Origin of the sequence: Halorubrum distributum JCM 13561, assembly GCF_000337395.1 — an archaeon.
Lineage (GTDB): Archaea > Halobacteriota > Halobacteria > Halobacteriales > Haloferacaceae > Halorubrum > Halorubrum distributum.
Genome location: NZ_AOJF01000040.1, coordinates 57,672 through 111,876, shown reverse-complemented (window position 1 = coordinate 111,876; position 54,205 = coordinate 57,672). Strand labels below are relative to the sequence as shown.

Here is a 54,205-nt window from a genome sequence, read left to right as displayed (position 1 = left end):
GAGATGTGTATAAGAGACAGAGTCGAGCTCGTCCGGGTCGGCCGGGACCGCGTCGTCGTCACTCATGGGTTGTGGTAGCGCACGCCGAAAAATAGGTGTTGCGGGCGGCCGAGCCGCCGACGTTGTGGTTGCCGCGCTGTTCGAGGCTCGTTAGAGCCGGACCGCTTCGCCGTCCTCCTCGTAGAGGTCGGGTGAGTTGAGTTCAACGGAGGTTGTCGCCGACGCGGGCGAGACGATTTCGAGCGACGAGCTGTCACTCTGGCCGAAGCCGCTGATGCTGCTGTCCAAGTGGGCGTAGTTGTAGGTGGTGTTGTACACACCGCTATCGCTGTTCTCTGCGGTGAGTTCACCGAACGGCTGCGCGCCGGGGTTAAGAACGATGGTGTAGTCTTCCTCACCGTTCAGTACCGCGTTGTCGCTGGTAACCCACGCATTCGTACTGTTCTGGACCGCGAACGTGCTCGCGTTGAGCTGGCTCGCGTTGTCACCGGATACCAAATCAGTCCCGTCCGCTGCTTGTTCGGTGAACACGAGGTTCGCCTGTCCGTTCGGACCGACCGCCTGAATAGTCGTTTCAGAGAGGTCGATCTGATCAGAGCCGGCAGCACCGGAGACAGCAATCCGGATCGATTCGAGCTCGCCTGAGCTCGCGTTACCGACGATACCGACTTCGCTGGACACGTCGATCCGTTCGGACACGAGGTCAGTACTTTCCTGTCCCGTGGCCTCCGCCTGTGACTGTAGGAAGCCTGCTGTGTTGATCAGGACGCCGGCGGCGATCGCCGCCACCAGCACCATCGCGATGAACACGATGAGCGTACCGATCCCAACCTGACCGCGATCCTCACTGTTGTTGATAAATTCGAACATTGTTACAGCCTCACCGAGGTCTGTTCTTCAGTCAGCGTCGTCGGAACGCGGAGTTCGGTGGTGGTCGTCGCACCGGACGCCGTCGTGAACGTTACCGAGAGGCTACTACCAGCCTCGAGCCCCCCGTCGGCAACGTCGTCGTTGTATGTGAAGTCGTCATTCGGCGCCGTTCCGTTAAGATTCAGCGTGATCTCTGCTCGATCGCCGCTATCAGTCAGAACGACCGCGTCTTCGACGTCATCGGTGAAGATATCGATGTTGTTGGTCTGATTGAGCGTGCCGGAGACCTGTCCGCCGGTGCCGATTAGCTCGACGCTTACTTCGGTGAGATCGATGTTTCCGGCACCGGGTGACTGAGCGACCGTGATCTGGAGCTTGTCAATAGCGCGTTCATCACCGTTGCCGGTGACGTTGAGATCGGTCACGTTCCCGGACTGGCTCACGATCTGGAGCCGGTCGCTGACTTGCGCTGTACTTTCTTCGCCCGTTGCTTCCGCCTGCGTCTGGAGGAACCCGGCAGTGTTGATCAGAACGCCGGCGGCGATCGCCGCCACCAGCACCATCGCGATGAACACGATGAGGGTCCCGATCCCCACTTGACCGCGTTGTTCCTCGTCCGTGATTGCTTCGAACATTGGTTGTTTGCGTCGGCCCCCGGCCTGCCCGGCGGGCGTTATCGATAGCGATGGGGAATTCCTACTTAAGATCACGTTTCCGGTTATCCGTATTGATAAACAACTCACGTCGTGCGTTTTTCGTGTTTATTTTGGTTAGATAATTACAGAACTAATTAACGAAAAGCGCGAGACGTTCTCAGCGTTGGATCTGAGGATGCCGCGTCCGTCGTAGTCGCTCACCGACGAAAGTACGGAGGGAAACCGAACAGCGCGATCGACGTTACCAGAAAGACCGGACCGGATAATCGGCGACCGCGGCCGGGAGAGTTACAGCACGCGTTGTGGCTGGTGTTCCGTCTCTGCGCGTCTCAGCTTCTCTCTTTTTACCGGTCGCGCAGCCGCGACAGCTCCGATTCGGGGATCACGAACTCCTGAGTTCCCGGCTCGTAGACGGCGAGGCTCCCGGCGACGAGCGCCATCGACGCCGCGAGCAGTCCCGTGTTGACCAACAGTAGCGCCTCCGCGTTACCGAATCCCGTCAGGAAGGCGGCCGCGGGCGTTCCGATCGCCGCGACGACGACGAGCCCGAAGCCGACCGCCAAGTACGCCATCGCCGTGCGACCGGACGACCGGTACGCCGCGACCGCGAACGCGACGAGCGTCGCGCTCGCGCCGGCCAGCACGGTGGTCGTCATCAGGTACAACCCCTCGATGAGCTCCATACCGCTCCTGCTCGAACGCGGATAATAAACCCACGGTGGCGGGTATCAGCGGCGATAACACGGCGCGGCGATTTGCGTCGAGGAACCGCCTTCGACCCCGTACGGCACGCCGGATCGAGACGTTTGCCGTCCGGGGTAATCACCGGTATCCTTATAAGTCATAAAAATCAATCTCGATAACGTGAATGGTGGGGGACGATCTGATCACCGTACTCGGTAACAAATACAACACGGACATCCTGACGGCGACTGGCGACGCGAAGTCGGCGCAGGACCTCAGCGACCAGCTGGACGTCCCGATCGCGACGTGTTACCGACGGATCAACGAGTTGGAGGAGGCGGATCTTCTGGAGCTACACGACCGGCCGCTCTCGGACGAACACCGGCGCGTGAAGGTGTATCGCCGGAAGGTCGACGGGGTGGAGGTCGACTTCCGCGACGGGCTCACTGTCGAGGTGGAGGAGCGGTCGGCGGTAAAGAACCGCCTCGACGACGTCTGGCGCGACCTCTCGTCGCGGGAGTGAAGAGGCGGCCGGCCGGCCCCCGGCCCGTCAGAACGACGGCTGGTCGTCGGAGCCGCCCATCATCGAGAAGCCGCCCGCGCGCTCGTGGACGGTGATCCCGCCCTGGCCGATCTCCATCGGGAAGATGTCGGTGTCGATGTCCTGTTTCCGCATCTTCGCCACCCAGACGTAGCGGTTGACGCCGGAGTCGGTCGGCGTCTGGATGAAGTAGATGTTCCCGTCGGTGAGGAAGTTCTCCAGGCCGACCTCGGTGTCGGGGAAGACGGCGCCCTGCTCGTTGATGAGCAGCGAGGTGAGCCCGTTGGCCTTGAGGATGTCCGAGAACTTCAGCAGGTAGGTGCGCTTCTCCTGTTCGGCGTCGAAGAACAGCTGGAACATCGACAGCGAGTCGAGGACGAGCCGGTCGAAGTCGCCGTCCTCGACGGTGTCGAGCAGGCGGTCGACCGCGGTCGAGAAGTCGGTCTCCCGCAGCATCTCGCGTTTGTCGAGGATGACGATGTCGCCGTCGTCGACCATCTCGTCGAACCCCTCGAAGCCGACGGACTCGGCCGCGCCGCGGATGTCGGCCTCGTCTTCCTCGAAGGAGACGTAAACGCCGCGCTCGCCGTGTTCGGAGACGCCGTGATGGAGGTACTGGATGCCGAAGATGCTCTTGCCGGTGCCCGGGTTCCCCGAGACGAGGACCGTCGACCGCTGGGTGATGCCGCCGGTGAGAATGGAGTCGAGCCCCTCGACCCCGGTGGAGACGAGTTCTGACATTCGTCTCCCCCTTGGCGGTCGGTGTATATAAAAGACGGTTCAGTGCGTCGGAGCGGAGGGGTCGGTCCGGGAGAAGCAACGCTCGGTGACATCGGGCGAACGGACGGCGACAGTTTTATCTCTCGACACAACGCCCGTTCGTGTATGCCCGGTGAAGCGTGTCCGGTCGCTCCCGGCGGTGATCGACGGTGAGCGACCCGTCGATACTCGTCGTGGAGGACGAGCCAGACATCGCGGCGCTGTACGCCGGCTTCTTAGAGGAGCGGTACGCGGTCGACGTCGCTGAGACCGCGACCGAGGCCATCGACCGCGTCGACGCCGAGATCGACGTGGTGCTCCTCGACCGCCGACTCCCCGACGGGAGCGGCGACGACGTCTTAGACCACATCCGCGGGGAGGGGTACGACTGCCGCGTGGCAATGGTCACCGCGGTCGAGCCCGACTTCGACATCATCGACATGGGGTTCGACCTCTACCTCACCAAGCCGGTGAGCCGCACGAAGCTGCTCGCCGCCATCGACACGCTCCTGACGCGCAGCGAGTACGACGACCTCGTCCAGGAGGCCGCCGCGCTCGCCAGCAAGCGCGCCGTGTTGAGCTCGCAGAAGCCGGCCGCGCAGCGCGAGGGGAACGAGGCGTACGCCGACCTCGTCGAGCGGCTGGAGGAGCTCGACGCCGACATCGACGACCTCGGCGAGTCGCTGTCGACCGACGACTACCGCGCGATGTTCCGCGACCTCGGCGAGGCCTGACGCGGCGCCGACCGCCTCGCTACTGCTCCGACCGCCGGCGCCCGATTCGTTTCGCTCTCCGTTGACAGCGACTGACCACAGAAATTGCCCACTGCGGTCGGATCCGGAACGAATTTTGAACGGATCTCGCCCCGACTCCGACCGAAAGTTGTCCGGTAGTTGAAAAATTTATATCCCCGTCATCTCCCTCGGCGGAGACATGACGGAACACGACACACGGCGGCGGTTCCTGACGACGAGCGGCGGACTCGTGGCGCTGGCGCTTTCCGGTTGCCTCGGTGACGGCGGGGGCGACGGGGAGATGGACGGCGAAGATGGGACGAACGGAGATGACGGAATGAACGGAAGTGACGAGACGGACGGCGACGACGAGACGGACGGCGGCGACGGGATGGCGGAGTCCGTCGCGGTTCGGATCCGGATCGAAAACGTCGCGCCCCCGGATTTCTATCCCGCGGACACCTCGACCGGCGGGGCCGTTTGGATCACGCCGGGTGCGTACGCCGTCCACGATGGCGAGAACCCGATTTTCGACCTCGGCGAGTCGGCGTCGATCGGGCTCGAAGCGCTCGCGGAGGCCGGGCCGCCGACCGGGTTCGAGGGGGAAGAGGGGCTCGTCGACGAGCTCGACGGAGCGACGGAGGTCCATCGGTCAGGGGCGTACACGCCCGACGACACTGTCGCGGACCCGAACGATCCGATGGGGTCAGTTCCCGGGGCGCCGCCGATCGCGCCCGGCGGCGCCTTCGAGTTCGCGGTCGACGTCTCGCCCGGCCAGCGGCTCTCGTTCGCCTCGATGTTCGTCCCCTCGAACGACGTGTTCGTCTCGACGGAGGAGGGCGGGATCGGGCTCTGGCCCGAGGACGGCGACCCGGTCGACGGCGACGTCACCGACGCCGTGGCACTGTTCGACGCGGGGACGGAGCCGAACGCGGAACCGCCCGGAACCGGTCCCGATCAGGCACCGGCCCAAGACGCACCCGACCAAGGCGCCGACGAGGACGGCGTCGTCCGCCGGCTGAGCGACGTCGACGACGGCCACGAGTACCCGGCCGTCGAGGACGTAGTTCAAGTGACCGTGACCCCCACATAGCGTATGAGTAACGTTACCGAGCGGCGAGAAACGCTCCTCGCCGCGGCGGCCGGCGCGGCCGCGATCGCCGGCTCGTACCTCGTCGCGGGGTGGACGCCGTCGTTCGTCGTCAGGCCGATCGACCAGACCGTCGTCAACCTGACCCCCGGGCCGATCGTGACGGCGACGATCGAGACCCTCGGCGAGGCGGGCCACCTGATCCACATCGCGCTGGCGCTCGCGATCGCCGTCGGACTGTTCGGGGCGGTCGCGTTCGCGGGGCTTCGGATCGCCACGCGCACCGACCGGCGCGCCGCCGGCGCCGCGGTCGCGGGAGGGGGATCCTGGCTGCTCGCTGCGGGGCTGACCGGGATCTCGCTCGGCGCGCTGGGCGCGGCGCTCCCCGCGGCGGCGGTCGTCGGGATCGGCTGGCTCCCCTCGTCGGCCGCGCCGTCCGGCGGCGACTCGGCCGGGGCGAGGGACGCGCCGGCGGTCGTCGACGCGGTGCGCCGCCGGACGCTCGGGGTCGTCGCCGGGGCGCTCGGGTTCGTCGCCGCCACCGCGGTGGGCCGTCGGGCGTTCGCGTCGGACGCGGAGCCGCTCCCCGACGCCCCGCGCTCGGAGGGCGCGGCCGCGCGGCTCCAGGAGCTGGACTCGGCCGCGCTGGCGTTCGAGAGCGACGACCTCCAGGGGATGGTGACGCCGATCGGGGAGTTCTACAACGTCGACATCGCGGAGTTCGATCCCGAGGTCACCGCCGACGAGTGGTCGCTGACGTTCACCGGCGAGACCGGGAGCGAGCGGACGGTGACCTTCGACGAGCTGATCGACCGGCCCGCCGAGAACCGCGCGGTGACGCTGCGGTGCGTCGGCGAGGACCTGAACGGCCGCCGCATCGGCAACGCGGTCTGGACGGGGACGCCGATCCGCCCGCTGCTCGAATCCGTGGACCCCCAAGGCGACTGCAACTGCGCCATGCTGCGCGGCGAGGACGGCTACTACGTGCAGTTCCCGGTCGACGTCCTCGCGGAGGGGTTCCTCGCGTGGGGGATGAACGGCAAGGAGCTCCCGACCAGCCACGGCCACCCGGTCCGGGTGCTGATCCCGGGCCACTGGGGGGAGACGAACGTGAAGTGGCTCTCGGAGATCGAGCTCCTGAACGTCGAGGAGGACGGCTACTGGGAGGAGCGCGGCTGGGAGGGGACCGGCGAGGTGAAGACGGTCGCCAAGCTCTGGGACGAGGGGGTCACGGAGCTCGGCGACGGCCGGATCGAGCTCGCCGGCCACGCCTACGCCGGGACGCCCGGCGTCGAGCGCGTCGAGGTGTCGACCGACGGCGGCGACACGTGGACCGACGCCGAGCTCTCCGACGCGCTCCCGGACGCCGACGTCTGGCGGCAGTGGCGCCACGTCTTCGAGGCCGACGGGGAGCGCGAGGTCGTCGTCCGCGCGGTCGACGGCGAGGGGACCCTCCAGACGCGGGAGGAGTCCGGGTCCGTCCCGAGCGGCGCGTCGGGGTGGGTGCGTCGGACGGTCGGCTGACGCGGCCCCCGCGGTCCGAGACGAGCGCGGAGCGGCTACCCGGCCGAAACGACTTTCAGCACCTACTCGACACACCAGTACGCCAAATGGAGAAGGCCCTGTGGTACCTGTTCGTCGCGAGCCGCGGTGGCGCCAACAGGGTCCGGATCGTCCGGCGGCTCCGCGACCGCCCGTGGAACGCGAACGAGCTCGCGGAGGCGCTGGACGTCGACTACAACACGATCACACACCACCTCGACATGCTGAAAGACCACGACGTCGTCGAGCCGAGCGACCACGACTACGGGAAGCTGTATTTCCTGACCGACCGCTTCGAGCGCCACGCGGAGACGTTCGAGGAGATCACCGCGGAGGTGGACGCGGAATGAACCCCGCGTCGCCGACCGGCGTCGCCGTGCTGATAGCGGTCGTCAACAGCGCCCTGCTGGCGGTTCTGGGTTCGGTCTGGCTCCGCAACTACCGCGAGTTCGGGTCGACGCTGCTGCTCGGGCTGGTGGGCTTCAGCGCCGTGCTGTTGGTCGAGAACCTGGTCTCCATCGCGTTCTTCTTCGCGAACATGCGGACGCTGTACGCGATGGACCCGCTCGTAGGACGGGTCGTGCTCGCCATGAGCGTGCTGGAGCTGCTCGCGGTGTCGCTTTTGACCTACGCCACGCTGAAGTGACGGCCGGACGGGTCGTTTCGGGCTCCGGAGCGACGGCCGGACCGGCTTACGAGAGCTGCTCGCCGACGATCCGGTCGGCCTCGGCGAGGAACGCGTCGCGCTCGCCGATGGGGATGGTCGCGCCCGCGGCCACGTCGTGACCGCCGCCGTCGCCGCCGACGGCCCGGCTCGCCTCGCGCATCACCGCGGAGAGGTCGAGCCCCCGCCGAACGAGCGCGTGCGAGCCGCGCGAGGACACCTTCAGTTCCTCGGCGCTCTCCTCGGCGAACGCGATCACCGGCTTCGAGCGGTCGACTGCGGGGGAGCCGACCGCCATCCCGGCGACGATGCCGACGATGGTCTCGCGGATGCGCGACCCCGCGTCGAACCACTGGAGGTGGTCCTCGTGGGTGACGCCCTCGGTTTTGACCCACTGGAGCCCCTCGGAGAGGTTTTTCCGGTGCGTGCGGAGCAGCCGGCGCGCCTCCGCGAGCGCGTCGCCACGGTCGCCGAGACACACCGCGAGGCCGACGTCGCCGCGCTCGTAGCGGGCGGTCGCGTTGAGCAGCGTGGAGAACTCGCTGACGTCGCGCAGCTCGGTGCCGGGCTCCTCGTCGACCAGCGTGTAGGAGGTGCCGACGAGCGCCTCGATCCGGTCGGACGGGACGCCGGAGGCGACCGCGCGGCGCATCAGCGCCGACGCGAGGGCCTGCCGCTCCTCGCCGTCGAGGTCGACCCAGCGCCGCCACTCCCCGTCGCGTTTCACGTCGACGTCGAGGCCGGTGAGGAAGGAGATCGCCCCCGCCTCGTCGTTCGAGATCCCCGGGATCTTCACGTCGGAGGCGTACTCCAGCAGCTTCGGGAGCGGCCGGGTCTGTCTGCCGTACAGGTCGAGGTCGGTCCGGGCCTCGAGGACGCCGGCGTCGACCCCGTCGGCGACGATCGACTCGTTGGCGCCGACGAGTTCGCCGTCGGAGTCCTGCATGTCGCCGACCGCGCCGACGACCGCGAGCGCGGCGAGGTCGCGGTTGTCGCCGTCGGGGCCCTCCAGCGCGCGGGCGAGGAGGTAGCTCGCGCCGGCGCCGGAGAGCTCGCTCGCGCCGTCGATCCCCTCCAGCAGGGGGTTGAGGTGGTACCGCGTGTCGCGGTCGGCGGGCTGGTGATGGTCGGCGATCACGGGGACGAAGTTGCCGCGCTCCTCGTGGTCGGCGATGACGTCGAGCTGGCCGGAGCCGAAGTCGGTGAAGAGCACCACGTCGAACTCGCGGGCGGCGATCCCGGCGATCGAGTCGGCGTCCAGCTGCTTCTCGAAGACGACCTCGTGGTCGATCCCGGCCCGCGCGAGCGCGGACGAGGCGATCGCGGCGCTCGTGATCCCGTCGGCGTCGATGTGCGACGCGAGCAGGGCCCGGCCGGCCTCGCGCAGGCGGTCGGCGCAGTCGGTCGCGCGGTCGGCGAGGTCGGGGACTGGGGCGGCGACTGCCATTACCACCGGTTGACGCCCGACCGGGCATAAACGCACGCTTCGGAGCGACGGACGCGGCACAGCGCTGTGGAGTCGTGGCCGCGGCGGAGTCAACGCCGAAGGGGCATCAATTGCCGTAACTGACGGTTATAGATGTGCGCAGACGTATGAGCAACAAACATGACACGTGGGTTCAACACCCGGAGCCTCCACGCCGGCGCCGAGCCCGATTCGGCCACCGGCGCCCGCGCCACGCCGATCCACCAGACCACGTCGTACGTCTTCGACGACGCGGACACGGCGGCGGAGCTGTACGCGCTCCGGTCGGAGGGCCACGTCTACTCCCGGCTCTCGAACCCGACGGTGAACGTCTTGGAAGACCGGATCGCGGATCTGGCCGGCGGGTCGGACGCGGTCGCGACCGGGTCGGGGATGGCCGCGTTCGACGCGATCGCGACCGTCCTCGCGAGCGCGGGCGACAACGTCGTCGCCAGCTCGGAGATGTACGGTGGGACGGCCGCGTACCTCACGAGCATCGCGAACCGGCGCGGGATCGAGGCGCGGCTGGTCGACACGCTCGACTACGAGGCGTACGCGGACGCCGTCGACGAGGACACCGCGTTCGTCCACGTCGAGACGATCGCGAACCCCTCGCTCGTCACGCCCGACTTCGAGCGGCTCGCCGAGATCGCCCACGAGCACGCGGTCCCCCTCGTCGTCGACAACACGTTCGCGACGCCGTACTGCTGTCGCCCGTTCGAACACGGCGCCGACGTCGTCTGGGAGTCGACGACGAAGTGGATCACGGGCAACGGCACCACCGTCGGCGGGGTCGTCGTCGACGGCGGGCAGTTCCCGTGGGACCACCCCGACGCCGACTACGACGAGCTCGACGGGGAGTCGCCCGCCTATCCGATCGACTTCGTCGAGCAGTTCGGCGACGCCGCCTTCGCCAACGTCGTCCGCCAGCGCGGCGTGCGGCCGACCGGCGGCCAGCAGTCCCCCTTCGACGCGTGGCAGACGATCCAGGGGCTCAACACGCTCCCGCTGCGGATGGAGCGCCACTGCGAGAACGCGCGGCGGGTCGCGGAGTTCCTCCGCGAGGACGACCGCGTCGACTGGGTGAGCTACCCCGGCTTCGACGACCACCGGAGCCACGGCAACGCCGCGGAGTACCTCGACGGCTTCGGCGGGATGGTCACGTTCGGCGTCGACGGCGGCTACGAGGCCGCCAAGGCGTTCTGCGAGGCGGTCGAGCTGACCAGCTTCCTCGCGAACATCGGCGACGCGAAGACGCTCGTCATCCACCCGGCCTCCACGACGCACGCGCAGATGGACGAGGAGCAACAGCGACACGCGGGCGTCCACCCGGAGATGCTCCGGCTCTCGGTCGGCATCGAGGACGCCGACGACGTGATCGCCGACCTCGACGCGGGGCTGGCCGCGGGCGAGCGCGCCGCCGGGGGGAGCTGAGATGAGCGCCGTCCCGACCGACCACGGGGTCGCCTCGCTCGGCGAGTTCACCTTCGAGTGCGGGCAGTCGGTCCCCGACTTCGAGGTCGCCTACGAGACCCACGGCGAGTTCGACGGCGACAACGTCGTGTTGGTCTGCCACGCGCTCACCGGCAGCCAGAACGTCGCGCGGTCGCCCGAGCCGGAGCGCGACGCCGAGACGGCCGGAGCCGGACAGGCCGGACAGGCCCGCGCGTGGTGGGACGACGTCGTCGGCCCGGGGAAGGCGATCGACACGACCGAGTACTACGTCGTCTGCGCGAACGTCCCCGGCTCCTGTTACGGGACGACGGGCCCGGCCAGCGAGCGCCCCGCGGACCTCGACCTGCGCGAGGAGCCCGACCACGACCGGTGGGGCACGGCGTTCCCGCCGGTCCAGGTCGAGGACTGGGCGCGCGCGCAGCGCCGCCTGCTCGACCACCTCGGCGTGGGGCGGCTCCGTGCGGTCGTCGGCGGCAGCGTCGGCGGGATGAACGCCTTGGAGTGGGCGAAGCGGTACCCGGACGACGTCGACCGCGTCGTGGCCATCGCGACCGCCGGGCGCCTCGACGCGCAGTGCCTCGCGCTCGACGCGGTCGCGCGCCGCGCCATCCGCGCGGACGCCGACTGGAACGGCGGCGACTACTACGGCGACGACCGGCCGGACCCGACCGAGGGGCTCGCGATCGCCCGCCAGATCGGGCACATCATGTACCTCTCGAAGGCGTCGATGGAGCGGAAGTTCGGGCGCCGGTCGGCCGGCCGCGACTCCCTGACGCGCGAGGACGGCGACCTCGGGCTGCCGCCGGAGCCGACGGCGGGCTTCTTCCCGTACCGCGAGGTGGAGTCGTACCTCGACTACCAGGCGGAGGGGTTCGGGGACCGGTTCGACGCGAACAGCTACCTGTACCTCACGCGTGCGATGGACGAGTACGACCTCGCCGCCGGCCACGGCGCCGACGCCGACGCGCTCGCCGCCTTCGAGGGCGAGACCCTCCTGCTGAGCTTCACCGCCGACTGGCACTTCACCGTCGAGCAGTCCGCCTCCCTCGCCGACGCCTTCCGCGAGTCCGGCGTCCCGGTGGCGCACCACGTGATCGACTCCGACCACGGCCACGACGCGTTCCTCGTCGAGCCGGAACACGTCGGTCCGCCCGTCCGCGATTTCCTCGCCGACGGCGTCGACGGCCGTGCGGTCTCCGACGAGGGCGGCGACGACGGCGACGACCCGCGACCGAGCTCCGACCACGCGCCCGTCCACGCGAGCCTGTTTCGGGGATGATCTCTTCTTTTAAATAGAATCTGTGCGGCGGCGCGTGCCGGTGAGCGCCGCACCGCGGCGCGAACCGCACGCGCGAGGTCGCCGGCGCTACGCGCCGGCTGCTAGAGGGACCTTCGGTCCCTCGCTGGAGTCGGCCGACCGGAGCGAAGCGAAGGGAGGCCGACGAGGCTGGGGAGGTGTGAGGTGCGGGGCGGGACTCGAAGGGGCAGTCGCGAGGCGGTGTTCGTGTCGATCGGCTATTTATAAACACTATCGTCGTACGGCCGAGCGACTGGGGCTTCGGCGGTGCTCGACATCGACCTCCCGGGAGCTGTTTATAAGCAAACGGCAGAGGCGCGAGCGGCGCTCACCGACAACCGGCCGTCGACCGTTTTTAAATGACCTGTCGAGGCGGGACGCGCGTTCTCCGAGTATCCGCGAAGATTCACGATCAATGATGATAACGTTCATAGTTCCCGACCCCGTGGTGTGTGAGGTATGCCAGGCGGACACGCGCAGACCCTGCGACCGTTCATGTGGCGCGCCGAACGACTGTACCCGGACACGGAGATCGTCTCGCGCACCCACGAGGGGCGCACGCGGCACACCTACAGCGAGTACGCCGACCGGACGGCGCGGCTCGCGAACGCCCTCGACGACTACGGGATCGAGCGCGGCGACCGCGTCGCGACGTTCTGCTGGAACCACACCCGGCACTTCGAGACGTACTTCGGCGTCCCGAACACGGGCGCGCAGCTCCACACGATCAACCCGCTGCTGCCCGACGAGCACATCCAGTACATCGTCGACGACGCCGACGACGAGATCATCTTCGTCGACCCGTCGCTGGCGGAGAAGATCGCTGGCGCGGCGGAGGGCGCCGCGGAGTTCGACGACGTCGACTTCGTCGCGATGGGCTCCGAGGGGATCGACGCGCTCGACGCGCCCGCCTACGAGGAGTTCATCGGCGACTACTCGACCGAGTACGACTGGCCGGACCTCGACGGCGACCAGCCCGCCGGCCTCTGTTACACCTCCGGCACGACGGGGAAGCCGAAGGGCGTCGAGTACACCCAGTCGATGCTGTGGAGCCACACGATGGCCTCCCAGACGCCGCAGGGGATCCCGATGGAGGACTCCGACGTGGTGATGCCTGTCGTCCCCATGTTCCACGTGAACGCGTGGGGGATGCCGTTCACCGCGGCCGCCGCGGGCGCGAAGCACGTCTACCCCGGTCCCTCGCCGGACCCCGCGGACCTCGCGGCGCTGATCGAGGAGGAGGGCGTGACCCTCTCCGCGGGCGTCCCGACGGTGTGGCTCGGGCTCCGCGAGTACGTCGAGGGGGGCAACGAGGTCGACCTCTCGACGCTCGACACCGTGATCATCGGCGGCGCGGCCGCGCCGAAGGCGCTGATCGAGTGGTACGACGAGCGCGACGTCGAGGTGCTCCACGCGTGGGGGATGACGGAGCTGTCGCCGATCGGCACCGTGTCGCATCTCAAGGACGACCTGCGCGACGCCGACTACGACACGCAGGTCAACAAGCGCTCGAAGCAGGGGCTCGTCGCCCCCGGCCTGGAGTTCGAGGTCATCGACGAGGACGGCGAGGAGATCCCGTGGGACGGCGAGGCGTTCGGCGAGCTCCGCATCCGCGGCCCGTGGGTCACGAAGGAGTACTTCAAGCGCCCGGAGGCCAACGAGGAGGAGTTCGTCGACGGCTGGCTGAAGACCGGCGACGTGGTCACCGTCGACGAGGACGGCTACATGCAGCTCGTCGACCGGACGAAGGACGTGATCAAGTCCGGCGGCGAGTGGATCTCCAGCGTCGAGCTGGAGAACGCGATCATGGCCTACGACGGCGTCAGCGAGGCGGCCGTCGTCGGCGTGCCCCACGAGCGCTGGCAGGAGCGCCCCGTGGCGTTCGTCGTCGTGGCCGACGGCGTCGACCGCGAGGAGATCGTCGAGCGGATCGAGACCGGCCTCCGCGAGGAGTACCCCAAGTGGTGGGTGCCGGACGCGGTGGAGTTCATCGACGAGGTGCCCAAGACCGCCACCGGGAAGTTCTCGAAGAAGGACCTCCGCGAGCAGTACGGCGACCAGTCGCTCGTCGACGGCGCGGTGCCGGAAGACGACGCTCCTGAGGAGTAAGGTCGCCCGCAGCCGCGATCTACTCGCCGTCGCGCTCGCCGATCACCCACTTGTGCGAGTAGCTCTCGCCGCAGGTGCAGTGGGTGTACGCGTGGACCACGTCCCCCTCGGCGTAGAGGCCGCCGACCTCCTCGTTTTGCGCCTCCGCGAACGCGAAGACGAACTGTACCTCGTGGTCGTCGGCCGCGTCGTCGTCGCCCGCGAACGGACACGCCCCGTCGTCGAGCGAGCGCGCGATCTCGCCGTCCGCGTCCATCGCCGTCTTCGCGAACTCCATCGCGCCCATGCCCGTGCCGGCCTGGAACGCGGACCGGCCGGTCTCGCCGTCGAGAATCAGGCGGACGCCGCCGTCGGTCTCGGTTCCGACCTCGCGCAGCCGGGAGTCGTCGTCGAGGTACGCGTCGCTCAGGTAGAAGACCACGTCGTCGAGCCGCTCGCCCGCGAGGAACTCGTCGAGGTTGCTCATGCCGGCCGGAGGCGCGTGAGCGGTAAAAGGCGTGCGAGTCGGTCCGAGCGGGAGCGGTGCGTGTCGCGGTCGGCCCGAAGGGACCCGCGGCCGACCGGAGAGCGGAACGCACCGAACCGATGTTAAATCGTGTAGAATCGGGGCAACTGTTAATACGCACCACGGAGATCCGTCGCGTGATGAGTGCGCAAACACGATCCGGCGACCGGCTCGCGGAGTGGGCGCAGCTGGTCGACGAGGACGTGCCCGAGGAGCTCCGAGAGGAGCGGTCCGGCGACCGATAACTTTCACCCCGGTTCGCGAAGGCTTTAGGCCGGTGCCGGCCAAGAGCCGCCGATGGCGACCGAGGCCGCCGGGATCGACAGACCCCTGCTCGTCGACGACTTCCTCCAGCGACGCCGCTACCAGCTCCAGCTGGCGGACGCCGCCGCCGACGAACACACGCTCGTCTGTCTCCCGACCGGCCTCGGAAAGACGACGGTCAGCCTGCTCGTCACCGCCGAGCGCCTCCACCAGGCGGGCGGGAAGGCGCTCTTTTTAGCCCCCACGAAGCCCCTCGTCCAGCAGCACGCGGACTTCTACCGCGAGGCCCTCTCGGTTCCGGACGACGAGATTGTCGTCTTCACCGGCGACGTGAAGCCCGACGACCGCGCCGCGCTGTGGGACGACGCCCGGATCGTGATCGCGACCCCGCAGGTCGTCGAGAACGACCTCGTCGGCAACCGGATCTCGCTGCGCGACGTGACCCACCTCACCTTCGACGAGTGCCACCGCGCGACCGGCGACTACGCGTACGTCTACATCGCGGAGCGCTACCACGCCGACGCGGCCGATCCCCTCGTCACCGGGATGTCGGCCTCGCCCGGCGGCGACACCGAGGAGATCGAGACGGTCTGCGAGAACCTCGGGCTCGTCAACGTCGAGGTGATGACCGAGGAGGACGCCGACGTCGACGAGTACACCCACGACACCGACGTTCAGTGGGAGCAGGTGACGCTGCCGGACGAGGTCCTCGACATCCGCGACGCGCTCAACGAGGTGATCACCGACCGGTTGGAGAAGCTGAAACAGCTCGGGGTGACGAACACGACGAACCCCGACCTCTCGCAGAAGGACCTCAACAAGATGCGGGGGCAGCTGAAACAGATGATGGACAACGACCAGTCAGACGGGTACAAGGGGATGTCGACCCACGCCGAGGTGATGAAGCTCCGGCGCGCGACCGAGCTGGTCGAGACCCAGTCGGTCGAGTCCGTCCGGCGCTACTTCGAGCGCCAGCGCGAGGCCGCCCGCTCGTCTGGCGCCTCGAAGGCGAGCCAGCGCATGGTCGCGGACCCCAAGGTTCGGGAAGCGATGCGGAAGGCGGAGTCGTTCGACGGGCTCCACCCGAAGTTCTCGAAGGCCCGGATCCTCCTGGCCGAAACCCTCGGGATCAACGGCGGCGAGCGCGCCATCCTCTTCACCGAGTCGCGCGACACCGCAGAGGCGCTCGTGGAGTTCCTCTCCGCCAGCTTCGACGTGCGCAAGTTCGTCGGGCAGGGCGACAAGGAGGGCTCGGACGGGATGAGCCAGACACAGCAGCAGGAGACGCTCGACGAGTTCAAGAACGGCGAGTTCGAGGTGCTCGTCTCCACGAGCGTCGCCGAGGAGGGGCTCGACGTGCCCGAGGTCGACCTCGTCTGCTTCTACGAGCCGGTCCCGACCGCGATCCGCTCGATCCAGCGCAAGGGCCGGACCGGCCGACAGGCCGAGGGGAAGGTGGTGGTCCTGATGGCCGAGGACACCCGCGACGAGGCGTTCTTCTGGATCTCGCGGCGCCGCGAGAAGAAGATGGCCAGCCAGCTCGCCGAGCTGAAGGAGGCCACCGACGACATCGAAGAGAACGTCGGCGACGACGGGCAGGCCGGCCTCGACGCGTTCGGCGGGGGATCCGGGAACAGGGGTGAGAACGCGGACGCCGAGGCCGGACTCGAAGAGAGCGCGGATGCGATCGACGAGGACAGCGACGACGCCGGGGACGACGACGCCGGACTCACCGACTTCGCCGAGGAGGCGCGGGAGGGCGAGGACGACGTGAGCGACGAATCGGAAGCGAGCGGCGAGGCCGAAGCGGGCGACGACGACGCGGACGACGACGGCGTCGTCGCGACCGCCGGCGTCGACGACGGCGTCGAGGTCGTCGTCGACCAGCGCGAGCTCGACTCCTCGATCGCGAAGGACCTCTCGACGCGCGACGGGCTCGTCACCCGGCTGGAGACGCTCGCGGTCGGCGACTACGTGCTCTCCGACCGCGTCGCCGTCGAGCGCAAGTCCGCGGCCGACTTCGTCGACTCGATGCTCGACGGGGACCGCTCGATGTTCGAGCAGATCGGCGAGCTCTCGCGGGCGTACGCCCGGCCGGTGATGGTCGTCGAGGGGACGAACCTCTACGGGCAGCGGGACATCGAGCCCAACGCGATCCGCGGCGCGCTCGCGTCGCTCGCGGTCGACTTCGACGTGAGCGTCCTCCGCACCGAGGGCGAAGACGACACCACCGAACTGCTCGCGACGATCGCCAAGCGCGAGCAGGAGACGCGCGACCGCGAGGTGAGCGTCCACGGCGAGAAGACGACGAAGACGCGCGCCGAACAGCAGGAGTACGTCGTCTCCGCAATCGCCGACATCGGCCCGGTCACGGCGCGCACCCTCCTCGAACACTTCGGCACCGTGGAGGCCGTGATGACCGCGCCGGAGGACGACCTCCTCGAGGTCGACGGCGTCGGCCCGGTGACCGCGGAGCGCATCCGCGAGGTCGTCGGGAGCGAGTACGAGTAACCGGGCCCTCCGCGGTCGTGAAGCGATCGCCGCTCAGTCGAACCCGCTCACCAACGTCACCACCCACTGGCCGAAGTCGTACTCCGAGCGGACCTCCACGCGCGTCACCCACTTCACCCACTGGAACCCCCGCCTGTCGGGCGCGACGAGTCGGGCGGGCGCGCCGTGCCCGTGGCTCAGTCGCTCGCCGCCGACGTGGGTCGCGAGCAGCGCGTCTGCTGCCTCCTCCAGCGGGAGGCTCCAGCGGTAGCCCGTCACGGACGTGAACCGGACGTAAGCCGGCTCGGGGTCGGAATCCGCCTCGGGAGCGTCCCCCGGGGCCGCGACCCCGCCGGCCGCATCCAGCAGGTCGCCGACCCGGATTCCGTCCCACTCCTGGACCGTGTACCAGCCGCTCGTACAGTCAAGCAGCGCCTCCGTCTCGTGGCCGGCGGCGAGGTCGGCGGCGGTCAGTTCGACGGGGTCGCGCACGAGGCCGTCGACCGCCAGCCGGTACGCGTCCCGGTCGATCGGGTCGGGGTCGTCGGCGACCCACGACGTGATCGGGAACGCGCCGTTCCCGGCGCCCCCGCGGGGCTGCGAGCCGGTGAACCGCCGGTCGGCGCCGGCGGTGTCGAGCGCGTCGTTGACGCCCTGCTGGAGCCGGTAGGTCGCGCCGCCGGCCGCGAGCAGCGCGAAGTAGCGGACCGCGGTCCGGCGCCGCTCGAAGTCGACGCGGCGCGGGAGCCGGAACCGGGTCGACGCGTGCGCGGCCACGAGCGGGACGAGCGCGAGCCCGAACCCGACGTGAACGGACAGCAGGGTCCAGTAGGAGAGACGCACGTCAAGGCCGAACACCCACGCGACGCCGGTCCCGATGGCACCGACCGCGGCGACGAGCGTCAGGACGGAGAGCGCGGTCGACCGCCGCCAGAGGCCGGGGTCGGTGAGCCGGCGACGGACCCGCGCGAGCTTCCACGCGAGCAGCGCGACGATGCCGACGCCGAGGGCGCGGTGGAGCCAGAAGAGGGGCCACCCCTCGGGGACGCCGACGGTGAAGGAGACCAGCCCCGTGACCGCCTCGGCGACGACGAACGCGAACAGCGACCAGTCGACCGCGCGCGGCGGCGGCTCCAGGCGGTCGAGCGCGGTCCGGAGTCGATCCGTCGCGGCCATCTGCGCGTGCTACGTGCTACCGAGCCAAAAGGATACAGCCCGCGGAGGCCCGCCGCGCCCGCTACAGCTCGTACACCTCGCCGTCGACCGCCAGCGGCTCCTCGAACGCCTCGTCGGCGGGGTAGAAGTGCGCGAGGTGGACGAGCCGCGTCCGGTCGGCGTCGAGGTCGTCCGCGAGCGCGAGCGCGCCCTCCCGGGTCATGTGCTTCGTGCCGAACGTCCGCGGGACGCCGTCCGGCCCCTCGTGGCGCCCGCCGATCGGGTGGTGTTCACAGAGCGAGGCCGGGACGATGGCGTCGGCGAGCAGGAGGTCGGGATCGGCGAGCGCCTCGCGGGAGGCCTCGGGGACGTCGTAGCTGGTGTCGCCGGTGAGCGAGAGCGTCGCGCCCGTCTCCGGATCCTCGATCACGACGCCGTAACACAGAAGCGGCGGGTGGTCGACCGGGACGAACCGGACCTCGAACCCGCAGGTCTCGAACGGCTCGAACGGGTCGCGGGCGTGGACGCCGATCCGGTCTTCGAGGTAGTCGTACTTGTCGCGGATCGTCTCGGCGACGCTCTGGTCCGTCGCGGGGTCGGTCTCGTTCGGCGCGTGGACCGGGAGCCCGTCGACGAGCCGGTAGACGTTGCCGAGCCCGTCGAGGTGGTCGAAGTGGATGTGCGTCACGAGCCCGGCGTCCGGGAGGGGGACGTCGGCCGCGAGGAACTGCTGTCTGAAGTCGGGACTGAAGTCGACGAGCAGCGACTCGCCGGTGCGCTCGTTGGCGACGTGGACGGAGAAGCGCGACCGCGACACCCCGCGCTCGCGGGCCCGTTCGCAGGTGTCGCAGTCGCAGCCGACGGTCGGCGTCCCCGTCGTGTCGCCCGTCCCGAGGAGGGTGACCCGCATGGGACGCGCTCGGCGGGCCACGGCCTTAGCGTCCGCGGTCGGGGCGCGGCAGAAGTCGGAGCGGGAGCGACCGCGCGGCGACCGAACCGCACGGCGACCGAACCGCACGGCGGCCGAACCGCGCGGCGACCGAACCCCCGAGGTATAACCCCGATCCGCCCCGATCCGGACCATGCACACCAGCCGAGAACTGACGCTCGCGCGACTCCCCTCGGGCGTGCCGATCCGGACGACCGTCCACGCGTACGGCGAGGGCGAACTCGTCGACGGCGACGACGGCCCCGAACTCGACGCGCCCGAGGACGCGCCCGTGGTGTACACGCAAGCGGCCCAACACGGCCGGGAGGTGAACGGGACCGCGGTCCTCAGGCGGCTCCACGAGCGACTCGTCGGCGAGGCGTCCGAGACCGGAGCCGAGGACGGGCCGTCGGCCGCCGACCTCGACGGCACGCTCGTGGCGGTGCCGGTCGCCGACCCCCTCACCTTCGACCGCGTCTCGTACACGACGCCCGAGTCGCTCGACTCGCGGCAGCCGAACATGAACCGCTGCTGGCCCGGCGACCCGGAGGGCTCGCTCCACGAGCGGATGGCGGCCCGGCTGTGGCGGTTCGCCGGCGAGGCGGACGCGATCGTCGACCTCCACACCGGGTCGCCGTCGATGGCGACGCATACGGTGTACATGCGCGGCGACGAGGCCTGCCGCGGGCTCGCGGAGGCGTTCGGCGCGGGCCTCCTGCTCGCGGAGGCGGCGGGCGACGACGCCGACACCGAGTGGGACGAGCGCGGCTTCGCCGGGAAGCTCCGGGTCGCCGCCACCCGCGAGGGGATCCCGACGATCACGCCCGAGCTCGCGCACAGCAAGGAGATCGTCCCGGAGGCGGTCGCGGCGGGCGTGTCCGGGATGGTCGGCGCGCTGCGGCACGAGGGGCTCCTGGCGGGCGAGCCCGACGCGTGGGACGGGGTCGTCGCGCGCAACCACCTCGGGCGCGCCATCGCCGACGACTCCGGGCTGTTCGTCCCCGAGCCCGACCTCGCCGTCGGGGACCGGGTGACGGAGGGCGAGCGCGTCGGCGAGGTGTTCGACCCGACGACGTTCGAGACGCTCCAGGTCGCGCGCGCCGATCGCGACGGGATCGCCTACTCGGTCGCGCGGGAGGCGACCGTCACGGCGGGCGCGACGCTGGTCGGCGTCGCGGAGCGGATCGACGAGGAGTGACGGGAGAACGGCCGAGAAACCGGGGTTACGAATGTCGGACGCGGATCTGTCCGTCCGCGGCGACCGTGACGAAGAGGCGGTTGCGGACCTCGCGGCCGCGGACCGCGTCGCCCGCGCGGTCGCCGATCGTTTTCATCAGCTCGGGCGCGGTCTGGTTCACCTTCACGCCCGCCTCGTCGCAGGCGTCGTACACCTGCTTCGGCGCGTCGTAGAGGTCGGTTCCGGCCTCGATCTCGACGCGGACCGGCGCAGACAGCGCCTCGGCGAACGCGACCGTCTCGCGGGCGCGCTCGACGTTGTCGCGGGCGCTCGACTCCACGCTGGAGACGTTCGCGCGCGAGGTGCCGAGCCGGTCGGCGATGTCCGACTGCCGGAGCCCGCGCTCGCGGAGCGCCAGCACCTCCGCCTGTCGGCGGGTGAGCACGCTCTCGTCGGCGTCGAAGCCGGCTCGCTCCAGGATCGAGTCGGCATCGACGTCCGCTGGGTCCGGCTGCTCGTCGTCTGCGGCCATGTGACCACCGACGGGCCGGTCGCTCAAAAAACGGCGGATTCGCGCGGCGGGCGCGAGCGAAGAGATCGGGCGGGGGTCGCCCGAGAAATCGACGGCGTCCGGACTGTCCGTGGGGCGGGGCTCCCCCGGGACGCCGTCACTTGCCCCAGAAGTTCTCGCGGCTGCCGAGCCGTTCGCGGTCCGTGCGGTCCGGGCGACCGCGCTCGTCGTCCTCGTCGTTCTCGTCGTCCGCCGCGTCGCCGTCGGCGGCCTCGTCGTCTCCCTCCTCCGCTTCCGGGTCGTCGGGGAGGCGCTCGATCACTTCCTCCGCCGTCGCGTGGCTGGACTTCACGCGGTGGATCTTGACCTCGGCGCGCGCCGGGGGGAGGAGGCCGTCGACGAGGATGATGAATCCGTCGTCGGTGCGGCCGACGCCGGCACCGCTCTCGTGGATGTCGTCGACCTCGACGACGACCGCCTCGCCGGGCTGGACCGGCTGCTGTTTCAGCTCGTAGATCGGCATGTCGTAGTGGTTACACCACTCCGCGCCGCCTTTGTTGCCGTAGTGTTGACACCCCATCCCCTGAATGCGTTCGTCGAAGCTGGGGCAGTCGTCGGCGAGTGGACAGTCCGCCATACCGTAGGGGAGACCGGCCGCCGTTGTAAACGTTTTCGACTCTCAGGCCGAAATTCGCGAAAACGGCCGATTCACGCGTCTCAGCGGCGGCTGCTTCGAGAGGGAGACAACGGGGAGGACGCTTCCCCCGTCGATCTTACAGGAACTCGCGGACCTCGGAGTACCACATGTCGTGGTGGTCGACGGCGTCGAGCGCGTCCGCGACGTCGACCGCGATGGCGTGCCAGCAGCGCTGGTCGGGGTCGTCGGCGTCGAGGTTGTACGTCGCGTCCGCGCAGTTGCACTCCCCGTCCTCGACGACGTACTCGTCCTCGTGGCCCACGACGACGGTGAAATCCCGGTAGCGCTTCACGCGCCCCTCGCCGACCGCCTCGATGGCGCGCTGCCCGCGGTCGCCGTGTTCGTCGACGATGGCCGCGGCGATCGGGCCGGTCAGCTCTCCGGCCTCCTCGATCGCGGCGCGCCAGTCGTCGACCGGCTCCATGGTCCCCCGTTCTCGGGCGGTCGGTTAAACAGCGTCGGTCGGATCGGGGTGGGTCGGCCGGACCAGGCGGTGTTGGGTCTGGTCGGCGCTTCCAACGCGTGGTTTCAAGCCGCTTCCCCGCCTCCGTCCGCCATGGACGAGGCGTGCCAGCACTTGTCGTACCGCGAGGCGGGCGACGGGAAGTCGTTCGAGACCGCCCGCGCGTTCTGTACCGTGACGGGATCGTTCGTCCAACCGATGCGCGCGGACATCTGTAACGCGCGGTACGGACTCGACCCCGAGACGGACTGCGAGTTCTACGAGGAGCCGGAATCAGCGCCGACCGACGACGCGGACGCCGACGGATGACCTACGACGACTACCTCGACGGGAAGCCGGCGATCGTCACCGCGGCGCTTACGGGCGGCGTCCACGGGAAGGAGGCGCACCCGGACCTGCCGGAGACGCCGGAGGAGGTCGCCGCGGCCGCGGCCGCCTGCGAGGAGGCGGGCGCGAGCGTGCTCCACCTCCACGCGCGCCGGGACAACGGGGAGCGCGCCTTCTCGACGGAGCGCTTTCAGGCGGTGGCGGACGCGGTCCGCGAGGCCACCGACGACGCGGTCCTCCAGCACTCCACCGGGGGGACGGCGGCGCCGGACGCCCTCCGACACGAGCCGCTCCGGACCGACCCCGCCCCCGAGATGGCGTCGCTCGACATGGGGCCGCTCAACCGCTACGACCGGCTCACCTCGGAGAACACCCGGGAGCTGGTGTCGTCGCTTCACGCCGAGATGAAAGAGCGGGGCATCAAGCCCGAACTGGAGGTGTTCAACGACGGCCAGCTCAACGAGTCGTTGGCGATTCTGGACGAGCTCGACGACCCGCCGTACCTCAACTTCCTCTTCGGCGGCGGGACCACGTCGCCGCCGCACCCGCGGAATCTGATGAATCGGGTCGAGGCGCTCCCGGAGGGCGTCGAGTTCAACGTAATCGGGTTCGGCCCGCATCAGCTCCCGATGACGACCCAGTCGCTGCTGCTCGGCGGGCACGTCCGGGTCGGGCTGGAGGACAACCGGTACTACGAGCGGGGCGAGCTGGCGACGAACGAGCAGCTGGTGGCGCGCGCGACGCGGATAGCGGAGGAACTGGGTCGGCCCGTGGCGACGCCCGAGCAGACGCGCGAGATGCTGGGATTGCGGGGTCGATAACGAGAATTTGGGTCAGGAACGTCGATAGCGATACGATATTTAAAGATAGCGAGGGACGGCGACGACTATTTATAAATGAACGACGCGGTGGCGCGTGCCTCCGAGTGGCCGCCGAAGGCGGCCGCGAGGAGCACGCGCGAGGGACGCCGCGAGCGACGTGGGCGACCGAAGGGAGCCCCGAGCGAGCGGCGAGGTTGGGGAGGTGAGAGGTGCTGTGCGGTCACGGTCGGGTGGGACTCGAAGGGGCAGCCGGGAGGCCCGCGCAGGCGACGTAAGCACTGGAAGGAGCGAGCATCGCGAGCGACTGAAGCGCGCAACGAGCGTGCGCGGGCCTCCCGGCTGGGGCTTCGGCGGTGCTCGCCGTCGGCCTGTTGACGACTATTTATAAATGATTGATGCTGCTGAGATGGCGATCTCCAAAGCCTCAGTCGCGACGGCTCGCGCGCCTTGCTGCGCTCCTCAGTCCTCGTTTCACTCGCTCCTTACGGTGCTTGCTACGGCGTGCTTCGCTCTCGCGACTGCCCTTTTGAGTCCCGCCCCGCACAGCCTCAGACCTCCCCAGCCTCGCGGTTCGCGCTCTCCGAGCGCTCACCGCGTCCAGCGAGGGACCGAAGGTCCCTCTGGCAGCCGGCGCGTAGCGCCGGCGACCTCGCGGGCTGCTCGCGGCCTCCGCTTCGCTCCGGCCGCTCGCAGCCGCGCCACTACCTGCCGTCTATAATCTCTCGTCAGTGCCGGGCGCGCCCGTTTAAATATCGAACCATCGCTATCAATCTGCGATACTCGCTCCCGAAATCCCGCGTCGCTACGTCTGTACTGACCGCTACCGGTCGGAGAATATTACTTCCTGAGGCTCTCAACGGAGCCAACGGTGTACAGGTAAGCGCCCGCGACGTCCAATTTCCTCGCCGCAGCGCTGTCAATCACTTATAAATAACCCCGTTCGAAGAAAGCTCGAACCTACTCTAATACGATCAGCACGTCGCCCATGTCGACGCTGTCGCCCTCGCCGACGTGGACGCTCGCGACGGTGCCGCCGCGCTCGGCGACCACGTCGTTCTCCATCTTCATCGCCTCGAGGACGCAGACCACGTCGCCGGCGGCGACCTCGTCGCCCTCGCTCACGTCGACCGAGAGGATCGTCCCCTGCATCTCCGCGTCGATGGCCTCGCCGCCCTCCGCGACGTCGACGCTCGAATCGTCGCCCCCGTCGTCGGATTTCGCTTGGGGCGGACGCTGCTGGCCGCCGCTTCCGCCTCCGCCGCCCTCCGGCACCGGAATGGCGGGCGCGCCGCGCTCCTCCAACTCGACGTCGAAGCGCTTCCCGTTCACCTCGACGGTGAACTCGCGTTCGGTGACCTCCTCGTCGTCGTCGCCCGCGGACGCCGACTCCGACCCCCACTTCTCCTGCGCCTCGGCGACCAGCTCGCGGTCGAGCTCCTCGTCGAGGTACTTCGTCGTGTGCGTCCCGTCGACGAACCGCTCGTCGTCGAGCATGAGCCGGTGGAAGGGGACGATGGTGACGACGCCCTCCAGGTCGTACTCCGCGAGCGCGCGCTTCGAGCGCGCGAGGCACTCCTCGCGGTCCGGGGCCCAGACGATCAGCTTCGCGATCATCGAGTCGTAGTCGGTGACCAAGTCGTCGCCCTGCCGGAGCGCGTCGTCGACGCGCACGCCGATCCCGCCCGGCGGGTCGTACGTGTCCAGCGACCCCTCGTTGGCGGGCTGGAAGTCGTTCGCGGCGTTCTCGGCGTTGATCCGGAACTCGATCGCGTGGCCCTCCAGCGCCACGTCGCCCTGCGAGACGGACAGGCCCTCGCCGCTGGCGACCCGGAGCTGTTCCTTGACGATGTCGATCCCCGTCAGCTCCTCCGTGACGGTGTGTTCGACCTGGATCCGGGTGTTCACTTCGAGGAAGTAGAAGTTCGTCTCCGGACCGAGCGGCTCGGACGGGTCGCGGTCGGGGTCCTCCTCGACGAGGAACTCGACCGTCCCGGCGTTGGTGTAGTCCGCGGCGGCGACGCCCCGGCGGGCCGCCTCGCCGATCTTCTCGCGCAGCTCGTCGGAGAGCGCCGGGGAGGGCCCCTCCTCGATCACCTTCTGGTGGCGGCGCTGGAGCGAGCAGTCGCGCTCGCCGAGGTGGACGACGTCGCTCTCGCTCACCGAGCCGTCCGGGTCGTCCGCGACGATCTGGACCTCGACGTGGCGGGGGGTCTGGAGGTACCGTTCGAGGTACACCGAGTCGTTCGAGAAGTACGCCTCGCCCTCGCGTTTGGCGGATTCGAGCGCTTCTTCGGCGTCCTCCGCGCTCTCGACGACCTTCATCCCGCGGCCGCCGCCGCCGCCCTCGGCCTTGATCGCGACCGGGTAGCCGTACTCGTCGCCGAACTCCGTGACGGCCTCGACGTCGGTGACCGGCTCCGTCGTCCCGGGGACGATCGGCACGTCGGCGTCGTCCATCACGCGCCGGGCGTGCGTCTTCTCGCCGAGGCGCTCCATCGCGTCGCTCTCGGGGCCGACCCACGTGATCCCGTCGGCGGCCTCGACGCGGGCCGCGAAGTCGGCGTTCTCCGCGAGGAACCCGTACCCGGGGTGGATCGCGTCCGCGCCGGCCGAGCGCGCCGCCTCGACGACGGCCTCGCCGTCGAGGTACGAGTCGGCCGCGCGGGCGGGCCCCACGTTGTACGCCTCGTCCGCGTACCGGACGTGGCCGCCGTGCTTGTCGGCGTCGCTGTAGACGGCGACGGTGTCGACGCCGAGCTCCTCACAGGCGCGCATCACGCGGACCGCGATCTCGCCGCGGTTCGCCACGAGAACCTTATCGAACATTCCTGTCGGTTCTTCCACGAACTGCTACCAAACTCTGTCGGTCCGTGCCGGGACGAGTGAACTACCCCATCCTACTCGCTTACCGCTGACGCGGTTCGCTCCTTGAGGGTGGGGCTTCCTGTTTCCACGACGCGCTTTGTAGACACCGAAGTGGTGTCCGTAGGGAGCGCAGTCTCCACAGGCGGTGATTCGGAGTGTCCCACTCCTACTTTGTCGAGTCCGCGAGAAAGAATGTTCCACGACGCATTCGCGTCTCTGTCCGCCACAAACCCACATGATGGGCACGAATGCTCACGCACCCACAGCGGTTTGTCCGTCTCTGTCCCGCATGACGCGCATTCTTTCGTCGTTCCACCGGGGTCTACGGCAACGAAGTGCGTCCCCTCACGCTCACATTTGTATTCGAGCATTCGCAGGAACGTTCCCCACGAGGCCCCGGCACGGTTCCGAGAGTTGCCCGGTAGTTCGATTAGTCCCTTCGCGTCCAAGTCCTCGACGGCCACCAAGTCGTACTCTCGGGCGTAGTAGTTCGACAATTTGTGGAGGAAATCTCGACGCTTGCGTTTCAGGTCGGCGTGGCGTCGAGCGACCATCTCGCGCTGATCCTCCCAATTATTAGAGCCGCGTTCCTTCCGCGAGAGGTTGCGTTGAGCGCGTTCCAACCGCTCACGCTCGTCGGAGAAGTCTGGCGACTCGACAGCAGTGCCGTCCGTGTCGTGAGCGTACTTGACAATACCTACGTCAATACCCACCACATCCCTAGGATTCTCCGGTTTCTCTGACGTAGCTTCGTCCACGTCGATACCGAACGTGGCGTACCACTCGCCCGTGGGCTCTCGTTTGACCGTGACCTGCTTAATGGTCGCGTTCTCGGGGATGTCTCGGTGGAGGTGAATCGGGATCTCGCCGATTTTGCTCAACCGCAAGACAGGCCGACCACTCGTATTCTTGAGTTCGAAGCCGGACTGGTTGTAGGTGAGCGACCGATACTCCTGAGGCGGTTTCCACTTGAGCATCCCCACGGCGCGTCCGTTCTCCTTCTGCGCACGGAGCGTAGAGAGGTTGTCGTAGACACGCTTGACGACCATTTGGAGGACTTTCGAGTGAACGTCATTCAGGTCATCCCACCACGATTTGAGGTCGGGGAGTTGTCCCTGTACCTTGTAACGTGCTGGAATCTCGTCTGTCTCGTTGAGTTTGTAGAGGACGTGGTTGTGGAGTTGCCTACAAGTATCGACGTGGTGTAGAAGCGTCTCGGTAAGGGCTTCCGGTGGGTTAAGTCGATACTTGTAGCCGTAGTACATCTATGACTCTCGTTCCTCGATGAGTTCGTCCAGTTTCTCTTGGACGAATGAGGAGAGGCTCAGGTGATTGTCCTGAATCCACTCCTCTTGATCGTCACGGATGGAAATGGTCTTTCGCGTTGCCATATCATAACTTACGTAATTTACATACAAGTAGTTTGCGGGGGTGAGGGCTGCGGGCCAGTCGTCGCGGAATAGTTGTGAGACGATAACAGCGTGGACGAATCATTTTGCGATTCGTTAACACTCTAGAGATCTCCAATTTCTGGAGACGCTGTATTCCCTCTATACTACGCGACTCGGTCTTCGGCCTGCGTTGTTCGTTGAGAAAGCGGGCTTAGCGCCTGAAAACAATTAAAAGGACTGCGGGCGCCACGATCAGGTATGCTCGACGCGGGAAACCCGTACGTGTTGCCGTCGGTGCTGGTCGGCGCCGCCGTCTACCTCGGCCTCACGGTCGCGACCGACGCGTCGCTTCCGATCCGGGTCGGCGCGCTCCTCGTCCTCGTGGGCGTCGTCCCGGTCGTCCTCAACCGACTGCTCGGCGACCGGGGCGGACCGACCCTCGACGACGGCGACGAGTCGGCCGCCGCGACCGCGGGTGAGGACGCCGGCGACGAGGGGACGCGCTGAGCGACCGCGGGAGAGACTACCACAGGCATATATATCAGCGGACGTATCACCGAACGCGCCCTGAGGCAGGGCCGGGTCGACGGCGTAACGGTTCGACGCCGCGCCGTCGGGGGAATGTACGCGGCCGGACGCCCCCGCGTCCGGCGGTTCGGTTTGACGTGTCGACGACGCGACCAGCGACTGGTCGAAGCGCCCGATCTCCGGACAGAGTACGAGAGCGGCGCGCCCGCGCCTCAGAACCGGTCGCTGCGACCGGCCGCGGTCCACGGGTCCGCGGGCGCGTCGGCGGGGACGCGCACCCGGCGGCGGTGGAGACGGTCGATGCGACCGGCGAGCGCCCAGCGGTCCTCCTCGCGCCCCTCGTCCCCGTCGCTCGCGGCGGCCGCGGCGGCGAGTTCGCCGTCCCGGAGGTGCGCGGCGACCGCGGCGGCGATGGCGGCCGCCTCGTCGTCGCGGGCGTCGTCCGGGATCGAGAGGCCGGCGATCGGGGGAGCTCCGTCGGCGCTCTCCTCGCCGACCGCTTCGTCGTCGGCCGCCATCAGATCGGGATGTTGCCGTGTTTCTTCGCGGGCTGGTCCGTGCTCTTCCCCTTCAGCATCTTCAGGTCCTCGATCAGGCGGGCGCGGGTCTCGGTCGGCTCGATGACGTCGTCGACGAAGCCGCGGTCGGCGGCGGTGTAGGGGTTCGCGAACTCCTCGCGGTACTCGTCGATGAGCTCCTGTCTGCGCGCGTCGGGGTCGTCGGCCTCGGCCAGCTCCTCGCGGTAGAGGACGTTGACCGCGCCCTTCGGCCCCATCACCGCGATCTCCGAGGTGGGCCACGCGTAGTTGACGTCGCCGCCGATGTGCTTCGAGGACATCACGCAGTAGGCGCCGCCGTACGCCTTCCGGGTGATGACGGTCAGGAGGGGAACGGTCGCCTCCGAGAAGGCGTACAGGAGCTTCGCGCCGTGGCGGATGATCCCGTTGTGCTCCTGGTCGGTGCCGGGCATGAATCCGGGGACGTCCTCGAAGGTGAGGATCGGGATGTTGAACGCGTCACAGAAGCGGACGAAGCGCGCGCCCTTCTGGCTCGCCTCGATGTCGAGCGTGCCGGCGTTCACGCGGGGGTTGTTGGCGACGACCCCGATAGAGTGGCCGTCGAGGCGGGCGAAGCCGACGACGATGTTCTTCGCGAAGTTCTCGTGCACCTCGAAGAAGGAGCCCTCGTCGGCCACGCTGCCGATCACGTCCTTCATGTCGTACGGCTTCCGGGGGGCGTCCGGGACGATCTCCGCGAGCTCGTCGTCCGCCCGCTCGGGGTCGTCCCACGGCTCGACGCGCGGCGGGTCCTCCACGTTGTTCGCGGGGAGGTACGACAGCAGCCGCGCGATGTTGTCGAGCGCCTCCTCCTCGCTCTCCTCCGCGAAGTGCGCGACGCCGGAGGTCGAGGAGTGGGTGACCGCGCCGCCCAGCTCCTCGAAGCTCACCTCCTCGCCGGTGACCGTCTCGATGACGTCCGGCCCGGTGATGAACATGTGCGAGGTGTCTTTCACCATGAACGTGAAGTCCGTGATGGCGGGCGAGTACACCGCGCCGCCCGCGCACGGCCCCATGATCGCCGAGATCTGGGGGATCACGCCCGAGGCCTCCGTGTTGCGCCGGAAGATCTCCGCGAAGCCGCCGAGCGAGGCGACCCCCTCCTGGATCCGGGCGCCCGCGGAGTCGTTGAGGCCGACGACGGGCGCGCCCACGTCCATCGCCTTGTCCATCACCTTACACACCTTCTCGGCGAACACCTCGCCGAGCGACCCGCCGAAGACGGTGAAGTCGTGCGCGAACACGAACGTCTTCCGGCCGTTCACCTCGCCGTAGCCGGTCACCACGCCGTCGCCCGGGATCTGCTTCTCCTCCATCCCGAACGTGTGGTTGCGGTGGGTGCGGAACCGGTCGAACTCGTGGAAGGTCCCGTCGTCGAGGAAGTAGTCGATCCGCTCGCGGGCGGTCATCTTCCCCTTGTCGTGTTGCGACTGGATCCGGTCTTCGCCTCCGCCCTTCGCCGCCCGCTCGCGGCGCTCCCGGAGGTCCTCGATACGGTCGTCCATCGTCACGCCGGACCACCCTGAGTCATTACCTCGTCGGTCGGACAGCGGCGTCAAAAGGGTTCCCCTATCCGACGTTTTGGCGTTCGACGCGCGTCGAATGGCGGGCCGGGGAGGCGACGGCGGAGCGACGGGACCGCGGTGGCGACGCGGAGGGGAACCGCGCTCGACCCCGCGACCGCCGCGGAGCGGCCCTGCCTCCGGTTCACACGGCGACCGGCGGTTCGACGCTTTTAAACCTCCGATGGACCACTCTCCGATGAGACAGGCTTCGCCTGTTTCACTGACCCGTAGGAGCGACCTGCGTACTACGGAGGTGAAAATGGCAGACACAATACAAGAGGCCGTAACCCTCGCACTCGACGATGCGCCCGAGCGGAACTTCCGCGAGACCGTGGACATCGCGATCAACCTGCGAGACCTCGACCTCAACGATCCGTCGAACCGTATCGACGAGTCCGTCGTGCTGCCGGCTGGAACGGGGCAGGAGACACAGATCGTCGTCTTCGCGGAGGGCGAAACCGCCGTCCGCGCAGAGGAGGTCGCTGACGAAGTACTCGACAGCGACGACCTCGAAGACCTCGGAGACGACGACGACCGCGCAAAGGACCTGGCCGACGAGACCGACTTCTTCGTCGCGGAGGCCAACCTGATGCAGGACATCGGTCGGTACCTCGGTACCGTCCTCGGTCCGCGCGGGAAGATGCCTACCCCACTGCAGCCGGACGACGACATCGTCGAGACCGTCAACCGGATGAAGAACACGGTGCAGCTCCGGTCGCGCGACCGGCGCACGTTCCACACCCGCGTCGGCGCCGAGGACATGGGCGCCGACGCGATCTCGGACAACATCGACGTCATCATCCGGCGGCTCGAAGCAGACCTCGAGAAGGGCCCGCTCAACATCGACGGGATCTACGTGAAGACCACGATGGGTCCCGCGAAGGAGGTGCCCGTATGAGCTCGGTCCGCAAGACCGAGACGATTCCGGAGTGGAAACGGGAGGAGGTCGCCGAACTCGTCGAGTTCATCGACTCCTACCAGTCCGTCGGGATCGTCGGCGTGGCCGGCATCCCGAGCCGGCAGCTCCAGGCCATGCGCCGGGAGCTCCACGGCTCGGCGGCCGTCCGCATGAGCCGCAACACGCTCACGAACCGGGCGCTCGAGGAGGTCGACGACGGCGTCGAGGCGCTGACGGAGTACGTCAGCGGCCAGGTGGCGCTCGTCGGCACCAACGACAACCCGTTCGGCCTCTTCAAGCAGCTCGAAGCCTCGAAGACCCCCGCCCCGATCAACGCGGGCGAGGTGGCCCCCAACGACATCGTGATCCCCGAGGGCGACACCGGCGTCGACCCGGGGCCGTTCGTCGGCGAGCTCCAGACCGTGGGCGCGTCCGCCCGCATCATGGACGGCTCGATCAAGGTGACCGAGGACTCGACCGTGCTGGAGGAGGGCGAGGTCGTCGACGACGACCTCGCGAACGTCCTCGTTGAGCTCGGCATCGAGCCCAAGGAGGTCGGCCTCGACCTGCGCGCCGTCTACTCCGAGGGCGTGCTGTTCGAGCCCGACGAGCTCGAACTCGACGTCGACGAGTACCGCGAGGACATCCGGTCCGCCGCGGCCGCCGCGCGCAACCTCTCCGTCAACGCCGCGTACCCGACGGCCGCCACCGCCGGCACCCTTCTCGCGAAGGCGTCCGGCGAGGCGAAGTCCGTCGGCCTGTTCGCGGAGATCGAGAGCCCGGACGTCGTGCCCGACCTGATCGGGAAGGCCGACGCCCAACTGCGCGCGCTCGCGACCCAGATCGACGACGAGGAGGCGCTCCCCGAGGAGCTCCAGGGCGTCGAGGCCGCGCCGGCACCGGAGCCGGCGGCCGACGACGCCGACGAGGAGGAGGAACAGGCGGACGAAGACACGGAAGACGCCGAGGAGACCGACACCGACGACGACGCCGACGACGACGGCGACGACGGCGGCGAGGGACTCGGCGCGATGTTCGGATAACACGAGGTACACACCAATGGAATACGTTTACGCTGCGCTCATCCTGAACGAGACTGGCGAAGAGATCAACGAAGACAACGTCACCGGCGTGCTGGAAGCCGCCGGCGTCGACGTCGAGGAGTCCCGCGTCAAGGCGCTCGTCGCCGCGCTGGAGGACGTCGACATCGAGGAGGCCATCGAGACGGCCGCCGCGGCCCCGGCCGCCGGCGCGTCCGCCGGTGGCTCCGCGGACGCCGACGCGTCCGCCGACGAGGCGGACGCCGACGACGACGATGACGACGACGAGGCCGAGGCCGCCGACGAGGCGGACGACGACGAGGAAGAGGGCGACGGCGGCGAAGGGCTCGGCGAGCTCTTCGGCTGAGCCGGCGCGCGACTCCCCGACGCCGACAGCGTCGACCGACCACCGATTTTTCGCGACGCGTCAGTATCCGGAATGATAACGCCGTCAGCGATTTTATATGACGATCGCGGAAACGGAGAGTCGATGAAGATCGTCGACGGCGACAAGGCGGAGTGTGACCGGTGCGAGTCGGTGTTCCCGCTCGCGGACGTCTCCCTGTTGGAGAAGGAGACCAACCGCAACTACGAGCGGGTGCTGTGCGAGGAGTGTCTGAAGATCGTCGGCGTGCCGCGGGGGTACACCCTGCGGCGGGACATCACGCACCTCGCGACGTGAGCGCCCCGCGGGCGGGACGCCCATCGAAGTCCTTTTTTAGCGGCGACGGGAAGCCGCACTCATGGAAATCGACGCGGAGCTCCGTCGGCAGATCACGGTCTCGCTGGCGGCGGCCGCGGTGTTCATCGTCGGGCTGATCGCCATCGGGGTCACCTTCGGCGGGTCGACGGTCCTTCCGGAGGCGGGAGCGATCGCGCTCGTCGCGCTGTTGGCCGGGTTCGTCCTCCTGATGGCCGGCGTCGGAACGTACCTGATGCGCGCGAAAGACGAGTCGTAGCCCCCCGGACCGTCACCGCTCTTTTCGGCCGCTTTCCGTGTCCGACCTGCGGCGTTTACGCTTCGTCCGCCCCGTCAGCCTCGCGTCCGTCCCGCCAGTCGGTCACGTCGTCGGCGGCGGCCACCCGCGTCTCGTAGTACGAGAGGGGGTCGGCAGCCACTTGCATGTGGTCGTCCTCGTTGTGGCAGATCCCGTAGTTCGCGAGCGTCTCGCAGGTCGGCGGGGGGTACTGGGTCCCCCGGTCGTCTGTCAGGAACTCGGTCTGGTAGCGGATCCCCTCGGCGTCGAGGCTCGTGTCCGCGCAGAAGGCGACGACCTCGTCGGGCGTCATGCCGATGCCGACGAGGAACGCCATCAGCGCGAACGACTCCGCCGCGGAGAGCGCGGCGTCGCGCTCCGCCTTCTCGATCAGGTTCGTCATACACGGCGGGAACAGCGCGGGGGCGACGACGTCCGGCGGCTCGGCGTACGTCCGCTCGGAGAGCAGCCGCCGGAGGTCGGCGACGCGGGACTCCAGCGCCGCGGCGATCTCCTCGTCCGCGCCCAGCTCGAAGGGGAGCCCCTCGGCGACCCGCGCCTCGACGGCGGCCTCGAGCGCCGCGAGCAGCTCCTCGCGGGAGACGCGCACCGCGCCGTCGGCGAGCGCGCGGTTGACGAGCCGCCACGAGTCGCCCCACTCGGGCGAGGTGAGCCGGAGGTACGGGCCGACGTCGATCCGGTAGTGGTCGGGGTCGCGGCCGGCACCGGTGGCGCCGGTTCCGGCACCGCGGACGCCGGCCGGCGCGGTGGCGTCCGGGCGCACGGCGTCCGCGAGGTCGAACTCCGCGAGCAGGTCGTCGAGCCCGACGGTCGCGGACGACACCGACCGCAGCTCGTCGTCGGTCTCCAGGTCGCGGCGGACCCGCTCCATGGCGGTCGCCGCCTCCGCAGCGGCGTACTTCTCGATGGCGGGGTCGGAGTCGAGCAGCGAGACGAGGATCCGCGCGATGGGGTACGAGAGCAGCTCCGCCTGCGTGTCGGACGCGGACTCGCCGGGGAACTCGCCGCTCTCGGCGGCGACGGTCCCCTCGAGAAGGGCGCGCTCGACGCGCTCGCGGGCGCGCTCGACCGCCGGGGCGTCGGCCGCGACGAGCTCCGGCAGCGACACCGCGGCCTCGGCGACCGCCTCGCGGGCGCTCGCGAAGAACGGGTACTTGGCGTCGAGCGCGTCCATGTCGGCCCGAGGTAGTGAGGGCCGGCGAATAAGCGGTGCGGTCCGCGGTCGGTCGGCACGGCAGGGGACCCGGCCGGCGGCGGCTACTCGTCCGTCTCCTCGACGGCCGCGCCCGGCGCGTTCGACTTGACGCTCCGGAGCCCCTGTTTCGCCTTCTGCTTGGAGGCGTACCCCTGGCCGCCGTCGGCGATGACGTTGCCGTTGTCGTGGCGGAGCCGCCACCGGTACTCGTCCGCGCTGTCGCGGAACAGCTCGAACGTCGCGTCGCTGCCGCCCTCGTCGGGGGCCTCCTCGTCGCGCGAGACGTCGACAACGTGCGCGCCCGGCGCGTTCCGCTGGACGCTCTCGATCCCCGAGCGGGCGTCGCGCTTGTCGGCGTACCCCTCGCCGCCGTCGGCGACGATGTTGCCGTTGTCGTGACGGAGCCGCCAGCGGTACTGGTCGGCGCTGTCGGCGTACAGCTCGAACGTCGCCTTGCTCGCGGCCGCGTCCTCGTCGACCGCGGCCGCCTCGTCGGGCCACTCCATCTCGATCTCGAAGTGGACCGTCCCGTCCTCGCGTTCGAGTTCGACGTCGACGTCGCCCGTCGTGGCCGCGTCGACCGTCACCGTACCGGCGTCGTCGACCGGGACCGGTTCGCCGCGCCCCAGCGCCCTGGCGATCCGCCGAAGGTACGTGGCTAACCCCTGTCGGGTCCGTGACCGGCTCGACTCGTGGATGGTGTCGTCTGACATACAGGGAAGCAGTCTGCGCCGCGAAACAAAAGCGTATGCCCGAACCGAGGGCACGACCGCGGAGCCGCCGCTACGCGTCGGCGTCCGGCCGCTCCGAGTCGTCGCCCGGCCGCTCCGCGACGATCGTCTCGCCCGCGCGCACGTTGTCGCCCTCGGCGACGAGCAGGTCGTCGCGGCCTACGTCCGCGGGCAACACCACGTCGGCGCGCGAGCCGAACGAGACGTGGCCGACGCGGTCGCCGCGCTCGACGCGGTCGCCGGCCTCGACGGACGGGTGGATCCGCCGGGCGAACCAGCCCGCGATGACGAGCAGCTCGTACTCGCCGAAGTCGATCGCGACCTGCTCGTTGCGGTCCGACTCCTTGTCGAACGCCGGGCGGTTCGCGCCGGGGCGGTGGCGGACCTCGCGGACCTCGCCCGCGAGCGGCGCGCGGTTGACGTGGACGTCGGTGACGTTCATGAACACGCCGACGCGGAGCCGCGAGCCCTCCTCGCGCACCACGGAGACGGTGCCATCGGCCGGAGAGACGACCGCCTCCTCGCCCGTCGGCGGGTCGCGCTCGGGGTCGCGGTGGAACCAAAGGACCCCGAGCGCGAGCGCGACGAGCGCGGCGCCGACCGGCGGGACGAACGGCAGCGCGACGGCGCCCGCGAGCGCCGGGACGAGCGCCAAGTCCCACGCGGCGTCGACCACCGGGAACGGGAGGAGCCGCGAGAGCGGCGGCGCGCGGCTCACGGCGCCACCTCCGCGTCCCGCAGTTCGGGCGAGAGCTCGGTCCGGCCCGCCGCCCACGCCGCGAGCAGGTGGACGAGGTGGGTCGTGTCGTCGAGCCCGTCGGACATGTCGAGGTCTGCCTCGCCGGCGAGCGCGTGGAGCCGCGCGAGGTCGTCGCCGCCGTACTCGGAGCCGGCGCGGGCGACGCGGAGCGTCTCGCGGAGCAGCTCCCCCCCGTCGTACCCCTCGTCGAGGAGGTCGTCGAGCGTCGAGCGCGCGTCCTTCAGGTCGCCGCTCCGGGCGTCGGCGAGCGCCTCGCGGAGCGCGTCGTCGTCGCCGACCTCGCCCAGCGTCTCGTAGGCGGTCGACATGGTGATCTCGCCGCCCTCGACCGCGGTCGCCTGCGCCGAGAGGATCGCCTCGCGCAGGTCGCCGCCGGCCGCGCTGGCGACGAACTCCAGCCCGTCGCCGTCGTAGTCGACGCCCTCGCGGCCGCAGATCGTTTCGAGGACGTCGATCGTCTCGTCCGTCGTCGGCGAGCGCACGCGGACCGGGAAGCAGCGCGACCGGATCGGGGCGATGAGCTTCGAGGGCTGGCGGGTCGCGATCACGAACTGGGTGGTCCGGTGGTGTTTCTCCATCACGCGGCGCAGCGCCTGCTGGAAGTCCTCGCGGATCGCCTCCGCGTTGTCCAAGAGGACCGTCTTGTACTCGCCGGACATCGGCGCGTACGACGCCGACTCCTTCAGCACGCGGTTTATCATGTCGCGTTTCGCCATCGAGCTCCGACCGGCGAGGAACCCCTCGAACCGCGGGTCGGTCCGGATCTCCTTTTTCGTCCGGCCGAAGAAGTCGGCGACGTTGATCTCGATCAGGTCGGCGTCCGGGTCGGCGTGCGACGCGTCGGCGAGCGCCCGCGCCGCCGCGGTCTTCCCGACCCCCGGCGGCCCCTGAACGACGAGGTTCATCGGCTCGTCGACGGCCCGGCGCAGCCGGTCGCGGGCCTCGTCCTGCCGGATCTCGTCGAGGTCGGGCGCGTGCGTGTCTATCCACAGCGGTCCGTCCATGCCGTATGGGTCCGGCCCGAGCGCTCAAGAATCGGTCGGTCGGCGCGCCGAGACGGCGAGCAGGTCCCGGTATCGGAGGGAAGAACACGTCCCGAATCGGGGGCGACCCCGGACGTTTCGTTACGATCACCCCCCTGCGATCCGTTTAGAAGTGGGGTGTCGAGGACATCCCGACGACCGACATCAGGCCCACAGAATAGATTATAGGTATTCTTCTACCTTCTCGATTGTCTTGAGTTTTTAATAATAATTTGAGTAAATGAACATCAATCGTTAAGTATGGGCCAGCCGAATCTGTGGACACATGTCACGTGACAACAGCGGAGATTCGGAGAGCGGACTCACCCGTCGCCACTACGTTGCCGGCGCCGGGAGCCTCGCAACCGTGGGGATCGCCGGCTGTTCCGGCGGCGGCGGCGACGGCGGCAGCGGAGATGCGGTCGAAGCGCTACACGGCTGGACCGGCGGCGACGGCGCCGCGGCGGCCGAGGCGCTCGAGGAGGCGTTCAACGAGGCGCATCCCGACACCGACCTCAACATGAACGCCATCGGCGGCGGCGGCAACCAGAACCTCGACGCCGTGGTCGCGAACCGGCTCCAGAGCGACGACCCGCCGGGGTCGTTCGCCGGGTGGCCCGGTCCGAACCTCCAGCGCTACGAGGGCGTCCTCGGCAGCGTCGACGACGTCTGGGAGGAGAACGGCTTCGAGGACGCGATGGTCGACGAGGCCGTCGAACTCCACCAGCAGGGGGGTAGCTACCGGGCCGTGCCGCTCGGCTCCCACCGGCTGAACTGCCTCTTCTACAACGTCTCGGTCGTCGAGGACGCCGGGATCGACGTCGAGTCGCTGAACAGCACCGCGGCGCTCATCGACGCCCTGGAGACCGTCGGCAGCGAGACCGACGCGATCCCGATGACCCACGGGATGTCCGGCACGTGGACGACGACCCAGCTGTGGGGCGCCGTGATGCTCGGCGAGAACGGCTACCAGCCGTACATGGACTTCCTCGCCGGCGACGGCGACGAGGCGGCCGTGCGCGCGGCGTTCGAGCGCACCGCCGAAATCCTGGAGAACCACATCAGCGAGGACGCGTCCTCGATCGGGCTGACCGACTCGAACCAGAACATCATCAACGGCGAGGCCGCCTTCATCCACCAGGGTAACTGGGCGGCGGGCGCGTTCCGGAACGCCGAGGACTTCGAGTACGAGGACGACTGGGGCTTCAAGACGTTCCCCGGCACGGAGGGGATGTACACGCTCCACTTCGACTCGTTCATCTACCCGGCGAACAACCCGACGCCCGAGGCCTCGAAGACCTGGGAGGCGTTCGTCGGCAGCCCCGAAGCGCAGATCGCCTTCAACCAGTTCAAGGGGTCGATCCCGACCCGCACCGACGTGAGCATGGACGAGTTCGGTCCGTACCTCCAGGAGACGGCCGAGGACTTCGCCAACGCGGAGTACCGGCCGCCGAACCTCCAGCACGGGCTCGGCGTCCCCTCCGAGACGATGACGCAGCTCAACGAGGTCATCTCCTCGGAGTTCACCGGCCCGTACAACGTCGACGCGGCGACGACGGGCTTCCTGGACGCGGTGTCGAACTGAGCACGACCAGATGCTCGATTTTTACCGTCGATTGTACCGGACGATCAGGCCCTCCTCGGGGGACGACGAGAGCGAGGTTCGCGCCGACGGCGGCGTCGTGAGCGACGGCCCCGCCGCCGACCCGCCGACGGAGCCGGACCGGGACGCGACGGCGCGTCTCAAGGCGGCCCTGGACCGGCGGTTCGGGAGCGACTTCATGGAGTCGTCGATATTCTGGCTCCCGCCGTTCCTGCTGATGGGCCTGTTCGTCTACGGTGCGGTCATCTGGAACCTGCTGATCTCGCTGACCGACTACCAGCGGTTCGAGAACGCGCCGGACTACTCGGACCTCGACTTCGAGATGTACACCCGGGCGCTCGCGGACTCCGGGTTCGTCGACGCCGCGGTCAACACGCTCATCCTGCTCGTCTTGTTCACGGCGGGAACGCTCGTCGTCGGCCTCCTGCTGGCCATCCTGATCGACAGGGGGATCCGCTTCGAGAACTCGTTCCGGACGGTCTACCTCCTGCCGATGAGCCTCTCGTTCGTTGTCACCGCCCAGTTCTGGCTGTGGATCTACAACTACAACAACGGGATCGCCAACAGCGTCATCGGGACGTTCGGCCTCGGGCCGGTGAGCTGGCTCGGTAATCAGGACATCGTCCTCTACGCGATCATCTTCGCGTTGATGTGGCAGTTCTCGGGGTACGCGATGGTCGTGTACCTCGCCGGCCTGCGCGCGATTCCGAGGGAGCACTACGAGGCGGCCAAGGTCGACGGCGCGTCGACCCTGAAGATGTACTGGCGCGTGATCATTCCCCAGCTGAAGGGCGCGACCATCAGCGCCGCCGTCGTGCTGATGGTGTTCGGCATGAAGGCGTTCGACTTCCTCTACTCGCTGGTGGGGGGGTACCGGCCGCCGAACGGCGCCGACATCCTCGCGACGAAGATGGTGCGCGAGGCGTACGCGAACCTCAACTGGGCGTACGGGTCGGCGATCGCGATCGTCCTGTTCGCGATGGCGCTCGGCGTCATCGGCCCGTACCTCGTCTACGAATACCGGAGGGATAACCTATGAGCGACGAAGAACTTCGAACCGACGGCGGCGCGACGACGACGACGGCGCGGCTGCGCCGGAACCTCGACCAGATGACGGCGGAGGACGCCGGCCTGTACGTCGTCCTGATCTTCGCGGCGGCGTTCTACCTCGTCCCGATCGAGTCCGGACTGGTGACCTCGTTCAAGACCGGAACCGCGATCATCGAGACGGCGCCGTTCGCTCCGCCGGGGCCGTCCGGATTCACCCTCGAGAAGTGGCAGACGGCGATCGACGCCCTGCTTCGCGGGATGGGGAACAGCCTGCTGTACGCCGTGCCCGCGACGGTCATCTCGGCTGTCGTCGGGAGCGTCACGGCGTACGGGCTGACGATCCCGACCTGGAAGAAGTCGTACAAGGCGGTGGTGCTAATGCTGATCATCGCCGGGATCTTCATCCCGTACCAGGCCGTGCTGGTACCGCTGACCCAGTTCTGGTCGCAGTGGGCCCAGCTCGACCAGGTGTTGTCGTTCGTCTGGGCGCTCGGCGTCTCGAACGACTACGCCGGCATCGTCGAACTGGTGATCACCCACGTCGCCTACGGGATCCCGATCTGTACGCTCCTGTTCCGGACGTACTACAAGACGATGAGCGAGGAGATGATCGAGTCGGCCCGCCTCGACGGGGCGACGCTCCGTCGGGTGTACCGCCGGATCGTCCTCCCGCTGTCGGGACCGATGTTCGCCGTCGTCCTCATCTATCAGTTCACCCAGATCTGGAACGACCTCCTGTTCACGCTGGTGCTCGTCTCGACGGAGTCGAGTCCCGCGGCGCCCGTCGTGTTAATCTTAGCGGGTCTCGGGACCTCGCTGGAGGGGCAGGACTTCGCGCTCCGGATGGCCGGCGCGTTCTTCGCGGCGCTGCCGACGCTGGCAGTGTACATCTTCTTCGGCGAGGAGTTCGCCGATGGGGTGGCGGCGTGACCCGGACGCCCACATCTGCCGGCGGCGGCGGTCGCCCGGGACGACGGCGGCCGGACTGCGAGGCGGCGCGGCGCGCGAACGACCACACGACACCGACCACAACACAAAGACATGGCAACGCTTGAACTCGACTCGATAACGAAGACGTTCCAGGACGGAGACGAGGAGATCGTCGCGGTCGACGACGTCTCGATGTCGATCGACGACGGCGAGTTCCTCGTCGTCGTCGGTCCCTCCGGCTGCGGGAAGTCCACGACGCTCCGGATGGTCGCCGGCCTGGAGACGATCACCGCCGGCACGCTCAGCATCGACGACCGCGTCGTCAACGACGTGAAGTCACAGGACCGGGACATCGCGATGGTGTTCCAGTCGTACGCGCTCTACCCGCACATGAGCGTCCGACAGAACATGTCGTTCGGCCTCGAGGAGTCGACGGACCTCCCGGACGACGAGATCAACCGGATGGTCTCGGAGACGGGCGAGATGCTCGGCATCTCGAACCTGCTCGACCGGAAGCCGAGCGACCTCTCCGGCGGCCAACAGCAGCGGGTCGCGCTCGGCCGCGCCATCGTCCGCGACCCCGAGGTGTTCCTGATGGACGAGCCGCTGAGCAACCTCGACGCGAAGCTCCGTGCGGAGATGCGGACCGAGCTCCAGCGGCTCCAGAACGACCTCGGCGTGACGACGGTGTACGTCACCCACGACCAGACGGAGGCGATGACGATGGGCGACCGGATCGCCATCCTCGACGGCGGCGAGCTCCAGCAGGTCGCGACGCCGCTGGAGTGTTACCACGAGCCGGCCAACCAGTTCGTCGCGAGCTTCCTCGGGGAGCCGTCGATGAACTTCTTCGACGTGACGCTGGAGGGCGACCGGCTCGTCGGCGACGCCTTCGAGTACCCGATCCGCGAGGACGTCCGAGCCGACCTCGGCGACGCGACCGACCTCGTCCTCGGGATCCGCCCCGAGGCCGTCGAACTCGTCGACGAGGCCGGCGACCACGAGTTCGAGACCACCGTCGACGTCGTCGAGCCGATGGGCGACGAGAACACGGTGTACCTCCACTTCGACCCGGACGCCGACCCCGAGAACGCGTCGGCGCTCGTCGCGACGATCGACGGGTTCAACCGAGTCAGCGAGGGCGACACGGTGACCGCGCGGATCCCGGAGGACGCGATCCACCTCTTCGACCGGAGAACGGGCGAGGCGCTCCACAACCGGTCGATGAAGGACGCGGCCGACCAGGTCGACCTCTAAGGGGCCGGCGGCGCGCGGTCGCTGTCCTTTTTTAAATATCTCGCTCCGCCCGACGCTCACCAGTACTTCGTCCGGTCGACGCCGTCGGCGAGTAGCGCCGCGGCGGCGACGTGCGCGTACGCGCCCCACGCGAGCGCGAGCAGCGCCGCGACGCTCCGCGTGGCCGTCGCCGCGAGCGCGGTCCACGCGACGACGACGAGGACCGTCGCGCCGACCCACGCGAGGAAGTACGAGCTGGAGGCGGTCCCGGTGAGCGCCTCGCGTCGCAGGCCGGCGCGGAGCCCCTCGCGGACGCTCACGGCGGCCGCCGACGGGAAGAGGTACGCGCAGACGACCGTGACGAGCAGCGCGACGGTCGAGAGCGTCGCGAGGCCAACGCCGCTCAGCGCGCTCGGGACCCGCCCGGCCGCGACGACGTAGCCGACGCCGACGACGGTGACGACCGCCGGGGAGAGGTAGACGGCGGCGGCGCCGGAGAGTCGCCCGGCGAGCCGCGCCGTCGTGCCCGTCGCGACGGCCGGGAACCCGTCGCCGGCGAGCACGCCGCCGACGAGGCCGAGGAACGCGGCGAGCGGGCCGACGGCGAGCAGGAGCGGCGCCGCGAGCGCCCAGTCGGGCCAGAGGCGGGCCGCGACCCGGAGCAGCGCGCCGGCGAGGAACAGCGCCGCGAGGCACGTCGCGGTGCCGTCCAGCCGCGTCCGGTCGGCGACCGGGTAGCGGAGGGCCTCGAGGAACATCTCACGCACCCCGCGGCGGGCCGGCGGCGCCACGCGTCCGCGGGCGGTCGGTCGGTTCGAACACGTTCGAGCGCCTCGTCGCCGGTCCGCAAAACGGTGTCGGTCGCGCCCATCGCGCGGAGCACGGGGCGGTCACTCTCGCAGCCGCTCCATCTCGCGGCGGACCCCCTCACGGACGCGGTCGGTCACGTCGCCGTCGGCCGGCCCGTCGACGGTTTCGGCGTCCTCGGTCTCCAGCAGGCGGTCGAGCTTGCGCTCGAACTCCCGCTCGTCGATGTCGCCGTTGGCGTACCGCTCGCGGAGGGCGTCGAGCGCGGGGTCGCCGGTCGCGTCCTCGCCGCCGTCGGGGTCGGCGTCCGGGACCGGCTTCGTCAGGGTGTGGAGGACGGGAAGGAGGATGACGAGGCCGAAGAACCACACGAGCGGGAGGGTCCACCAGAGGCCGGTGAGGAGCGGGGCGGCGACGCCGGCGCCGACGACGCAGAGCGCGAACACCCGCCGCCAGCGGTGGCGGAGGTTCCACGCGACCCGGCGGGCGAGTCCGGTCATGATTGAGGCGACGCCTGCGAGGCGGAAAGCGGTTTCGTCGGCGGGCTGCGGCGGGGCGTGGCGGGTCGCGCCGGCGGTCACGCGTGCTCGCGATCCTCGATCACCAGCCGGTCCCCGGGGTCGACGCCGTGGCGGTCGCTCCACCCGCGCGGCACTTCGAGGACGTACCGTCCGGTCCCCTCGTAGCGCGTGAGCGGCCGCGACTCCGGTTCGGCCTCGTGGATCCTCGTGACCGTTCCGTTGGCGTCGACGAAGACGATGTCGAGCGCGAACGCCATGTCGCGCATCACGTAGGCGCGCTCGGCGCTCTCGCCGTGGACGAACAACATTCCCTCACCGTCGTCGAGGGCCTCGGTCGCGGAGAGCCCGACGTACTGCTTGACGAAGCCGTCGGCGACTCGGGCCTCGACGGTCGCGAGCGTCTCGCCCGTCTCGCCGTCGACCGCCTCGACCGTGGCGGTATCGTAGCCGGTGATGAGAAGGGCCGGGTTCGTCGCGGCGACGGCGGCTCCGAGGAGGCCGACGAGCGCGAGCGCGGCCGCGATCCCGACGAGGCGGCGGTTCACGGTCGGGGTTCGCGTCGCGGAAGGAAATCGTTTTCCGCTCTCGGCGGGTTCAGACGGGTGAGGGCTCGTGGTCTAGCTGGTTATGACGCGGCCTTTACAAGGCTGAGATCGGCGGTTCGAACCCGCCCGAGCCCACTTGTCGGCGCCGCGAACAACTCGTGAGCGCCGCCGCCGTGACTGTTCGAGGGCGGGTTTGAACCCTATCGGTCGCGCGCAGCGAACGGAGTGAGCGAGCACGTCCGATTTCGGTTCGAACCCGCCCGAGCCCATCTCCTGCGGCGAGCAATCCGCGAGCCGCAGGTACGGAGGGGTCGGTTGGAAAACCTGGAGAAGTTACTGGAACTGGCTCCCGAGGGTCGCTTGTCCGTGGCCGCCCGCGTCCCCGTCGATTGACTCGGACTCGTTGTACGGAGAGTGCGTCACGGCGTATCCGCTCTCTGTCTGCTCAACCCCGTCGATCGTATAGAGTTGGAGAGGCTTCTCCTGTTTCGTCGTGACCGGGAAGTCGTAGTTTTCGGCGTCGTATTTGAACTCCTTGCCGGCTTCTAAGCGCCGTTCAACGAACTCCTCGTGGTCTCGAATTCGCTTCGAAACCGTGGCGTGAGCGAGTTCCGCGACGCCGGCGACCTCCGCGTCGAACACCTCCGTAAACTTCTCTTGGAGCTCGTATCCGACGGAGTTCCGAGCGGCGATCATCGCCGCCAGCGAGGTCGTCCCAGTTCCCCAGAACGGATCGAGTACTGTGTCCCCGTAGACGCTGTACATGTTGATGAGCCTGTACGGGACCTCCAGCGGGTACGCGGCCGAACGATCCCTGAGCTCGGTGTCGGCGTCCGTCAGCTCCTGAGACGTCCCCCGAACGTCTTCCCAGACGTCGGAGAACCACTCGTTGCGCTCTTCCCAGAAGTACGCCGACTCGTATCGGACGTCGTTCCCGGACGGGAACTCCCGGCTCTGTTTCCCGTTACGGAAGACGAGCAGGTACTCGTGTTCGAGGGTCGCGTAGGCGTTCGGCGGCATCATCCCCGACCCCATGAACTTCGCCGCCGAGTTGGCGGGTTTCCGCCAGAGGATGTCCGGGAGGGGTTCAAACCCCATATCGTCGAAGTATTCGGTGATCCGCGCGTGGTTCTGGTAGACTCTGAAACTGTCGTCCACCTTCCGAGTCGCGTCGCCGATGTTGATACACGCGATCCCGCCGTCAACGAGGACCCGTTCGACTTCCTCCCACGTCTCGGCGAGTTCCTCGTGCATCAGGTCGAAGGCCCGCCGACCGTCACCGTCGTCGAGAGACGTTTCAATGTCTGCGTTCAGCGAGAAGAAGAGATCGTCCCACATCTCGATCATCGGGTACGGCGGGGAAGTCACGACGAGTTCGACGCCGTCGTCCTCTATCTCTGACAGCGAGCGCGAGTTCCCGATGAAAATATCGTGGGAAGTTTCCATGCGTATAAGCTACTCATGCGGGTGTTTGTAGTTATTGGTGGAGTTCGGGATCAGTCATCCTCGTCTCCGATCTCGATGTCCATCTCCTCGCTTAATTCGGACGCGTTGACCGTCATTGCTTTGTTCGATTTGTTCTCATCGTAGGTGACGATCGGGACCTCAATGCCCTCCTGAAGATCGTCCGGGTACGTGGTCGGTTTTATCTGAACAGGCTGGTCGCCGACGTATCCGTCAATACCTTTGCTTTCGTCCTCAGCGCTCGCACGAGTCACCTCTTCGTTATACATCTCGCCCAGTTTCCGCAGTATCGCTTCCTGAATGTCGAAGCCCTCGTAGGTTTTGAACAAAACTAAATCGCGGAGGAAATCGTGCGTCATCTCCTCGTCGATCTCCTCGAACGCGTCTCGCATCTTTTCAACCATCGGGTACGCTGTCTCGGTGGCCTCCTCGAGTCGTTCGTCTCCGTCGTGTTCCGTTTTGTAGTATTTCACCCAGTCCTCGAACGTTCCGTCAGGATGCTCCTGCCGAAACTCTTCAATGATCTCGCTCATCTGCCCCACGACCCGCGGTCGATTAGACTGTGAGAGGTTGACTGCGGGCCTCAGCAGATACGTTGTGTACTTTGGATTATCGATAGGGAACTCTTCGACCTCTTCGGCGACTAACCGGTCACGCTCTTCCTCGGAAATTCTGAACTCGTCTTCATCAGACATATTTCAGACTACATTTCAGAGTGTGAAAAATACCTAGGCCATAGGGCCGGACACGAAAACGAGTGTTCGTCGTGTTCGCGTAGTTTTGCCGGTCCCTCCCTCCAGTCGTCCCCGATTCACGGTAGCCGGTTTCTCAGAGGTCGTCCGCGTCGAACTTCAGAAGCCCGGCGAGCGGCGGCGCGAGCGTCCAGAACACGAGCATCGCGGCCGCCGACAGCTGCTGGTTCACGGTGTCGCCGCTGAACAGCTGCTCCGCGAGGAAGGCGTTCGACAGCGCCTCGACGGCGGTCGTCGGGTTCGAGACCCGGAGGAACACGTCGATCTGGGCCGCGGACACCGGCAGCGCGTCGACGACCGGCCCGACCGCACCCACCAACTGGCCGGTGAGGGGGCCCCACAGCAGGACGAAGAGGACGTAGACTCCGACGCCGCCGATGAGCGCCCGGCGCTGGGTCGAGGACGCCGCGGAGCAGCCCACGGAGACGGCGACGAACACGACGCCGAGCGCGGCCGCGAACACGGTGTAGCCGAGGAACGCGCCGGCGTTGAACACGACCGGCGCGGCGATCAGCACCAGCGCGGGCAGCAGGAACCCGGCGAACACCGCGAGCGCGAGCGCCGCACCGCGGCCGGCGACCTTCCCCAGGACCACGTCGGCCCGCGAGTGCGGCAGCGACAGGAGGAGCTTCAGCGAGCCGGACTCGCGCTCGCCGCTCACCGCGTTGTAGCCGACGACGACGCCGACGAGGGGGACCAGCGTCGTGACGAGGAAGCGCCCGACGAAGGCGCTCAGGAGGAGTTCGGTCGCGAACTGCTCGCTCTCGCCGGTGGGCCGCACCGCGTACGCGAACGCCGCGACGAGCAGCGAGAACAGCACCACCAGGGCGATCATGCCGCGCGACTGGACCGTCTCCCGGAAGTCCTTCCGAGCGATGGCGGCGAGGCTCATCGGTCCACCTCCTCTTCCGCCGGTTCGTCGTCGGCCGTCGGTCCGGAGTCGGTCGGGTCGACACCTGTCGGTCCGGAATCGGCCTCCTCGGAGTCCGAACTCGCCGCGTCGCCCTCCGTGTACGCCAGGAAGAGGTCCTCCAGCGACGCCTCGCGGGTGTGGAAGTCGGCGACCGCGACGCCGGCGTCCTCCAGGGCGGCGATCACGTCCGTCTTCGCGTCGCTGGCGCAGTTCACCACCAGTTCGTCGCCGTCGCGGGTGACGCCGGAGACGCCGGGGAGCGCGCGGACGGCGGCGACCGCGTCGTCGTCGGCGCCCGCGGCCGCGACCTCCAGGGTCTCCTCGCCGCCGACGGCCTCGCGGAGCCCCTCGACTGAGTCCTCGGCGACGAGTTCGCCGTCGCGCAGGATGCCGACCCGGTCGCAGACGGCGTCGACCTGTTCGAGGATGTGCGACGAGAAGAAGACGGTGGCGCCGCGCTCGGCCTCGGCGCGGACGATCTCGCGCATCTCCTTCGCGCCGGCCGGGTCGAGGCCGGAGGAGGGCTCGTCGAGGATCAGCAGGTCGGGGTCGCCGACGAGCGCCATCGCGAGGGCGAGCCGCTGGCGCATCCCCTTCGAGTACTCGCCGGCGTCGCGGTCGGCGGCGTCGGCGAGGCCGACGCGGTCGAGCAGCGCGTCCGGGTCGTCGGCCGCGTCCTTCGACTCGACGGCGAACTCGACGTGGCGCCGACCGGAGAGGCGGTCGTACACCGAGAAGCCGTCGGGGAGGACGCCCGTCCGGCGCCGGATATCGACCCCCTCGGTCGCGACGTCGGCGCCGAGGACGCGGACCGTCCCCGCGGTCGGGCGGACGAGGTCCAGCAGCATGTCGATCGTCGTCGACTTGCCCGCGCCGTTCGGCCCGAGGAACCCGTACACCTCGCCGTCGTCGACGGTCAGGTCGAGGTCGCGAACGGCCGTGACGTCGGCGAACTCCTTGGTCACGCCCCGCAGTTCGATCGCGGTCATACCCCTCGGTTCCGGCGTGAGTTGATAAAGGGTTGCGGGTCGAGGCGCAGGCCGCCCGGGACCACGTCCGCCGGAGAGAATGTCGGCGATCGTATCTGTTCTCCGCCAGCGGAATTGTTTGTTTAGTAGTAATAAAAATCACCTTCCGTTTTCCTGACTGCTTTTCGCCGCTCGGGACGGATCAGACCGTGAATAGAAATTAGCTATTTATCGGCGCTATTTCCGCTCTACCTACAGATTTGGTATCGGAAAAAGGTTTAAATGATAATATCAAACATATCCATCGGCATGGGTCCGATACCACTTCAGGCAGCTGTCGAGTTTACGCATAGTCCACTGCTAACTTTCATAATTGGTTTGATTATTGTCGTCGCGCTGCTCGTGTGGCTGGACCTCCCGGCGTTTATCGGGCTGATCATCTCGGCGTTCCTGGTCGGCGTGGTGAACACGATCTTCGTCGCCGACTTCTCCGCCGCCGACGCCGGAAATCAGGTCGCGACGGCGTTCGGGAACGGAATGGCGGGGATCGGCATTCCGATCCTCATGGCCGCGGTCATCGGCAAGGGGATGTTAGAGAGCGGCGCGGCCCAACGGGTCGTCCGCGGGTTCCAGAACGTCCTCGGCGAGGGCAACTCCGACGTGGCGCTTCTGGGAAGCAGTTCGGTGCTGGCGGTCCCGGTGTTCTTCGACAGCGTGTTCTATCTGTTGGCGCCGCTCGCGCGCTCGATGCGGGCGCGGGTGGGCCGCGACTACACGCTGTTCATCGTCGTCGTCGGCGCGGGGGCCGCGACGACCCACGTGTTCGTCCCGCCCACGCCCGGTCCGCTCGCGGTCGCCGACCGGATCGGAAGCAACCTCGGGATGACGATCCTCGTCGGACTGGCGGTCGCCATCCCGGCCGCAATCGTCTCGGGGCTCGTCTACGGGCGCTGGATCAACAGCCGGCTGGACATCCCGCTGCGCGACACGATGGCGACCTCGACGGAGGAGCTTCAGGAGGTCGCGGACCGCCCGACCAGCGAGCTTCCGGGCATGCTGGAGTCGCTTGCGCCGATCCTGCTGGCCGTCCTGCTGATCGCGTCGTCGACGTTCGTCAACACGTTCCAGGATCCGGTTCCGGCGCTCGCCTCGCTCCAGCCGGTCACCGACTTCCTCGGCAACAAGAACGTCGCGCTGACGATCGCCGCGCTCGCGGCCGCGTACACGTTCTACCGCTACGACACGATGACCCAGAGCGAGTGGAGCGACGAGCTCACCGAGGCGCTGAAAAGCGGCGGGAACATCGCCGCGATCACGGCGGCCGGTGGCTCCTTCGGCGCGCTGCTCGCCGCGTCCGGAATCGGTGACTACCTCGCCAACGCGCTTCAGGAGGTCGGTATCGGCCTGCTCGTCACGGCCTGGCTCATCGCCGCCATCGTCCGCATCGCGCAGGGGTCGGCCACGGCCGCGATGTTGACCGCCGCGGGGATCATGGCCCCGCTCACCGGGCAGCTGACCGTCCACCCGGCGTACCTGGTGATGGTCATCGGCGCCGGCGGGAACATCTTCTCGTGGTTCAACGACTCCGGCTTCTGGCTCGTCAGCGAGATCGGCGGGCTCACCAAGCGGGAGACGCTCCAGACGTGGACCGCCCTCACGACGATCATCTCCGTGACCGGGCTGATCACCGTGCTAATCCTGTCGACGCTCCTCCCGCTCGCCTGAGGCGAGCGGCCCGTTTCCGAGCGGTTTTTCGAACGACTCGACCCCCGCCAGCGACTCAGCCACACGGCGGCCGCCCCGTCGCTACGCGTCGTCCTCGGGCGGCCAGTCGACGCCGCGCTCGGCGAGCAGGTCGGCGAACCCGTCCTCGTCGACGACCGGCACGTCCTCGGCGGCCGCGTCGTCGCGCTTCGATTGCCCGGGACTCTCGCCCGCGACGAGGTAGTCGGTGTTGCCGGAGACGCTCGACGTGGCGTTCGCGCCGCGCGCCTCGACGTGCGCCTGCGCCTCGCTCCGCGGGACGGACAGCGAGCCGGTGAACACGAACGTGAGCCCGTCGAGCGCGTCGGCCGCGCCGTCACCCGCGTCGGTCTCGAACGGCTCGGGGTCGACGCCGCGCTCGCGGAGCCCCTCGATCGCGGCGCGGTTCTCCTCGGTGTCGAGGAACGTCCGGATCGACGCGGCCACCTCGGGACCAACGTCGTCGACCTCGCGGAGCGCGTCCTCGTCGGCGTCGAGGAGGGCGTCGAGCGTCCCGAAGTGCGCCGCGAGCGCGCGGGCGGTCGTCGCGCCCACGTCCGGGATCCCCAGCCCGGCGAGGAAGTCGTCGAGCGGCGGGCTCCGGGTCGCGTTCAGCTCGCGGAGCAGGTTCTCGGCGCTCGTCTCGCCCCACCCCTCCAGGTCGGCCAGCTCGTCGGCGGTCAGGTCGTAGAGGTCCGGCAGCGACTCGACGAGGCCGGCCTCGCGGAGCTGTTCGACCCGCTCCGGGCCGAGCCCCTCCACGTCGAGCGCGTCGCGGCGCGCCCAGTGTTCGACCGCCCGCTCGAGCTGCGCCGAGCAGCCGAGCCCGCCGGTACAGAACGCGAGCGGGCCGTCGCGCTCGATTTCGGCACCGCAGACGGGACAGGCGTCGGGGAACTCGTAGGTCCCCTCGCTGCGCTTCTCGACGACCTCCGGGACGTACGGGATCACGTCGCCGGCGCGGTAGATCCGGACGCGGTCGCCGACGTTCACGCCGAGCGCCTCGATCTCGGCGGGGTTGTGGAGCGTCGCGCGAGAGACGGTGACCCCGCCGACGTCGACGGGGTCGAGCTCGGCGACGGGCGTGAGCCGCCCGGTGCGGCCCACCTGGACCGTGACCCCCTCGACGGTCGTCGTCGCGGTCCGCGGCGGGAACTTGTGCGCGAACGCCCAGCGCGGCGCGCGCGACGTGCTCCCGAGCGCCTCGCGGTGGGCGAGCGCGTCGACCTTGATCACGACGCCGTCGACGGCGTAGTTCAGGTCGTCGCGCGCGGCCAGGATCTCGTCGCGGTAGTCGATCGCGGCCTCGACGTCGTGGACGACCTCCACCCGGTCGTTCCGGCGGAGGCCGAACGACGCGAACGCGTCGAGCGCCTCGCGGTGGCGCGCGGGGCGGTCGGGGCCGTCCTCGCCCGCCTCCCACGCGAGCACGTCGAAGAAGAAGACGTCGAGCGGGCGCTCGGCGACGACCGCGGGGTCGAGCTGGCGGAGCGTGCCGGCCGCGGCGTTGCGCGGGTTCGCGAACGGCTCCTCGCCGCGCTCGATCAGGCCCTCGTTGTACGCCTCGAACGCGTCGCGGGGCATGTACACCTCGCCCCGGACCGCGAGCCGGTCGGGGTGGTCGTCGCCGCGCAGGCGGCCGGGGACCGAGCGGATCGTGCGGACCTGCTCGGTGACGTCGTCGCCCTCGCGGCCGTCGCCGCGGGTGGCCGCGCGGACGTACTCGCCGTCCTCGTATATCACCTCGATCGAGAGGCCGTCGAACTTCGGCTCGCAGACGTACGCGAGGTCGGCCGGGTCGAAGTCGGCGAGGTCGCCGGAGCCGGCCGCGTCGGCCAGCCCCTCGCGGACCCGCTGGTCGAACTCGCGGACCGCCGCGGCGTCAGTGTCGTTGTCGATGGAGAGCATCGGCGCGACGTGCTCGACGGTGTCGAGTTCGTCCAGCGGCTCGCCCCCGACGCGCCGCGTCGGGGAGTCCTCGGTCGGGAGGTCGAACGCGGCTTCGAGGTCGCGCAGTCGGGCGAACAGCGCGTCGTACGCCTCGTCCGAGATCAGCGGGTCGGCCGCGACGTAGTACCGGTGGTCGTGCTCGCGGACCGCCGCCCGGAGCAGTTCGGCCTGCTCGGCGGCCGCGTCCGCCGAGAGGTCCTCGACCGGCTCGAAGTCGGTCGGGGGGGCCTCGACGTAGGGGTTCTCGTCCGGGTCCGCGTGCCNAAGGGGCAGTCACCGGCGGCTCCGCCGCCGGTTGCCCGTGGCGCGTAGCGCCACGCTGCCGCGAGGGCGACGGCGCGCGACGCAAGCACCGCAGGAGCGAGTGAAACGAGCGACGAGGAGCACGGCGAGCGCACCGAGCCGTCGCGGCTGGGGCTTTGGAAGTGATCTCCGTCGATCCGCTGACAGCCACTTATAAAAGACCGGCCGAGGCCTCGGGGACGTTCACCGCGAAATCACCGCTCGACTATCGACACTCGACTGCGAGGCCGCTCGGTCGCTTATAAAAAAAACCCCCACCAGGTTGAGTTCGCCTATTCGACGCGTTCGCCGCGCGCGAACACCGCTTCGGGGTCCTGCCACGCCGCGACGTCCTCGTTCGGATCGGCGTCGAGGACGACGAGGTCGGCCCGATATCCTTCCTCGACGCGGCCGACGTCGTCGAGGCCGAGCAGGTCGGCGGCGTTGACGGTGGCGGCTTCGAGGGCCCGCTCCGGCGAGAGCCCGTAGTCGACCATGTGGGCCATCTCCTGCGGGATCTCCTCGAAGAAGTTGAACGGCGTACCCGCGTCGGTCCCCATCGCGATCGAAACCCCGGCCTCCAGCGCGTGGTCCCAGGCGTCGTCGAAGCGGTCCGCGGCGTCCTCGGCCTTCGCGACGGCGTCCTCGGGGATCCCGGCCTCGACGCCGTTGTCGACGATGCCGCGGAGCGCGCTCGCGGTCGGCACCCAGTAGGTGCCGCGCTCGGCCATCATCTCGGCGGCCTCCCGGTCCATGAACGTCCCGTGTTCGACGCTGGAGATGCCGGCCTCGACCGCGTTCTTGATCCCCACCTCGCCGTGGGCGTGGGCCGCGGTCGGCGTGTCGGTCGGGGCCGCCGCGTCGGTGAACGCCTCCAGTTCCTCGGGCGTCAGCTCGGGCGCGCCCGTCACCGCGCCCTCGGTGAGGACGCCGCCGGTGGCCATACACTTGAGCACGTCCGCGCCGGCCTTCAGCTGCTCGCGGGCCGCCTTCCGCACCTCCGCGGGGCCGTCGGCCTCGCGCCCGAACCAGTTGCCGTGGCCGCCGGTCATGATCACGTTGCGGCCGCACGCGAGGACCCGGGGGCCGTCGATCTCACCGGAAGCGACCGCCTCGCCGGCGTCGAGCGCGAGCGTCCCGCGGCTGCCGAGGTCGCGGACCGTCGTGACGCCGGCCGAGACGGCGGCTTCGAGGTTGCTCGCGGCCCGGTAGCTCGCGGCGTAGTCGCTCTCCGAGACCGCGGTCGAGACGTCCGGGCGCCCGTCCATCATGACGTGGACGTGCGCGTCGATCAGCCCGGGCGCGACGACCCGTCCATCGACGTCGACCTCGGTGGGCTCGCCGCCCAACTCGGCGACCGCGTCGTCGACCTCGCCGACCGCGACGACCTCGCCGTCCGCGACCGCCACGTCGGCCTCGCGGGTTCCCCCTACGTCCGCCACGCGACCGCCTCGCAGTACGTACATACCACTACGAGGGAGCGTCCGCGTGGTAAACGCTCGGGTCGCGGTAGCCGGAACGACCCGACCTCGGTCGCGGTACCCGTCCCTACCTATAAACGGATGGCCGGAGTTAGCTGTGTATGGCAACTGATAACAAATCCGAACGGGACGGCGGTCTGTACGAGCGGCGGATCGGGACGCCGAAGACGGCCGACGAGGTGAACGGCTACTGGCTGTTCGGGTTCGGGGTGTTGCTCGGCCTCGTCGGCGTCGCCCTGTTCCTCCTCACCGAGCGGGGGACGACCGCGCGCGGCATCGGGTACGCGCTCGCGGCGCTGGCGCCGCCGTTCACCATGCTCGGCGCCGTGATCCGGTTCCCGCTCCGTCGGACGGGGACGTCCCTCGGGTATCTGGGGATCGCGGTGAGCGTCCTCGCCGTGGTGTGGTTCGTGAACATCTTCCCGGACGGTTGGTCCACTACCACCGGCGAGACGACGATAATCGCCGTCTACAGCGTCGGGCTGTTCCTCATCGGCCTCGCGGGAACGGTCGTCCCGCTGCTGTCCGACCCCGTCTACGAGGACTACGAGCGGATGCGCGGCGAGACGGCCGCGGCGACCGCGACCGCCGAGGAGACGAGCGGCGAGCTTGACGCGACCCGCGAGGAGCTGGAGACGACTCGGGAGGAGCTGGCCGCGACCGAGTCCGAACTGGAGACCGCCCGCGAGGAGCGCTCCGAAACGAAGTCGGAGCTCGAAGCGGCGCGCGGGGAGGCGACGGCCGCGGAGGCCGCGGCCGCGTCGCTCCGGGAGAGCAAGGCCCGGTTCGAGCTGTTCGAGGACGCGAGCGGGAAGCCGCGCTGGCGGCTCCGGCACCGCAACGGCAACGTCATCGCGGCCTCCGGGCAGGGGTACAGCAGCCGGGGGAAGGCCCAGCAGGGGCTCCACAGCGTGCGGCGGAACGCGCTCGGCGCGGGCCTCCTCCGGATCGAGACGCCCGTCGAGGAGGCCGAGGCGGTCGCCGACGACGACGGCCCGGAACCGGAGGACGCCGCGGAGCCGGACGTCGCTATCCCGGACGAGTCGGCGGCGCCGGAGAGCCGGGCGACCTTCGAGCTGTTCGCGGACAACGCCGACGAGTGGCGCTTCCGGCTGCGCCACGACAACGGCAACGTCGTCGGCGACTCCGGCGAGGGGTACGCCTCCAAGTCGAACGCGAAGCGCGCGCTCGCGAAGCTGCGCGACC

General features: G+C 68.9%; 53 protein-coding genes and 1 tRNA gene (1 of these 54 running past the window's edge). 26 read left to right on the top strand and 28 right to left on the bottom strand.

Translation table 11 applies throughout. The features are described from left to right. Positions 1 to 150 precede the first annotated feature (150 nt). From C470_RS10020 to C470_RS10010, 3 genes are all read right to left on the bottom strand, one after another. Positions 151 to 870 carry an archaellin/type IV pilin N-terminal domain-containing protein gene (locus C470_RS10020; protein WP_008367012.1) on the bottom strand — a complete coding sequence of 240 codons (720 nt, stop codon included), beginning with the start codon at positions 868 to 870 and terminating at the stop codon, positions 151 to 153. Between the two features lie 2 nt (positions 871 to 872). Then, positions 873 to 1,505: an archaellin/type IV pilin N-terminal domain-containing protein gene (locus tag C470_RS10015; RefSeq protein WP_008367009.1), complete on the bottom strand. Its 633-nt coding sequence runs from the start codon at positions 1,503 to 1,505 to the stop codon at positions 873 to 875. A 365-nt stretch (positions 1,506 to 1,870) separates the two neighbouring features. Then, positions 1,871 to 2,209 (bottom strand): hypothetical protein, encoded by a 339-nt coding sequence (locus C470_RS10010; RefSeq protein WP_004597587.1) that lies wholly within the window; start codon positions 2,207 to 2,209, stop codon positions 1,871 to 1,873. Between the two features lie 185 nt (positions 2,210 to 2,394). On the opposite strand from C470_RS10010, the gene C470_RS10005 reads away from it, so the two are divergent. Next, the gene (locus C470_RS10005) at positions 2,395 to 2,733 is read left to right on the top strand and encodes a helix-turn-helix domain-containing protein (RefSeq protein WP_004597591.1); all 339 of its coding nucleotides are present in this window, start codon (positions 2,395 to 2,397) and stop codon (positions 2,731 to 2,733) included. 27 nt (positions 2,734 to 2,760) lie between these two features. On the opposite strand, the gene C470_RS10000 is transcribed toward C470_RS10005, so the two are convergent. After that, the gene (locus C470_RS10000; protein ID WP_004597593.1) at positions 2,761 to 3,492 is read right to left on the bottom strand and encodes an RAD55 family ATPase; all 732 of its coding nucleotides are present in this window, start codon (positions 3,490 to 3,492) and stop codon (positions 2,761 to 2,763) included. 188 nt (positions 3,493 to 3,680) lie between these two features. Between C470_RS10000 and C470_RS09995 the strand changes: the two genes are divergently transcribed. From C470_RS09995 to C470_RS09975, 5 genes are all read left to right on the top strand, one after another. Beyond that, complete coding sequence (locus C470_RS09995; protein WP_008367007.1) at positions 3,681 to 4,244, top strand: HalX domain-containing protein; 564 nt, start codon at positions 3,681 to 3,683, stop codon at positions 4,242 to 4,244. 199 nt (positions 4,245 to 4,443) lie between these two features. After that, the gene (locus C470_RS09990) at positions 4,444 to 5,337 is read left to right on the top strand and encodes a spondin domain-containing protein (protein ID WP_008367004.1); all 894 of its coding nucleotides are present in this window, start codon (positions 4,444 to 4,446) and stop codon (positions 5,335 to 5,337) included. Positions 5,338 to 5,340: 3 nt separating this feature from the next. Continuing rightward, positions 5,341 to 6,858, top strand: coding sequence for a molybdopterin-dependent oxidoreductase (locus tag C470_RS09985; protein WP_008367001.1), 1,518 nt, complete (start codon positions 5,341 to 5,343; stop codon positions 6,856 to 6,858). A gap of 86 nt (positions 6,859 to 6,944) precedes the next feature. Further along, a complete protein-coding gene (locus C470_RS09980; protein ID WP_008366999.1) occupies positions 6,945 to 7,226 on the top strand; it encodes a winged helix-turn-helix domain-containing protein in 282 nt (93 codons plus the stop codon). Then, complete coding sequence (locus C470_RS09975) at positions 7,223 to 7,522, top strand: hypothetical protein (RefSeq protein ID WP_008366997.1); 300 nt, start codon at positions 7,223 to 7,225, stop codon at positions 7,520 to 7,522. Before C470_RS09980 ends, C470_RS09975 begins: the two co-directional genes overlap by 4 nt. 46 nt (positions 7,523 to 7,568) lie before the next feature. Here C470_RS09975 and C470_RS09970 read toward each other — a convergent pair whose 3' ends face one another. Then, on the bottom strand, positions 7,569 to 8,987 hold the full coding sequence (locus C470_RS09970; RefSeq protein ID WP_008366996.1) for a single-stranded-DNA-specific exonuclease RecJ: 1,419 nt from the start codon (positions 8,985 to 8,987) through the stop codon (positions 7,569 to 7,571). A gap of 159 nt (positions 8,988 to 9,146) precedes the next feature. On the opposite strand from C470_RS09970, the gene C470_RS09965 reads away from it, so the two are divergent. The 3 genes from C470_RS09965 (at position 9,147) to C470_RS09955 (ending at position 13,866) form a co-directional block, all read left to right on the top strand. Further along, entirely contained in the window at positions 9,147 to 10,439 is a 1,293-nt protein-coding gene (locus tag C470_RS09965) for an O-acetylhomoserine aminocarboxypropyltransferase/cysteine synthase family protein (RefSeq protein ID WP_007996014.1), read from the top strand. Position 10,440: 1 nt separating this feature from the next. Then, positions 10,441 to 11,739, top strand: a complete 1,299-nt coding sequence (gene metX / locus C470_RS09960) for a homoserine O-acetyltransferase MetX (RefSeq protein WP_008366993.1) — start codon at positions 10,441 to 10,443, stop codon at positions 11,737 to 11,739. Positions 11,740 to 12,216: 477 nt separating this feature from the next. Next, positions 12,217 to 13,866 (top strand): long-chain fatty acid--CoA ligase, encoded by a 1,650-nt coding sequence (locus C470_RS09955; RefSeq protein ID WP_008366992.1) that lies wholly within the window; start codon positions 12,217 to 12,219, stop codon positions 13,864 to 13,866. Positions 13,867 to 13,885: 19 nt separating this feature from the next. Here C470_RS09955 and C470_RS09950 read toward each other — a convergent pair whose 3' ends face one another. Next, on the bottom strand, positions 13,886 to 14,332 hold the full coding sequence (locus C470_RS09950; protein WP_008366990.1) for a DUF5807 family protein: 447 nt from the start codon (positions 14,330 to 14,332) through the stop codon (positions 13,886 to 13,888). 336 nt (positions 14,333 to 14,668) lie between these two features. Here C470_RS09950 and C470_RS09945 point away from each other — a divergent pair, with 336 nt between their 5' ends. Beyond that, a complete protein-coding gene (locus tag C470_RS09945) occupies positions 14,669 to 17,146 on the top strand; it encodes a DEAD/DEAH box helicase (RefSeq protein ID WP_008366988.1) in 2,478 nt (825 codons plus the stop codon). Between the two features lie 33 nt (positions 17,147 to 17,179). Here C470_RS09945 and C470_RS09940 read toward each other — a convergent pair whose 3' ends face one another. Beyond that, entirely contained in the window at positions 17,180 to 18,301 is a 1,122-nt protein-coding gene (locus C470_RS09940; RefSeq protein ID WP_008366986.1) for a molybdopterin-dependent oxidoreductase, read from the bottom strand. 61 nt (positions 18,302 to 18,362) lie between these two features. After that, a complete protein-coding gene (locus C470_RS09935) occupies positions 18,363 to 19,190 on the bottom strand; it encodes an MBL fold metallo-hydrolase (protein WP_008366985.1) in 828 nt (275 codons plus the stop codon). Between the two features lie 172 nt (positions 19,191 to 19,362). On the opposite strand from C470_RS09935, the gene C470_RS09930 reads away from it, so the two are divergent. Next, complete coding sequence (locus C470_RS09930) at positions 19,363 to 20,406, top strand: succinylglutamate desuccinylase/aspartoacylase family protein (protein WP_008366983.1); 1,044 nt, start codon at positions 19,363 to 19,365, stop codon at positions 20,404 to 20,406. Between the two features lie 25 nt (positions 20,407 to 20,431). Here the strand turns inward: C470_RS09930 and C470_RS09925 are convergent, their stop codons facing one another. From C470_RS09925 to C470_RS09915, 3 genes are all read right to left on the bottom strand, one after another. Beyond that, the gene (locus C470_RS09925; RefSeq protein WP_004597628.1) at positions 20,432 to 20,917 is read right to left on the bottom strand and encodes a Tfx family DNA-binding protein; all 486 of its coding nucleotides are present in this window, start codon (positions 20,915 to 20,917) and stop codon (positions 20,432 to 20,434) included. Positions 20,918 to 21,053: 136 nt separating this feature from the next. Beyond that, a complete protein-coding gene (locus C470_RS09920; RefSeq protein WP_008366981.1) occupies positions 21,054 to 21,533 on the bottom strand; it encodes a TRAM domain-containing protein in 480 nt (159 codons plus the stop codon). Between the two features lie 136 nt (positions 21,534 to 21,669). Then, a complete protein-coding gene (locus C470_RS09915; protein WP_007345499.1) occupies positions 21,670 to 22,017 on the bottom strand; it encodes a hypothetical protein in 348 nt (115 codons plus the stop codon). 132 nt (positions 22,018 to 22,149) lie between these two features. Here C470_RS09915 and C470_RS09910 point away from each other — a divergent pair, with 132 nt between their 5' ends. Both C470_RS09910 and C470_RS09905 read left to right on the top strand, forming a co-directional pair. Beyond that, positions 22,150 to 22,365: a hypothetical protein gene (locus C470_RS09910; RefSeq protein WP_008366979.1), complete on the top strand. Its 216-nt coding sequence runs from the start codon at positions 22,150 to 22,152 to the stop codon at positions 22,363 to 22,365. After that, positions 22,362 to 23,204 carry a BKACE family enzyme gene (locus C470_RS09905; RefSeq protein ID WP_008366977.1) on the top strand — a complete coding sequence of 281 codons (843 nt, stop codon included), beginning with the start codon at positions 22,362 to 22,364 and terminating at the stop codon, positions 23,202 to 23,204. Before C470_RS09910 ends, C470_RS09905 begins: the two co-directional genes overlap by 4 nt. A gap of 957 nt (positions 23,205 to 24,161) precedes the next feature. Here the strand turns inward: C470_RS09905 and C470_RS09900 are convergent. Both C470_RS09900 and C470_RS15345 read right to left on the bottom strand, forming a co-directional pair. Beyond that, entirely contained in the window at positions 24,162 to 26,030 is a 1,869-nt protein-coding gene (locus C470_RS09900; RefSeq protein WP_008366975.1) for an acetyl-CoA carboxylase biotin carboxylase subunit, read from the bottom strand. A 71-nt stretch (positions 26,031 to 26,101) separates the two neighbouring features. Then, positions 26,102 to 27,334 carry an RNA-guided endonuclease InsQ/TnpB family protein gene (locus C470_RS15345; protein ID WP_008366973.1) on the bottom strand — a complete coding sequence of 411 codons (1,233 nt, stop codon included), beginning with the start codon at positions 27,332 to 27,334 and terminating at the stop codon, positions 26,102 to 26,104. A gap of 384 nt (positions 27,335 to 27,718) precedes the next feature. Here C470_RS15345 and C470_RS09885 point away from each other — a divergent pair, with 384 nt between their 5' ends. Further along, positions 27,719 to 27,967, top strand: a complete 249-nt coding sequence (locus C470_RS09885; protein WP_004597643.1) for a hypothetical protein — start codon at positions 27,719 to 27,721, stop codon at positions 27,965 to 27,967. A gap of 233 nt (positions 27,968 to 28,200) precedes the next feature. Here the strand turns inward: C470_RS09885 and C470_RS09880 are convergent, their stop codons facing one another. Both C470_RS09880 and C470_RS09875 read right to left on the bottom strand, forming a co-directional pair. Next, positions 28,201 to 28,506, bottom strand: coding sequence for a hypothetical protein (locus C470_RS09880; protein WP_008366971.1), 306 nt, complete (start codon positions 28,504 to 28,506; stop codon positions 28,201 to 28,203). Then, positions 28,506 to 30,050, bottom strand: coding sequence for an acyl-CoA carboxylase subunit beta (locus C470_RS09875; protein WP_004597647.1), 1,545 nt, complete (start codon positions 30,048 to 30,050; stop codon positions 28,506 to 28,508). Before C470_RS09875 ends, C470_RS09880 begins: the two co-directional genes overlap by 1 nt. A 319-nt stretch (positions 30,051 to 30,369) precedes the next feature. On the opposite strand from C470_RS09875, the gene C470_RS09870 reads away from it, so the two are divergent. The 5 genes from C470_RS09870 (at position 30,370) to C470_RS09850 (ending at position 33,007) form a co-directional block, all read left to right on the top strand. After that, positions 30,370 to 31,008 carry a 50S ribosomal protein L1 gene (locus tag C470_RS09870; protein WP_004597651.1) on the top strand — a complete coding sequence of 213 codons (639 nt, stop codon included), beginning with the start codon at positions 30,370 to 30,372 and terminating at the stop codon, positions 31,006 to 31,008. Then, positions 31,005 to 32,051: a 50S ribosomal protein L10 gene (locus C470_RS09865; RefSeq protein ID WP_004597653.1), complete on the top strand. Its 1,047-nt coding sequence runs from the start codon at positions 31,005 to 31,007 to the stop codon at positions 32,049 to 32,051. Before C470_RS09870 ends, C470_RS09865 begins: the two co-directional genes overlap by 4 nt. A gap of 16 nt (positions 32,052 to 32,067) precedes the next feature. Next, a complete protein-coding gene (rpl12p, locus tag C470_RS09860) occupies positions 32,068 to 32,415 on the top strand; it encodes a 50S ribosomal protein P1 (protein ID WP_004597655.1) in 348 nt (115 codons plus the stop codon). Positions 32,416 to 32,538: 123 nt separating this feature from the next. Then, positions 32,539 to 32,730 (top strand): hypothetical protein, encoded by a 192-nt coding sequence (locus C470_RS09855; protein WP_004597656.1) that lies wholly within the window; start codon positions 32,539 to 32,541, stop codon positions 32,728 to 32,730. Between the two features lie 61 nt (positions 32,731 to 32,791). Continuing rightward, positions 32,792 to 33,007: a DUF7472 family protein gene (locus C470_RS09850; RefSeq protein WP_004597657.1), complete on the top strand. Its 216-nt coding sequence runs from the start codon at positions 32,792 to 32,794 to the stop codon at positions 33,005 to 33,007. Between the two features lie 55 nt (positions 33,008 to 33,062). On the opposite strand, the gene C470_RS09845 is transcribed toward C470_RS09850, so the two are convergent. The 4 genes from C470_RS09845 to C470_RS09830 form a co-directional block, all read right to left on the bottom strand. Next, on the bottom strand, positions 33,063 to 34,220 hold the full coding sequence (locus C470_RS09845; RefSeq protein WP_008366968.1) for a DNA primase large subunit: 1,158 nt from the start codon (positions 34,218 to 34,220) through the stop codon (positions 33,063 to 33,065). Positions 34,221 to 34,303: 83 nt separating this feature from the next. Further along, on the bottom strand, positions 34,304 to 34,954 hold the full coding sequence (locus tag C470_RS09840) for an HVO_2922 family protein (RefSeq protein ID WP_008366966.1): 651 nt from the start codon (positions 34,952 to 34,954) through the stop codon (positions 34,304 to 34,306). 70 nt (positions 34,955 to 35,024) lie between these two features. Further along, positions 35,025 to 35,690, bottom strand: coding sequence for a protein sorting system archaetidylserine decarboxylase (locus C470_RS09835; protein WP_008366965.1), 666 nt, complete (start codon positions 35,688 to 35,690; stop codon positions 35,025 to 35,027). After that, positions 35,687 to 36,736 carry an AAA family ATPase gene (locus C470_RS09830; protein ID WP_004597665.1) on the bottom strand — a complete coding sequence of 350 codons (1,050 nt, stop codon included), beginning with the start codon at positions 36,734 to 36,736 and terminating at the stop codon, positions 35,687 to 35,689. The genes C470_RS09835 and C470_RS09830 overlap by 4 nt, the downstream gene beginning before the upstream one ends. A gap of 304 nt (positions 36,737 to 37,040) precedes the next feature. Here C470_RS09830 and C470_RS09825 point away from each other — a divergent pair, with 304 nt between their 5' ends. The 4 genes from C470_RS09825 (at position 37,041) to C470_RS09810 (ending at position 41,594) form a co-directional block, all read left to right on the top strand. Beyond that, positions 37,041 to 38,339, top strand: coding sequence for an ABC transporter substrate-binding protein (locus C470_RS09825; RefSeq protein ID WP_152418659.1), 1,299 nt, complete (start codon positions 37,041 to 37,043; stop codon positions 38,337 to 38,339). A 10-nt stretch (positions 38,340 to 38,349) separates the two neighbouring features. Next, on the top strand, positions 38,350 to 39,396 hold the full coding sequence (locus C470_RS09820) for a carbohydrate ABC transporter permease (protein WP_049908689.1): 1,047 nt from the start codon (positions 38,350 to 38,352) through the stop codon (positions 39,394 to 39,396). Further along, on the top strand, positions 39,393 to 40,337 hold the full coding sequence (locus C470_RS09815) for a carbohydrate ABC transporter permease (RefSeq protein WP_004597672.1): 945 nt from the start codon (positions 39,393 to 39,395) through the stop codon (positions 40,335 to 40,337). The genes C470_RS09820 and C470_RS09815 overlap by 4 nt, the downstream gene beginning before the upstream one ends. A gap of 111 nt (positions 40,338 to 40,448) precedes the next feature. Continuing rightward, positions 40,449 to 41,594 (top strand): ABC transporter ATP-binding protein, encoded by a 1,146-nt coding sequence (locus C470_RS09810; protein ID WP_008366959.1) that lies wholly within the window; start codon positions 40,449 to 40,451, stop codon positions 41,592 to 41,594. A 56-nt stretch (positions 41,595 to 41,650) separates the two neighbouring features. Here C470_RS09810 and C470_RS09805 read toward each other — a convergent pair whose 3' ends face one another. From C470_RS09805 to C470_RS09795, 3 genes are all read right to left on the bottom strand, one after another. Continuing rightward, complete coding sequence (locus C470_RS09805) at positions 41,651 to 42,331, bottom strand: hypothetical protein (protein WP_004597676.1); 681 nt, start codon at positions 42,329 to 42,331, stop codon at positions 41,651 to 41,653. Positions 42,332 to 42,463: 132 nt separating this feature from the next. Continuing rightward, complete coding sequence (locus tag C470_RS09800; RefSeq protein WP_049908380.1) at positions 42,464 to 42,880, bottom strand: SHOCT domain-containing protein; 417 nt, start codon at positions 42,878 to 42,880, stop codon at positions 42,464 to 42,466. 77 nt (positions 42,881 to 42,957) lie between these two features. Then, complete coding sequence (locus tag C470_RS09795) at positions 42,958 to 43,446, bottom strand: DUF192 domain-containing protein (protein ID WP_008366953.1); 489 nt, start codon at positions 43,444 to 43,446, stop codon at positions 42,958 to 42,960. Between the two features lie 61 nt (positions 43,447 to 43,507). Between C470_RS09795 and C470_RS09790 the strand changes: the two genes are divergently transcribed. Then, positions 43,508 to 43,581, top strand: a tRNA-Val gene (locus C470_RS09790). Positions 43,582 to 43,779: 198 nt separating this feature from the next. Here the strand turns inward: C470_RS09790 and C470_RS09785 are convergent. The 4 genes from C470_RS09785 to C470_RS09770 all read right to left on the bottom strand — a co-directional run bounded on the left by C470_RS09785 (position 43,780) and on the right by C470_RS09770 (position 47,564). After that, positions 43,780 to 44,892 carry a DNA-methyltransferase gene (locus tag C470_RS09785; protein ID WP_004597693.1) on the bottom strand — a complete coding sequence of 371 codons (1,113 nt, stop codon included), beginning with the start codon at positions 44,890 to 44,892 and terminating at the stop codon, positions 43,780 to 43,782. A 50-nt stretch (positions 44,893 to 44,942) separates the two neighbouring features. Then, on the bottom strand, positions 44,943 to 45,605 hold the full coding sequence (locus C470_RS09780; RefSeq protein ID WP_007995960.1) for an MjaI family restriction endonuclease: 663 nt from the start codon (positions 45,603 to 45,605) through the stop codon (positions 44,943 to 44,945). Positions 45,606 to 45,738: 133 nt separating this feature from the next. After that, positions 45,739 to 46,554 (bottom strand): ABC transporter permease subunit, encoded by an 816-nt coding sequence (locus C470_RS09775; RefSeq protein ID WP_008366950.1) that lies wholly within the window; start codon positions 46,552 to 46,554, stop codon positions 45,739 to 45,741. After that, positions 46,551 to 47,564 carry an ABC transporter ATP-binding protein gene (locus C470_RS09770; protein WP_008366948.1) on the bottom strand — a complete coding sequence of 338 codons (1,014 nt, stop codon included), beginning with the start codon at positions 47,562 to 47,564 and terminating at the stop codon, positions 46,551 to 46,553. The genes C470_RS09775 and C470_RS09770 overlap by 4 nt, the downstream gene beginning before the upstream one ends. A gap of 288 nt (positions 47,565 to 47,852) precedes the next feature. Between C470_RS09770 and C470_RS09765 the strand changes: the two genes are divergently transcribed. Next, a complete protein-coding gene (locus C470_RS09765; protein WP_049908687.1) occupies positions 47,853 to 49,268 on the top strand; it encodes a GntP family permease in 1,416 nt (471 codons plus the stop codon). Positions 49,269 to 49,349: 81 nt separating this feature from the next. Here the strand turns inward: C470_RS09765 and ligA are convergent, their stop codons facing one another. Together ligA and C470_RS09755 are read right to left on the bottom strand one after the other, a co-directional pair. Beyond that, positions 49,350 to 51,509, bottom strand: coding sequence for an NAD-dependent DNA ligase LigA (gene ligA / locus C470_RS09760; protein ID WP_049908685.1), 2,160 nt, complete (start codon positions 51,507 to 51,509; stop codon positions 49,350 to 49,352). Between the two features lie 302 nt (positions 51,510 to 51,811). Next, positions 51,812 to 52,984 carry a metal-dependent hydrolase family protein gene (locus C470_RS09755; RefSeq protein WP_193365838.1) on the bottom strand — a complete coding sequence of 391 codons (1,173 nt, stop codon included), beginning with the start codon at positions 52,982 to 52,984 and terminating at the stop codon, positions 51,812 to 51,814. Between the two features lie 116 nt (positions 52,985 to 53,100). Between C470_RS09755 and C470_RS09750 the strand changes: the two genes are divergently transcribed. Beyond that, on the top strand, positions 53,101 to 54,205 hold the 5' portion of the coding sequence (locus C470_RS09750; RefSeq protein WP_008366939.1) for an HVO_2922 family protein. The gene runs 602 nt beyond the window's last position; the window shows 1,105 of its 1,707 coding nt (coding positions 1-1,105); the start codon lies at positions 53,101 to 53,103; its stop codon lies beyond the right edge, outside the window.

Bases quoted from the DNA above. Each gene is read 5' to 3' on its own strand.
- C470_RS09865 (WP_004597653.1), top strand. From the start codon at position 31,005: ATGAGCTCGGTCCGCAAGACCGAGACGATTCCGGAGTGGAAACGGGAG.
- C470_RS09925 (WP_004597628.1), bottom strand. From the start codon at position 20,917: ATGGCCGCAGACGACGAGCAGCCGGACCCAGCGGACGTCGATGCCGAC.
- C470_RS09945 (WP_008366988.1), top strand. From the start codon at position 14,669: ATGGCGACCGAGGCCGCCGGGATCGACAGACCCCTGCTCGTCGACGAC.
- C470_RS09990 (WP_008367004.1), top strand. From the start codon at position 4,444: ATGACGGAACACGACACACGGCGGCGGTTCCTGACGACGAGCGGCGGA.
- C470_RS09815 (WP_004597672.1), top strand. From the start codon at position 39,393: ATGAGCGACGAAGAACTTCGAACCGACGGCGGCGCGACGACGACGACG.
- C470_RS09875 (WP_004597647.1), bottom strand. From the start codon at position 30,050: ATGGACGACCGTATCGAGGACCTCCGGGAGCGCCGCGAGCGGGCGGCG.
- C470_RS09955 (WP_008366992.1), top strand. From the start codon at position 12,217: ATGCCAGGCGGACACGCGCAGACCCTGCGACCGTTCATGTGGCGCGCC.
- C470_RS09950 (WP_008366990.1), bottom strand. From the start codon at position 14,332: ATGAGCAACCTCGACGAGTTCCTCGCGGGCGAGCGGCTCGACGACGTG.
- C470_RS09775 (WP_008366950.1), bottom strand. From the start codon at position 46,554: ATGAGCCTCGCCGCCATCGCTCGGAAGGACTTCCGGGAGACGGTCCAG.
- C470_RS09820 (WP_049908689.1), top strand. From the start codon at position 38,350: ATGCTCGATTTTTACCGTCGATTGTACCGGACGATCAGGCCCTCCTCG.
- C470_RS09920 (WP_008366981.1), bottom strand. From the start codon at position 21,533: ATGGCGGACTGTCCACTCGCCGACGACTGCCCCAGCTTCGACGAACGC.
- C470_RS09785 (WP_004597693.1), bottom strand. From the start codon at position 44,892: ATGGAAACTTCCCACGATATTTTCATCGGGAACTCGCGCTCGCTGTCA.
- C470_RS09900 (WP_008366975.1), bottom strand. From the start codon at position 26,030: ATGTTCGATAAGGTTCTCGTGGCGAACCGCGGCGAGATCGCGGTCCGC.
- C470_RS09850 (WP_004597657.1), top strand. From the start codon at position 32,792: ATGGAAATCGACGCGGAGCTCCGTCGGCAGATCACGGTCTCGCTGGCG.
- C470_RS09915 (WP_007345499.1), bottom strand. From the start codon at position 22,017: ATGGAGCCGGTCGACGACTGGCGCGCCGCGATCGAGGAGGCCGGAGAG.
- rpl12p (WP_004597655.1), top strand. From the start codon at position 32,068: ATGGAATACGTTTACGCTGCGCTCATCCTGAACGAGACTGGCGAAGAG.
- C470_RS09755 (WP_193365838.1), bottom strand. From the start codon at position 52,984: ATGTACGTACTGCGAGGCGGTCGCGTGGCGGACGTAGGGGGAACCCGC.
- C470_RS09845 (WP_008366968.1), bottom strand. From the start codon at position 34,220: ATGGACGCGCTCGACGCCAAGTACCCGTTCTTCGCGAGCGCCCGCGAG.
- C470_RS09810 (WP_008366959.1), top strand. From the start codon at position 40,449: ATGGCAACGCTTGAACTCGACTCGATAACGAAGACGTTCCAGGACGGA.
- C470_RS09825 (WP_152418659.1), top strand. From the start codon at position 37,041: ATGTCACGTGACAACAGCGGAGATTCGGAGAGCGGACTCACCCGTCGC.
- C470_RS09985 (WP_008367001.1), top strand. From the start codon at position 5,341: ATGAGTAACGTTACCGAGCGGCGAGAAACGCTCCTCGCCGCGGCGGCC.
- C470_RS09910 (WP_008366979.1), top strand. From the start codon at position 22,150: ATGGACGAGGCGTGCCAGCACTTGTCGTACCGCGAGGCGGGCGACGGG.
- C470_RS09800 (WP_049908380.1), bottom strand. From the start codon at position 42,880: ATGACCGGACTCGCCCGCCGGGTCGCGTGGAACCTCCGCCACCGCTGG.
- C470_RS09940 (WP_008366986.1), bottom strand. From the start codon at position 18,301: ATGGCCGCGACGGATCGACTCCGGACCGCGCTCGACCGCCTGGAGCCG.
- C470_RS09765 (WP_049908687.1), top strand. From the start codon at position 47,853: ATGGGTCCGATACCACTTCAGGCAGCTGTCGAGTTTACGCATAGTCCA.
- C470_RS09970 (WP_008366996.1), bottom strand. From the start codon at position 8,987: ATGGCAGTCGCCGCCCCAGTCCCCGACCTCGCCGACCGCGCGACCGAC.
- C470_RS09780 (WP_007995960.1), bottom strand. From the start codon at position 45,605: ATGTCTGATGAAGACGAGTTCAGAATTTCCGAGGAAGAGCGTGACCGG.
- C470_RS09935 (WP_008366985.1), bottom strand. From the start codon at position 19,190: ATGCGGGTCACCCTCCTCGGGACGGGCGACACGACGGGGACGCCGACC.
- C470_RS10020 (WP_008367012.1), bottom strand. From the start codon at position 870: ATGTTCGAATTTATCAACAACAGTGAGGATCGCGGTCAGGTTGGGATC.
- C470_RS10015 (WP_008367009.1), bottom strand. From the start codon at position 1,505: ATGTTCGAAGCAATCACGGACGAGGAACAACGCGGTCAAGTGGGGATC.
- C470_RS10000 (WP_004597593.1), bottom strand. From the start codon at position 3,492: ATGTCAGAACTCGTCTCCACCGGGGTCGAGGGGCTCGACTCCATTCTC.
- C470_RS09965 (WP_007996014.1), top strand. From the start codon at position 9,147: ATGACACGTGGGTTCAACACCCGGAGCCTCCACGCCGGCGCCGAGCCC.
- C470_RS09885 (WP_004597643.1), top strand. From the start codon at position 27,719: ATGCTCGACGCGGGAAACCCGTACGTGTTGCCGTCGGTGCTGGTCGGC.
- C470_RS09880 (WP_008366971.1), bottom strand. From the start codon at position 28,506: ATGGCGGCCGACGACGAAGCGGTCGGCGAGGAGAGCGCCGACGGAGCT.
- C470_RS10005 (WP_004597591.1), top strand. From the start codon at position 2,395: ATGGTGGGGGACGATCTGATCACCGTACTCGGTAACAAATACAACACG.
- C470_RS15345 (WP_008366973.1), bottom strand. From the start codon at position 27,334: ATGTACTACGGCTACAAGTATCGACTTAACCCACCGGAAGCCCTTACC.
- C470_RS09975 (WP_008366997.1), top strand. From the start codon at position 7,223: ATGAACCCCGCGTCGCCGACCGGCGTCGCCGTGCTGATAGCGGTCGTC.
- C470_RS09830 (WP_004597665.1), bottom strand. From the start codon at position 36,736: ATGGACGGACCGCTGTGGATAGACACGCACGCGCCCGACCTCGACGAG.
- C470_RS09855 (WP_004597656.1), top strand. From the start codon at position 32,539: ATGAAGATCGTCGACGGCGACAAGGCGGAGTGTGACCGGTGCGAGTCG.
- C470_RS09905 (WP_008366977.1), top strand. From the start codon at position 22,362: ATGACCTACGACGACTACCTCGACGGGAAGCCGGCGATCGTCACCGCG.
- C470_RS09980 (WP_008366999.1), top strand. From the start codon at position 6,945: ATGGAGAAGGCCCTGTGGTACCTGTTCGTCGCGAGCCGCGGTGGCGCC.
- C470_RS09840 (WP_008366966.1), bottom strand. From the start codon at position 34,954: ATGTCAGACGACACCATCCACGAGTCGAGCCGGTCACGGACCCGACAG.
- C470_RS09770 (WP_008366948.1), bottom strand. From the start codon at position 47,564: ATGACCGCGATCGAACTGCGGGGCGTGACCAAGGAGTTCGCCGACGTC.
- C470_RS10010 (WP_004597587.1), bottom strand. From the start codon at position 2,209: ATGGAGCTCATCGAGGGGTTGTACCTGATGACGACCACCGTGCTGGCC.
- C470_RS09870 (WP_004597651.1), top strand. From the start codon at position 30,370: ATGGCAGACACAATACAAGAGGCCGTAACCCTCGCACTCGACGATGCG.
- C470_RS09805 (WP_004597676.1), bottom strand. From the start codon at position 42,331: ATGTTCCTCGAGGCCCTCCGCTACCCGGTCGCCGACCGGACGCGGCTG.
- C470_RS09930 (WP_008366983.1), top strand. From the start codon at position 19,363: ATGCACACCAGCCGAGAACTGACGCTCGCGCGACTCCCCTCGGGCGTG.
- metX (WP_008366993.1), top strand. From the start codon at position 10,441: ATGAGCGCCGTCCCGACCGACCACGGGGTCGCCTCGCTCGGCGAGTTC.